Raw genomic sequence first — 57,671 nt, 5'->3', positions numbered from 1 at the left:
CGTGCACCCTGCTCTCCGAGGTGAACCTGGGGGGCACGGCTATCGGCACCGGCATCAACACCCATCCGCACTACTCGGCGCTGGCGATAGGTCATCTGTCCAAGATTTCCGGCAAACCCCTGACACCGGCCTCCAACCTGGTGGAGGCGACTTCCGATATGGGGGCGTTCGTGCTGTTCTCCGGCATCCTGAGACGCTTTGCGATCAAGCTGGGAAAGATCGCCAACGACCTGCGCCTGCTCTCCAGCGGTCCCCGTACCGGTTTTGGCGAGATCCGCCTGCCGCCCATGCAACCCGGTTCTTCCATCATGCCGGGCAAGGTCAACCCTGTGATTCCGGAGGCGGTCAATCAAAGCGCCTACCAGGTTATCGCCAATGACCTGGCGGTGACCCTGGCCGCGGAGGCCGGCCAGTTGCAGCTCAATGCGATGGAGCCCTTGATCATCTACAACCTGCTCAACTCCATGAAGATGCTGGGGGCCGCCTGTACCATGCTGGAACATCGCTGTATCCGCGGCATTGAGGCGGACGTCGAACGTTGCGCACAACACCTGAACAACAGCATCGGCTGCATTACCGCACTGGTGCCCCATATCGGCTACGCCAATTCGTCGCGCATCGCCGCCCAGGCGTTGCATACCGGCGCCACCGTGCGCGAGCTGGTGCTGGCGGAAGGTTTGCTCGATGAAGCGAAACTGGAGCTATTGCTGAGCCCGCAATCCATGCTGGCACCCCAACCCCAACATTCGCCCATCGGCCTGGCATGAAACCGCGCGTTCTGGTGCTTTACACCGGCGGCACGATCGGCATGCAACCCTCGGATCGGGGCTATGTACCGATCCGGGGATTCGGGCGCCTGATGAAGGAGCATTTGCAGACCCGCGCCAGCCACCAGTTACCCGAGTATGAGCTGATCGAACTTGATGCGCTCATCGACAGCGCCAACCTGGTTCCCTCGGACTGGGGCCGCATCGGTGGCGAGATCGTCGAGCAGTGGGACGCCTACGATGGTTTCGTCATCCTGCATGGCACCGACACCATGGCCTATACCGCCTCGGCCCTGTCGTTTATGTTGCGCGGCATCGATAAGCCGGTCATCGTGACCGGCTCGCAGATCCCACTGACTGAAACACGTAATGATGCCCTCGACAATCTGGTGACCGCGCTGATGCTGGCCGGTCGTGCGGAGATCTCAGAAGTGTGCATCTACTTCGACGGCCGCCTACTGCGCGGCAATCGCAGCACGAAGCTCAAAAGCGCCGGCTTTGACGCTTTCGATTCCCCCAATCACCCCTGGCTGGGGCAAGTCGGTATTCATATCGATCTGAAACGTCACTTGCTGCTGAAGCCTGGCAGACGTGAATTTCTCCTGCCGGCATTCGCTTCCGATGCGGTGAGCGTGGCGCAGATATACCCGGGCATATCCGCCCGGGTTATCGAAAGCCACCTGGAGCCGGACAACGTGCGTGGCTTGATACTACAGACCTATGGCGTGGGCAATGTACCCGATAATAACCCGGCGCTACTTCGGGTACTGGGCCGCGCGGTAGAGCAGGGTAAAGTCATTCTCAACATCTCCCAATGCATCCAGGGAAAAATCGATCAAGGCGTCTACGCCACCGGCGCCAGCCTCAATACGATCGGCGTCGTCCCCGGCGCCGACCTGACATTGGAGGCCGCGTTCACCAAGCTCCACACCCTGCTTGGAGAGGGATTGAACGCAAGCAGGGTTCGTCAAGCCATGAGCGTATCGATTTGTGGGGAGTGCACTTGCTAGCGACGGGTGTCCTGGAATTCCCGCCGGAGTTACCGGCGTTCCTCAATTCGAATGAGTCTTCAGAGCTTGTCATAATATAAGCAAAGTCTTATTATCGTCGGCTTAGCCCAATGGTTGCATTAATTAGTGCCTATCCAGAAACTACAGAAATCGTCATTCCGGCGAATGCCGGAGGAGTGGTGCAGGGACGCACCGTTTACGGACCTGAGGATGGAATCCAGTAACTTGTTGAATCCCCTGGACCCCGGCCTCCGCCGGGGTGACGACAATTTAAATTACGTGCGTTTCTGGATGGACACTAATTAAGGCCTTATGATTTGTTTCAATCCGTCTTTCGCCGGATGAAATAGACCTGTTGCATGGTTTCCTGGAATGCACCGCCGGTGAAGTCTGGCATTGCACCTGCAGGAGCGGCGCCCCGCCGCGATTTCGGCCCGGGGGGGCCTCCTACAGGTCGATTTTTGCAACGATAGGGTTAACACAACCCACAAAATCTCTTTATCAACTGGTACGCGTCGATACGGTGTTGTTTCGATCGCGTTGGAGTCCTTTGATGAGCCTCAAGTCCCCGCAAAACCCAACATGGTTCCCCCTGGAACGTGTTCGCGCCCTGCGCGTCGAATTGGAAAATCACCCGGTCTACGCCCGGGTCCGGGACATGGAGAGTCTGCGCGCCTTCATGGCCCAGCATGTCTTCTCGGTTTGGGATTTCATGTCCCTGCTGAAAGAGTTGCAACACTACCTCGCCCCGTCGCGCTCACCATGGACGCCGGTGAACTTGCTGCCGGACCATGCCCGTTACTGCCGTTTTATCAACGACATTGTCATCGAGGAGGAGTGTGACCAGGGGCTTCCGGGCGTGGATGGCGAGATCACCTACGCCAGCCACTACGAGTTGTACCTGCAGGGGATGAAAGAGGTGGGGGCGGATACCTCCCGCGCCGAAGTCTTCGTCGATCGGGTGCGCCGGGAAGGAATTCGCGATGTACTGCCGGTCGCCGACCTGCCGGAACCGGCACGGGCCTTCATGCACCAGACCTTCGCATTCATCGACAGCCGCCGGCCCCACGTCATCGCTGCCGCCTTTGCCCTGGGGCGGGAGCACATCATCCCGCCGATGTTCCGGGCCCTGATTGCCAGAATGGATATCGGGCCGGGGCAGGCTCCGGCCTTCCACTATTACCTGGAACGCCACATTCATCTCGACGGGGACCACCATGGCCCGTTGTCCCTGGCGCTTCTAGAACAGTTGTGCGGTGACGAACCCGACAGGATCGAGGAGGCGGAGGCCGCGGCGCTGACCGCCATCCAGGCCCGCATCGAGTTCTGGGACGGGGTGATGGCGGTCCTATAATTTGGCAGCCGGTTCCCGACACAGCGAACATCAACCACGGAAAGGCGCATTCTGGCGAAAGCCGAAATGCCGGGCGGGTAAGCGGGTTGAGGCAGACATAAGGGCGCGTGTCTTGAACCGCACTCTCGGCATCGCTGTCCGCTGACACGTCATGCTACCGAACATCTCCCTTTAATCTCCATCGTCAGAAATTGACGTCTTACCTCATTGGCACGGTGCCTGGAGCACCAGGGCCGCACCCCCAGCCGGAGGAGTCTGTCATCCCCATGTGGCCATCTATACTTTGCGTATCGTAAAGACCGAATCCAGAGCATCGTGGGACACGGTTGTCCCGGGAAAATGGGGACGCATTGAATGGCACTGACTTAAGCGTATTCGTATCCAATGTAGGGTGGGTTAGGCGCGTTGTTTGCGCCGTAACCCACCAGCCGTGCCGTCAGGCACACCTTAAACAAACGGGTTGTGTTGCTGCGCAACGCCTGGTGGGTTACGCAAAAAACGCTAACCCACCCTACATTTGAGCTTAAGTCAGTGCCATTCGGGACGCATTTATTTTTCTAAAGCATTACGGAGGTTGCTATGCCAAGGAAGGCAAGAGTATTGATGCCGAATTGCCCGCATCATATTGTACTGAGAGGGCATAATCGAAATGCGGTATAACTAGTGAACCGGGATTACCAATTCTATTTGGAATACTTAAGAGAGCGGAAGATAGAACTGGGTGTAAAGCTGTATGCGTGGTGCTTGATGACCAATCATATTCATAGACCCGAATGGCACTTACTTAAGCTAGGAACCACCGTCATTCCGGCGCATGCCGGAATGACGAAAATCCTGCGATTCGATTTAAGTAAGTGCCATTCTTCATAGACCCCTTTAATATTTGTGCCGATAAAATTACCACGGAGTATGATGCGGTGGCGGACTCTGAACAGCATAAGTTAAGTTATCAGGCCTTGCTGGAAAGCGAAGCCTATTTTCGCCAATTGTTCGAACTACATCATGATGTCATGTTATTGATTGATTACCAATCCGGCATCATCGTTGATGCCAATCCTGCAGCAGCGCAATTTTATGGTTACCCATTGGAGAGCTTGCGTGGTATGAGCGTAAGCCGGATCAATGCACAACAAGAGTCGGAAATCCATCCAATAAGAAAGAGAGCAATTACTGGGGAACAGAATATATTTACCTTTGAACACCGTCTGGCCAATGGATCCGTTCGTACGGTAGAAGCACATATTTCAACTGTGATCGACAAGGGCAAGAGCCTGTTTTTTTCGATCATTCATGACATCACTGAACGTAAGCTGGTCGAGAACGAACTTCGCATCACTACAGCTGCGTTTGAATCTCAGGAAAGCATGGTGATCACCGATGCGAATAGTGTGATCCTGAAGATCAACCGCGCTTTCACGAACACTACTGGTTACACATCAGAGGAAGTCGTTGGCCAAACACCGAATCTGCTTAAATCAGGTCGTCACGATGCGGATTTTTATCGTGAGATGTGGGAGACCCTCAATCGCACTGGAAAATGGCAGGGAGAGATATGGGACCGACGTAAGAATGGTGAGATATATCCCAAGTGGCTTACGATCACCGCCGTCAAAGACGATGATGATGTCATCACCCACTATGTCGGGTTACATCTCGACATCACGGAACGCAAGCAGGCAGAAGAAATAATCAATAACATGGCCTACCATGACCATCTTACAAGACTACCCAACCGGGCACTGTTTTATGACCGCCTGCAACAGGCGATGGCACAGGTACATCGCAATAATAGTCTTATGGCCGTGTTGATGCTGGATCTTGACCACTTCAAACTGATCAATGATGAACTGGGTCATGAGTGGGGTGATCAGGCCCTTGTTGAGGTGGGCAATCGTCTTCTGCAATGCATCCGCGCGACAGATACAGTAGCCCGCCTTGGCGGCGATGAGTTCAGCATCATCCTTGTAGATGTTGCCTCCGAAGAGGTCGTCTGCAAGATGGCGGAAAAAATAATTGCTGCCATTTGGCAGCCTTTCGTTCTGAAAGGCTCTCAGTATAAGATGGGCGTAAGTATAGGCATTTCCCTGGTGTCTCCAGATGATCAGGATATGGAAAGCTGTATAAAAAAGGCCGATACCGCCATGTATCAAGCCAAAGAATCTGGCAGAAACTGCTACCGAATATATGATTAGAGCCACGCCATCGACTGATGTCTTCGACTCAAGGTACTGACCACTGACCTGCATCACCTTGATTGGCGCCTCCTCGATTTTCTTTCACGCAAAAAAACCGCAAAAACCGCGACACCCACAATTTAATTTGGATGGACCCCAATGCCCTTTATCGCAAACAGGCGCCATTTGACCCGCAGTCCATGCGCGCACTCCCGAAAGCATTCAAAGCCATTCCCATCTCCTATGTACTCGATAGGGGAGAGACCTATCCCGACAATACCAAGATGATTTGGCCCTAGAGCTGTAAAAAATTGTAGTAGGCGCAGATAGCGAAAGATTTCGGCTGGTTTATACTATGTAAGACCCTCGCCATTTCGTTAGTAGCGAATTATGGGTGCCCGGGGTTGTGTAAAAGCGGCCATGCTAAAGGATTATCCGCATGCTAGGTGTGGGACTGAACAGCGGTTGGGGATGGTGGTTATGTCTGCTGCTCTACGGCATCGGACTGTTGTTGGCCATGTGGGCCGCACCCTGGCGTAAGCTCCTCTCGCAACGGCTGTTGCAACACCTGTTTCTGGGCGCAACGGTGCTACTGATCGGACTCTGGCAGATGCGGGCGGGCATCTCCCCGGGATTGAGCATTCATATTTTGGGGGCGACACTGGTGGCCTTGATGTTCGGCTGGGCGCTGGCGGTGGTTGCCATGAGTCTGGCGCTGCTGGCGATGGTATTGGTCGGACATCTGGGATGGGATGATTTCCCGGTCAGGGGGCTGCTGATGATCCTGATTCCCGTGTTGGTGAGCTATGGGCACCATTTGCTGATCCGGCGACTGCTGCCAAAAAACTTCTTCGTGTACCTGTTGGGCACTGTTTTTCTGGGGGCTGGCCTGTCGGTGGCGGCGATGGTGCTTGCGACGGTTTTGTTGTACTCGTTGGCCGATGTCTATTCCCTGCAGAAACTCACGCATGAATACCTGGTGTTCCTGCCGTTGATCATGTTATCGGAAGCGATGGTGAACGGAATGCTAATGACAGGGTTGATGGCCAACTATCCCAATTTGATCCGCACCTTTGGCGCCAAAAACTACATCGATGGCCATTAGCCAGGGAGCGTGGGCAGCTCTCCCGTGCCCTGGCCACTCGATATGCCCGATGAACTACGACCGGAGGATCTCGGTGACAGCCGCTTCAGCGGATTGCAGGGCGCCCTCCATCCAACCAGAATAATCGGAGTAGTCCGATCCCGCGAGAACCAGTGGGCCCTCACGCAGCACCGGCGGCGAACCCCGTGATCCTGCGGGAACATAGGTGTAAGCCCCGCCGATCAGCGGATTGGTCACCCAGTCTTCCCCGCGTGTCGTTACCTCTACGGTGCGCAGCAGGGGAAGTTGCTGCCTTAGCAGCCGGTCCATTGCCTGGACACCGCGAAACCGCGCCTCCTGGAGCAACGGAAGTTGCCGGTTGACCGCCGTGGCGTTGAGCACCGCTTTACCGTTCGTGGCTCGCTCCGGAAGTAGCCACGTCATTCTCGGAAATCCGAACCCCATGATGTGCTGGCGGATTCCAAGCGCCGCGAACTCCTGGGCATCCACTTGCGCGTGCACCTTCAATTCATGCGCGATGACCCGCGCGTCACCCCAGCGCGACAGCCACCGTGGTCGCCCCGGCCGGTAGTCCAGGCTCAGTAACGGCCCGAGCGGCAGCGCCAGCACGACCTGATCGGCAACGTGGGCCACGCCACCGGCATCCAGGAGCGTCGCTGTGTTCTCGCCGATCATCACGGTCCTGATTGGCGTGTTGCGTCGGATCGATTGCGCATGTCGTGCGGCCAATGCCTCGGTCAGGCGATCGCTGCCGCCCGCCAGCACCTGCGAGTTTCCTCCGGCGGCCTCACGGCGCACGATGCGCTGGAAGTGCGCGGCGCTGGTTTGCTCCGGGTCAACCGCGGCGAAGGCCCGAACGAACGTTTCCCCGCGTCGCGAAATCCCGAGATCCCGGAGCCACTGCAGGGCGCTTCGGGGATCGTCATCGGCCACCGGGTCGGCATTTTCGGTATACGCCAGGTGCAGGCGGAACGGCCACCGGGTTTTTTCCAGCGGTGACAGGCCCTCGGTCAAATCGGCGGGGAGGTCGGACGGAAGACGGAAACGGACCATGCGGCCGCGGTGGCGGAATACGAGATCCCCTTGGAGGAACGGGTAGTCGATCAGCGGGATTCGCAAGTCGCCGGCGAGCCGACGCACGCGTTGGTGGCTTCGCATGACCTGTTCGCCGCCGGCTTCGGCGCGAAGCCCCGGCTCCAATCCGTCACGTATGGTCAGGATGCGTCCCCCGACGCGCGGCGATGCCTCGAAAAGTACCGCTTGCCGGCCAGCGGCCTTCAGCGCATCGAGCACCGCGAGCCCGGCCAGACCGCCTCCCACAATCAATACCGGCCGCTGAAGCGGCCCGTGGGTTCGTGCGAGCGATTTGCCCGATACCGCGAGTCCCGCGACTGTCTTGAGAAAATCCCTGCGCGATGAGGGTAAAGACTTCATTCAACAATCACCCGGATGACCGTCGTACCCGGTTGTACCGTGCAAGCAACGGAGGCAAAATGCTCGGCAACCCGTATTGCGGCATCGCTTTCGAGGCGATGCCTTACGCAGCCCAAAAGGATACATTGTATGTGCCAGGTCCGGCGACTGTCTATTATCGCGGTTTTGATTGCCTGTTTCTTCCCGGTCGGTGCTCCGATTGCCGCGGAGGAGGCAGACCAACCCGTCGCGGAAGCGAAACATCCCCAACCGACCGTGGTCATTACCGGTGCCAATCGCGGGCTCGGCCTGGAATTCTCGCGCCAATTCGCGGCGGCCGGCGCCACCGTCATCGCAACCGTGCGGCAACCCGAAGCGGCCGAAGATCTGCGCAAGCTGGGGGTCAGGATCGAGCAGCTGGACGTAGCCGATAGCGCGTCCGTGAAACAATTCAGGGAGCGGATCGGCGATCTGCCGGTGGACATCCTGATCAACAACGCGGGCATTGGCAGTTGGCTGTACCGGCTCGAAGAAGTCGATGCCGACGCGCTCGACCGCTATTTTCAAGTCAATACGCTGGGGCCGATGCGCGTGACCCAGGCGCTGCTACCGTCGCTTCGCCGCGGCGATGGCAGGACCATTGTCAACATCACCAGCGATCTCGCCAGCCTCACGCGCAACACGCGGGGGGCGGCGTACGGTTATCGGGAGAGCAAGGCCGCCCTCAACATGTTCACCCGGACGCTGGCCGCGGAGCTCCGGCCCGAGGGATTCATCTGCGTCGTGATAAGTCCGGGCTGGGTCCGCACCGACATGGGTGGCCCGCAGGCGCCGCAAATCCCGAGCGAAACCATCGCCGAGATCATTGGCGTGGTGCGCGGGTTGACGCCCAAGGATTCGGGGAAATTCCTGGATTACCGCGGTGAAGAACTCCCCTGGTGAATTCCCGTCCTCCCGCCAGCCCGCTCGCACGAGAGACCAATGGGGTCCATTGATATGGACCCCATTGGTGCAGTAGATCCAACCTCAACCGCGGCGCGCCGCCTCGATTGCAGCGATGTCGATCCTTGTCATCTGCATCATCGCATCGAACGCGCGCTTGGCCGCAGCAGCATCGGGATCGGTGATCGCTTTCGACAGGGCGATCGGCGTAATCTGCCAGGATAAACCCCATTTGTCCTTGCACCAGCCGCACGCGCTCTCCTGGCCGCCGTTGCCGACGATCGCGTTCCAGTAGCGATCCGTTTCGGCTTGGTCAGCGGTTGCCACCTGAAACGAGAACGCTTCGTTGTGCTGGAACGCGGGTCCGCCATTGAGCCCGAGGCAGGGAATGCCCATTACGCTAAACTCGACCGTCAATACATCCCCTTGCTTGCCGGACGGAAAGTCTCCCGGGGCTCGGTACACCGCGCCGACGGATGAATCGGGGAAGGTTTTGGCGTAAAAGCGCGCCGCTTCCTCAGCGTCGTTATCGTACCATAGACAAATCGTGTTCTTTGCTGGCTTCACCATGTCACTTCTCCATCGTTATAAGCTACCCAAAGCCGGAGCAAACGATGCACTCGCATATTTGTGTGGCGATACCTCAGGTCCGTCGGCGCACCCAGGCGAGCACTGCGAAGGCGAGGCCAAACAGGCTCAGTACGGCCGGTTCGGCCACGCGCTCCACCTGGCCACGAATGGCCCCGGCGGGAAAGGCGGGGGTATGTACGTTGATGTACAAGCCGGTGGCGAACAGGTTCGGCAGTTGCGCGGCCAGCGTCGTATTGAAGCCTTCGGCAAGATCCCAGGCGGAAAAGATCGTCCCGGCTACTGCATCGATCACGAGATCGCTGTTCGTATCGTTGTTCGGGTTGATGAAGCCGAACACGACCGCGCCGGCAGTGCCGGCCGGGGCATTGTGGATGTGTGCCGCGGTCACGTTGTCGGAGATGTCAGCGGTCTGCAGACCGTCGAGATCGAGGCCGAACAGTTGGATCGCGATCTCCAGGCGATCCATGGCGTCGTTGAGCACCAGCGTGGCACTACCGCTGGCCGTCGCATCGCCCGGCGTGGGTACCTCCTGGTCGGCGGTGAGATCCGCCTGGAACAGGATGCTCGCAAAGGACGGAATGGGAAGGCTCAACAGCAAGCCCGTGACAAGGATTCGAAACGTATGCTGGATGTTCATTTCCTGCCTCACTCGGCGCTTTGCGCCACGCTATCTCTGCAGACGGGCAGGCAATTTTCGCGCCCAAATAACATCTTCAGTAAATCCAGATACTTGCGAAAGGGCTCGGCAGAGGCGTGTATAAAAATCCGACAGTGGAACGCGCATCGTGGCTACCGGAACGATCACGCGGCCCGACAGAAATGCGCTTTTTCTACGCGTTACAGCATCAGCAACCGGTACGCTCTTAAAGTTAAAAAGGCCAGAGCCCTTTAATCGAAAAGGTGCTGACCCCTTGGGTCCTTACGGATCTGTGCCGTGCTTACGATAACGGGTGAATAAATGATGTCCTGTATTCAAACACTCGCCAAGACGCCAAGAGCGCAAAGATTAATGGTAGGAATCGGTTTTCCTTTCCGTGCTTGGTGTCTTGGTGAGAGTAATGATCCCTTACCGGTCCGGAATCGGGAAGGCGCCGGCGTGAGTACGGAAAGATATTTGGCCGCCTTGGGCGGCTCAGGCTGTTGTGGCGCCTTTGAGGCGCTCACCCAATAAGCCCCCGACATTGCCGGTGGTAGTTAACTGATGGGTGCCCGGTATTCCGGTAATCCGCCTCTGCTAGTCCGGGTATTCCGGCATTCCGTTTGTATTCCATTACTGTATTCCGTTACCATGGGTCCTGTATTCCATGACCCAGCGCCTCAGAGTGGTCTCATCCACATCCAGTGACCGGCAGGCCTCTGTAACCGTATATCCCCGGTTCAGCACCAGGGAAGCGGGTTCATTTTTAAACTTCGGTCGATAAGGACCGAGGTTATCTATTCATCGAACACCTCGCTTTGGGTGGTATTTTTGCTACCTATATTGCTGTCCGGTTTCATTGGGCAACTACATAATGTCAGCTCGGGAGGGGCTGCTTCGCTCTAAACTTCAGTCAATAGAATTGGGCGACCCTATTTAGGGCGACTTGGTTCGCCAGGCAATTATGCCTCATGCAGGGCACGCGGTATAAATGCAAAAAGGTTAGTCGCCAGCCGAAAATCAAACAAATGGAGGATTTGATGCAGAGACAACATAGAATTCAGTTCCCTCAGACGAAGGCTCATAGTCTGAGTCAAGACGAAGTCTTTTTTTACCTTCAGGAAGCCGAAAATCAAAGAAAAATAAGATTTCACGACTACGATAAAATTTATCAAGTACAAGGCTTGTATGAACAAATATTCTATGATCGTCTGAAATGTACATCTCCGGGCAAGGTGACATCCATACTGCAATCAGCAGTGAAGCAGTCGGATGATAATTTCACTGAACTTCGTGTGCTGGATTTTGGTGCCGGCAACGGCATGATGGGAGAGGAACTTAAGAAGCTTGGCGTCTCCAGGTTGATAGGGGTCGATATTATTCCAGAGGCCTACGATGCTACTGTTCGAGACAGGCCGGGTTTGTATGATGACTATTATGTTACGGATTTTACCAGGCTTGATGACGATTCAAGGGAGAAAATAACCGCGTGGCAATGTAACTGCATGGTAACTGTTGCAGCCCTCGGATTTGGCGATATTCCGCCAAAAGCCTTTATATCGGCATTTAACATCATTGAGAGCGAAGGGTGGATAGCATTCAATATCAAGGAAACATTTTTTGATACCAGTGATAAAACAGAGTTTTCAAAGATGATTCGGGAAATAATATTTTCCAAGTATGTAGATGTATATAACATTGAACGCTACCGACATAGGTTATCAATCGAGGGTGAGCCTCTCTATTATTTCGCGATTGCTGGCAGAAAGAAGGCAGATATCCCTGCAGAATATCTTAAATCAAAAGGCATTATTATGGCCTGACTATTCGTTAAAGGATCGTGAGTCAATCCCAGATGATTCGAGGAAATATCATCAGCAATAACGGGTTGCACGCTGTGTTAATCGAAATGTCACCCCCGTTCTTCACGCTGCTTGTTGTATGTGGGGCCTCCTTGCTAGCCTATGCCGAGGATAGTTGACAGGGGAGTGATATGCCAAGCAGGTAAGAACGGGGTACCCATTAAAATAACAGACACCCGAGATGCAGTTGACAACGAATTAATGATGGGTGTTCTGTATTCAGCACAGTTACCGCCCGTATCGGTCGTCGGCCTTCGAGTGCCCGACGGAGTAAAATTCAGCATCCATCAATTAAAAATGGCGCGGATCTCGCCCTCGTAGCGGTCAACTTCTTCCGTCAGGTCGGCGAATTTCTCGTTGATGCCGGCAATCAGCTGCTCGTCACAGGTTTTGTCCATGTATTGCCACTCGAAAGTACCGCCAGCCAACAGATTGGCGACATAGATAATATCCGCCAGGCTACGCAGGGTTGGCGGTACAGGGCGCGGTTCGTCATGTTCGCGGATGGCCTCGGTGATATCCTCCGGCATGCCCAGGGCATTCAGCAGGGTATACCCGATCTGTTCATGCCACTGGGTGATCAGGTACTTCACCGTCTCCGGACGGCTGCGCAGCTCGTCGTACTGCGAGGCCCGATAGAGCATATAGAAGCCGCCGATATCGTGGATCATGCCGGCCAGCATGGCTTCATCCGGATTGATGGTGGTGTGGTGTTTGCTGATGACATGGGCGAAACTGGCGGTACGCAGGGAATGTTCCCAGAGTCGTTGTGAAAAATCCGCAAACACAGACATGGACTTGGCGCAGCGTATCTGACGGGTGGCGATCACCAGGGCAGAATTGCGCACCAGATTGATGCCCAGGCGCATGATGGCCATTTTGACATCAGTTACCGTCGCGCCGCCAGTGCTGTAGGCGGCTGAATTGGCCAGGGCCACTAGGCGTGAGGCGATCAGGGGTTCGGTGCTGAGCATGCCGGTGACCTGTTCGAGCGACCAGTCGGGATCACTGAGTGCCTCCCGCAGCCGTACCACTACATCGAAGCTGGTCGGAAAAACGATCTCCCCGGAGAGTTCCTCGGCAATGTCCTGCAGCATTTGAAAGCGCTGCGTCTTCAGCGCTTCTCCCGTCTTGTCATCCACGTCCATTTTTATTCCACTCAAATTGCCGGTAGCTGACAGCCTGCAACGAATTGGCTGTGGTATTACCCTGATTAGCTAACGATAACATACTCTCTGTGTGCGGTAATATGTCGAGCAGAACGAGGCGATACGAACGGGAAGTCCACGATTTAATTACCGCATATCCGAGCGGTAATTGCCCGGGCCGGGGCGACAATAACCGAATATTTGACAAGTTCCACATCATGCGCCACTTGACCGATGCCTCGACGCGGTGCGCCGAAGCGAATACCGGCGCCTGGTGGGCAAGGAGTGCAGTTACTTCAAGGGCAACCGTTATGTGTCGCTCTCCCACCGAGAAAACCTCTCCCTGGATGGCAGACGCGTTCAAGAAACTGCTCGCCGCCAACGAGCGGCTCAACACCGCCTACCTGCTCAAGGAGGCCTTTGGCCAGATGTAGTACTACCGCAGCGAACGCGGCAATAACAGGTTGCATGGCATGTTGCTAGATATGCCCCCCGTTACGCCTGCCGCTGTTGTATGTAGAGGCTAATCTATCGATAATATCTATACGATTTTGAGAAGAGTGAAGGCTGGGATCGCTATGGAATTTTCCAAACTGGGCAGCAGTGGCCTGTTGGTATCGAGAGTGTGCCTGGGCACTATGACCTGGGGGACGCGGAACAATCAGCAGGAGGCAAATGAGCAGATTGAATACGCCTTGTCACATGGGGTGAATTTTATCGATACCGCGGAGATGTATGGCATCCCCCCCACCGCGAAGACCTATGGCTCCACGGAAACCATCATAGGAAATTGGATCGCGGCCAATCCGTCCCGGCGCAATGAGTTTGTTCTGGCCAGCAAGATCGCCGGTAACGGTCTGAGCTACATCCGCAACGGGGGTGATATCACCGCCGAGGCGGTTATCTCTTCGGTCGATGGCTCGCTGCAGCGCCTGCAGACAGACTTTATCGATCTATACCAGTTGCATTGGCCGAATCGCACTTCCCCCCATTTTGCCAAACATCATCCAGGTAAGCTGTGCTTCACGGCGGTCGATGCAAAGGCCCATTCCGAACAGATGCTGGAGATTCTCCAGGCGCTTGATGAATGTGTTAAAGCAGGCAAAATCCGCCACTTTGGGCTCTCTGACGATACCCCCTGGGGAATAAACGAGTATATCCGCCTGAGTGAACAGCATGATCTTGTGCGTGTGACCTCAATCCAGAACGAATTCAATCTGCTGCATACCAAGGATTGGCCCTATCTGGTTGAGAATTGCGTACATGCCGATGTGGCATTTCTGCCCTGGTCACCACTGGCGGGCGGCGGGTTGACCGGCAAGTACATTGATGGGGCGCGCCCGGCGGGTTCCCGCTGGAGCCAATTGCAACGCAACGGCCTGTTTCGCGATACCGAGTCGAGTAACGCGGCGACCAAAGCCTATGTCGAGGTGGCAAGAAAGCACGGTCTGAAACCCGCGCAGATGGCACTGGCCTGGTGTAACCAGACAGACGGTGTTACCTCCACGATTATCGGTGCCACCTCGATGGATCAGCTGCGGGAAAATATGGGCGCTTTCGAACTCGCTTTGAATGATGCTGTTCTGAAAGATATCGCGTCAGTCCACAGGCAGTACCCGGTACCCTTCTGATCCCGCCAGATAAAATATGGTGGACACAGTATGGAACGGGGTTGGCCAAGTGATCCTGTGTGACGTATTGCAGGAACAACGCTAGGCACCTCGTTTCGGCGTCACCCATCCAGCGGGTGTACGAATTAATCCCTCATTGATGCTCCGCAGCACCAAAATATTGTCGGTGCTCTATATTTACTCTTATCGGTTAATCTATTTATCACTCAACAGATGGGTGGAAGATGATTGAAGTGGCGGGCATTGATCACCTGGTCTTGCGCACGACAAAACTGAACCAGATGCTGGATTTTTATACCCGGGTCTTGGGTTGCAAGGTGGAACGGCAATCCTCTCCGGAGACCGGCCTTACCCAGTTGCGGGCGGGCTTTTCGTTAATCGACATTGTGGCTGTGGACAGCCGTCTGGGCCGACTCGGGGGCGCGGCGCCGACTGCGGAAGGTAATAATCTTGATCATTTCTGCCTGCAGATAAAATCCATTCCCGAGGACGAGCTCGTCAAGCACCTGGAAGGTGTTGGTATAGCGGTCGGCGAGTTTGCGGAACGATACGGTGCACAGGGTTTGGGTCGTTCTATCTATATCAAGGATCCGGAAGGGAATACGGTGGAGCTGCGAACCCGGATGGCCTCACCAGCCGCGTGAGTAGCCTCCAGAACACCGGAGGGCAAGATGATACAAATTCTGCCTGATGTGTGGGAGACGGAGGTGGAGAGTCCGTTTCCGGGTCTCACCACGCATGCCTACCTGGTAATCCGACGTAGCGGAAACGTGTTGTTTTACAACACCGGCCATACCCGTGAACTGGACCGGATGGAGGCGCTGGGTGGGGTCACATACCAGTTTCTGAGTCATAGGGATGAATTGGGCGAATCGCTGAAGGCGATATGCCAACGTTTCGGCACCAAGCTGGGTGGCCATGTGCGTGAGCAAGGGGAGTTTGCCCGCATCTGCGCCCCGGATATCCTGTTTGATCAGCGTGAAGTGCTACTGGGCAACATCGAGGTCATTCCCACTCCGGGACACACGCCTGGAAGCACCTGTTTTCTGGTGCACTCAGCCCACGGTCAACGTTACCTGTTCACTGGCGACACACTCTATCTTGGCGATGACGGCACCTGGAAACCGGGCCTCCTCGCCGGCTCCGACAAGGATGCACTCAGCGAAAGCCTCAGGCTGCTGCGGGAGTTAAAACCCGATGTGGCATTTTCCAGTGCCTTTGGCGGGGAGTACGGCTATCAGGATGTTTCGGCGGATTGGCTGGAACGGGTACAACAGGCGCTGGACCAGTTACGCGGGTAGTGCCTGAATCCCCGCGCGGAAACACCGATCGGCAAGCGGCGATTTCCGAAGCTCAGTTCCAGACACCGGGCGGGCCACTCCCTCGCCGGGACACGCTGTGAATACGTCCCTGTACGCTCGGCGTCGGCATGGCATCCTCGGCTCCGTAAACGGTACATCCCTGTATCACTCCTCCTGCCTCCGACGGTCCCGGCAAGGGGGTGGCACGCCCTGCACGACGCCTCTAGAACTCCGAAATTTGACCCAGTAGTTGCATTAATTGTGACCCAATGATCTGTTTCACCCCGTTATCTGTCGGATGAAATAGACACGTTGCATGGCTTCCTGGAATGCACCGCTGGTGACGTCCGGTATTGCACCCTGTAGGAGGCCCGCCTCCGGGCCGATATCGCGGCGAGGCGCCGCGCCTACAGGTCGATTATCACAATGATAGGGTTGAGTTAACGGTATTCAGGCCGGGGACAACTGGTACTCACAGCTGGCCGCGCCGTGATGGGTGCAACCGACCTTGTCCACACGATAGCCGGGCAGCGCGTCCGCACTGTCGAGCAGGCCTTGCATGGTCCCAGCCAGGAATTCGCAGCATTCCGGTCTGTGCGCCGCGTGTTTCATGTTCCTGGTATACCCGCTGACCCGAACCCCTTCGCTGTACTTTGATATGTTCACCAGGGGCGACAGGGCGGGAACGAGCAGCAGATCAATGGCGAAGCGCAGCTCGCTCACCGCACCATTCACCTTGAGGTTCTTGTACAGATGGCAGCCGAATCCCTCTCCCAGTTCCCGCATTCGCTGCCCGCGTTCAGCTTCGGGAATGGCACTGTTGATTTCGACCAGCCTTCCGGAGATGTTGGGGTAACGGCTGAGGAGGGAGAAGATCAGCATGCGATCGCGGATGTCGGCATCCCCGGCTTCAGAATCTTTATCTTTATACCGGGTAGCGGGGCTATCGGCCGGTGTTGGAGCCGGGCTGCCGGTTGTATCGGCTGTTCCGCCACTCAGCAGTTTTGCCACGCCATTCAGTGATTCCAAAGGCGGGCGCAGTTGCTCTTCATTCAACAGCGGCCCATTGACCTCCAGGATCAGATTGCGACCACCCTCGGGGCGTATTTCAAAACTTTGCCTGTCGATGCCCAGTCCCAGTTTACGCAGACAACTCATCACCCGGGCGAGGGCTCCTGCCGTGTCTTCCAGTTGCAGTACTATTTCATAGCTCATTTATTGGCTCTGTGGCCATTTTTCACGGCCACTCCTCCTTCGTTCTGGTTTGTTATCAGAATGGGAACGGGAACAGTGCACGCCACCTATAACCAGCAACGGGGAGCGTGTCAAGAGTTCAGCGATGGCCGAAAGCAGGGGGCAGACTCATTTATTGCCGCGCTGATCAGCCGATACCCGCCGCCAGGCCGTCAGCGCGGCACAATCCGCCCACCGGAGAGGTGAGCGGTGAGGAAGGCATCGAGACCGTTGACATAGGTCGCTCCGCTCATGAGGAATCCCGTATTGTGATCTCCCCGCAATTGCGGAAAGGTCCGGGGAGGTCGGGCCGCCGCATAGAGCGACCGGCCGTGCCGATACGAAATGATTTCGTCGTCAGGGCTGTGTATCACCTGCACGGGACACCGCACCTCGGCCAGATAGTCCCGTGTGGCGTATTGCAGGCGGGCGAGCCAGCGGGCCGGCAGCCACCAGTACAAATCGGCGGCCATGTCCGGGACCGAGATAAAGGCGGACTCCAGGATTAGCGCCCCCGGTTGCTCGCGCGCGGCGAGCCAGGCCGCCAGCGCGCCCCCCAGCGAGCGGCCGAACAGCACAATGCGCTCCGGCGATTCGCCCCGGGTGTCGACCAGATGATCCCAGGCCGCCAGGGCATCCTGGTGTGTTCCCGCTTCGCTGGGTGTTCCCTCGCTCTGGCCGTAGCCACGGTAATCGAAAATCAGGATGTTGAGTCCCAGTTGATGAAAGATACGCAACGAGTCCAGCCGGTGGGAGATATTTCCCGCGTTGCCGTGGAAGAACAGCAGGGTGCCCCGTGCGTTCTCGGCCGGGATATACCAGCCATGCAGCGCCATACCGTCGGCGGTCACCAGGCGTACCTCTTCATAGGGCAGGCCGATATCCCGGGGGCTGGCGGCCAGCTCCCGTGAGGGGATGCCGGGCAGATAGAGTAGACTGGACTGGCCGAGATAGACGACCAACAGCAAAATAGCGTAGGCGCCGGCCGCCGTCAGTAGCAGACTCCACATGGGGCTGTATTTCCTGAAATGGTCCATACGGGCAGCATAGTGGAATCCTGCGCCTGCGTGTTGTGCGGGTGCACAAGTGCGCCTGTTTGCAACCGCTTGAGCGGCCAAGCCAAAAGCGAGTTGCCGCGCTCGTAACGGCCGAAATATCTTCCCTTAAATCGGGATCTGCTACTATTAAACCCAATAGTTGCATTAATCATGGCCCGATGATTTGCTTCACCCCGTTATTTGCCGGATGGAATAGACATGTTGCATGGTTTCCTGGAATGCACCGCTGGTGCAGTCCAGAATTGCACCGGTAGGAGCGGCGCCCCGCCGCGATTTCGGCCCGGGGGCGGGCTTCCTACAGGTCGATTTTTGCAATGATCGGGTAAATAGTGAAGGCACAATAGAAAGCTGTTGTTGGAATAGGGGAGACGTGGATAATTCCATGAATAGTAGCGGGCCCGGTAAACAGCACTATTTGGCTGCCATCAATAACATGGTAACGGACCTGCCCCTGCTACCCTCGGTGGTCTCGCAACTGCTGGTCCTGAGTCCGGATGATGACCGGTTTCTCGATGAGGTCTACCACCTGGCCCGGCAGGACCCCACGTTCTCCATCCGCCTGGTGCAGTATGCCGCCAGGACCTGCCGGTCCAGTCAGATGGCGGAGAAATTCAGTCTCAAACACGCCATAGCCCGACTCGGTTCCCGACAGATCGCGGGTATCGTCGCCAGCCTGTCGCTGATGGATTCCTTTGAACCGAATAATCAGAGTGACCGTAATCTCTGGGTCCATTCGGTACAGGTGGCGGTGATCGCCAGAAAACTGATTGAAGTGATGCCCGATCTGCACCTGGACAGTGAGATCATCTATCTGGGTGCGCTGCTGCATGATATCGGACGCTTCGTTATCTTTCAGGCGGTTCCGCAAGGGCCTGCCCGGATTGATGAAAGTCACTGGATGACCCCGACCGAGTTACTGGATGCAGAGGTCAATATCTGCGGTGTCGATCATGTCCGGGTCGGTGCCGAGGCCTGTGCGCGCTGGGATATCCCCAAGGCGATCAGTGATATCGTCGCCAATCATCACAACTACCACCTGCCCCTCGATACCCTGGACGAGCGGCTGCTCTGCACCCGTGTCGGGGTCACGCAGATCGCCGATTTTTATAGTGTCTCGCTGATGAACCAAGCGGTTGAAGAGGTGATTGAAGCCGGGGTGGATGAGATGGAGCCGGCGGGGAACGGCGAGGAGCGACTCACCGAAGCGTTGGCAGAGGCACTCGATGAGATCATCTCCGCCAACGGTTCCGTACTGCCGGAAAAGTACCGGGCCATCATACCCCATACGCTGATCATGCAGCGGCAGCAGATTGTTAGCGAAACCGGAACGATACTGGATGCGTTGGGGATTCCCGAGGAGACGGACGGCGCTATAATGCGGCATGACTGAACTGAAAACGGTTGGCCTTTTTCTGATCACCGCAGTAGCGGAAATCGTAGGCTGTTATCTGCCATACCTCTGGCTTAACCAGGGCCGGTCCGCCTGGTTGCTGGTGCCTGCCGCATTCAGTCTCGCGGCATTCGCCTGGTTGCTCACCCTGCATCCGACCGCCGCCGGGCGGGTCTATGCCGCCTATGGTGGGGTTTATGTATTTGTCGCCATCCTCTGGCTCTGGGCCGTTGATGGCGTTCAGCCGACGTCCTGGGACCTGATCGGCTCCGCTGTGGCATTGACGGGTATGGGGATCATCATGTTTGCCCCTCGCTATGGTTGATGGGGCGGTCCAGAGCGGCAGCGGATGATTCAATAGCAACCGGCCACTGGAGATTTTCAATGCGTCACTTTCGACTTGTTGCCGTTCCGCTCCTGCTCTCCCTACTGCTGAGCGGCTGCGCCGGACTCTGGCGCGATTACGAAAAGCCCCAGGTCAACATCACCTCTTTCGCCCTGGCGCCGGAATCCACCGGTCAGGCGCCGGTGTTCGATATCGGCATTCAGGTGATCAACCCCAACCGGGCCGCGTTGGCGTTAAAGGGCATAAGCTATTCCCTGGAGGTCGAGGGACACCGGATAATCAGCGGCGCCACCGCGGATCTGCCCGGCGTGCCCGGTTACGGCATGGCGGACTTCACGATTCAAGCCAGCCCCAATCTGTTCGGCAGCGTGCGTCTGTTCAGTGACCTGTTCTCACGCCAGCATGCCAGTCTCGGTTACCGCTTCAAGGCGCGACTCGATGTCGGCGGCCTGATGCCCTTCGTCAACCTGGAGGAGTCCGGCCGCTTCAGCCTGTCCGATGCCGGGCGCTGATCACGGCCGCCATGGATTGCGCTGTTTCGCAGGTTGTTGCAGGATAAGGCATGATCCTCTCCTACCTGTTGTTGTTCAGCTCCGCCTTTCTGGCCGCCACCATATTTCCGTTCTATTCCGAAGCGATCCTGTTTGCCCTGTTGCGGGATGGGGGGGATGCGGCCACGCTGGTGGTGGTCGCCACGCTCGGCAACACCCTCGGCGCGGTGGTCAACTGGCTGCTGGGTTGGTATCTGCTGCATTTTCAGAATCGCCGCTGGTTCTATTTCAGTCAGAACCAGATCGACAAGGCGCAGCGCTGGTTTCAGCGTTACGGTATCTGGAGCCTGCTGCTGGCGTGGACGCCGGTCGTGGGTGACGCCCTGACCCTGATCGCCGGTACCATGAAGGTGCGTCTGTGGCCGTTCCTGCTGCTGGTGGGTACCGGCAAGGCGCTGCGCTATATTTCGGTGGTCTATCTGACCGCCTGGGCGTCGCTCTGAAGGTGACCGTTGAAGGGATTGCGCAACCACAGGAGATGCCGTGATTGATAGGCAAGGGAACAGGGACGCGAACCCGGACCGCCCGGCCGCCGCGCGACCGGGCGGGGAGCACGGCTCCGCCCCGCAGCGGCCGCGCAACCGCTTCGACCGCATGGAGTGGGCCGGCGCCTTTGGCGACCTGGGTACCCTGATCCCCTTTGTCGTCGCCTATATCAGCGTGGCCAAGGTGGATCCGCTGGGCGTGCTGTTTGCGTTCGGCGTGGTGCTGATCATCTGCGGCGCCTATTACCGGACACCGTTTCCGGTGCAGCCGATGAAGGCGATCGGCGCGGTGGTGGCGACCCAGGGCGCCCAGTTTGCCGTGACCGTGCCGGCCATCTTTGCCGCCGGACTGGTCACCGGCCTGATCTGGTTGCTGCTGGGGCTCAGCGGCACCGCCGAGAAAATCGGCCGGCTGGTCAGCCGCCCCGTGCTCATGGGCATCATCCTCGGGCTGGGCATGAGCTTTATGCTGGAAGGGGTGAAGTTGATGGCAGCCAACTGGTACATCGCGGTGGCCGGCTTGGCCGGGACCATTCTGCTATTGAGCAGCCGAAGGATCCCCGCCATGCTGGCACTGCTGGTGTTCGGCCTGCTGTGCGGTGTGCTGCTCAATCCCGGCACGCTCGATGCCCTGGCGACGGTCTCCATCGAGTTTCGCCTGCCGGCTTTTGCCTTGTCCGAACTCACCTGGGCCGATCTGTTGACCGGTACCCTGTTCCTGGCACTGCCCCAGCTACCGCTCACCCTGGGCAATGCGCTGCTGGCGATCCGCGAGGAGAACAACCGGCTGTTTCCCGACCGGCCGGTAAGCGACCGCGGGGTGGCGGTCTCCACCGGCCTGATGAATCTGTTCGGCTCGGCGGTGGGTGGGGTGCCCATGTGCCACGGGGCCGGCGGCATGGCCGGGCACGTGGCGTTCGGCGCCCGCACCGGCGGGGCACCGATTATCCTCGGCGGCATCCTGCTGCTGGGCGCGCTGTTTTTCAGCAGTTCGGTGGAACTGCTGCTGGGCTTGCTGCCGACCGCCATCCTCGGGGTGATCCTGTTCATCACCGGTTCGCAACTGGCGCTCGGCAGCGGCCGGCTTGACCCGCGGAAAGCGGAGCGGTTCATCACCCTGATCACCGCCGCCAGCGCCATCTGGAATGTCGGACTGGCGTTTCTGCTGGGGATGCTGGTGACCTGGATCCATCGGCGGGGCTGGCTGCGGCTCTGAGAGGCCGACGGGCAAGGTGCCTGTGACAATACTGAGGTTTTCCACAATTCTGTTGTTTCGGTAAACCGTTACAATGGCCGGTGCAAGTTCACAGGAGGAGATAACGAAAATGAATAAAAATAGAAGTCTGAGCGCCCTCTGTCTGGGACTGGCGCTGTCGATTCCCGCCGCCGCCGACGAGGCATCCCGCACGGTCAATATTCAGCGCCTGACCCTGGAGACGGCCCGGGAGATCGCCCTGGGCGCCATCGACGCCTGCCGCAAGGAGGGGATCCAGATCGGGGTCACGGTGGTCGACCGCGACGGGGTGATCCAGGTGGTGTCGCGGGATACCATCGCCGCACCCATCACCGTCGAGATCAGCCGCCAGAAGGCCTTCACCGCGGCCAACTTCAATGCCGCCACTTCCCAGCTGGTTTCCCGGGCCAATACCCCGATCGGCCGGGTGCAGGGGCTGGTGATGTCCGCCGGCGGCCTGCCGATCCAGGCTGGCGGCATGCTGCTGGGGGCGGTGGGGGTGAGTGGCGCGCCATCCGGCGAGACCGACGAAGCCTGCGCCCAGGCCGGTATCGACCGGGTCCAGGATGATCTCGAAATGGCCATGTAACCGGCCAGGTCGCAGCCACTCCCGGTTTCCGTGCCGGTCATGGACCACTGCCGGGGTGTTGCACCCTGCCCATCCCGCGTGCGGAGCGTATGCCCGTTTTGTTCGCTCCCGGTTGTGGATCGGATGAAGCGTCCTGTGCGAGAATTTACCCAAAGCAGCGGATTGGGTAGGGGGAGACAAGTCCCCCTGCCTGTTGTGGAACCCAACATATACCATCCCAGGAGATCAAGCCGATGATCACTTCGATTATCCTACTGAACGTGGCACGCACCCGGATCAATGAGATCGCCGAGCAACTGGCCGAGATGCAGGAGGTGTCCGAGGTCTATTCGGTGACCGGCAACTATGATCTGGTGGTCATCGTGCGCGTCGCGCAAAACGACGATCTGGCCCGCCTGGTGACCGAGCAACTGGTCAAGATCGACGGCATCGAGAAGACCGACACCATGCTGGCATTCAAGGCCTACTCGCGGCACGACCTGGAAGCGATGTTTGCCATCTGATTTTCAACACAAATCCTGTTCATATTACGGCCTGCCGATGGGCTAAGCTTAGGGCGAGCCGTACTGCTTGAGTCGCGGCCGGATCGAGGAGCAACAGGAGATGAGTGAACCCGTACGCGCCGCCGATAGCCCCTTCGCCGTGGAAGTGGAGCAGGGCAAGACCTATTTCTGGTGTGCCTGTGGCCGCAGCGCAACCCAACCATTCTGCGACGGTTCCCACAAGGTCACCGAGTTCCGCCCGATCAAATACGAAGCCACGGAGTCCGGGACGGTCTACTTCTGCGGCTGCAAGGGGTCTGGTCACAAACCCCTGTGCGACGGCAGCCACAAGCAGCGCTGAATGCCGGGCCAATCCCCGGCTCAACCGGGGGACTGCTCAGGTTTGACCTCTGCACGGGTTGAGTGCCGAATGGCACTAAGTTAAGCCGGGATACACCTGTTTCCGTCATTCCGGCGCAGGCCGGAATCCAGGGAAACTGCCTCCATCGAACCGCCTGGATCCCGGCATTCGCCGGGATGACGGTGGTTCTGGGCTTAACTTAGTGCCGTTCGGTTGACTGCCTTTGGATGACAGATGACAAATGGACTCTCGCCAAGACGCCAAGCACGCCAAGAAAAAAACCATTCTTTGCTGTAACTACTTACCCGGCCTGTAAGTGATTGGTCTGCCTTGTGGGCCGATCTTGATGGCGCCTTGAATCCGGTCCCTTTTTCAGATTCAAGCCTGCCCTTGTTTGAGCGCAGCGAGTTTGGGCAGGCGCTGAAAAAGGGACCGGATTCGAGGAGGCAAGCCATCGTGTGAGGCCTACAAGGCAGGCCAATCATCCCCTGGAGCAGTTACTCTTTGCTTTAACCTTTGCGCTCTTGGCGACTTGGCGAGAGTAATGAACCTTTACCGTTCCGGTACCGGGAAGGTGCCGGGGTGTTCGTCTTGCCCGCATTGTGGCTCACCGCTTTTTCCGCCAGCAACCACACCCTGCGGGATCGGCTACATGCGGTGCGCCCGATAGACGATGCCATTGGCCTCCTGCAGTTCGCGCACATAGTCGATAATGTTGGCCACCTCTTTTTGTGACACCTCCGGCCGCGGGGGCATGTCGCCGAAGGGCCAGTGATGCTGTTTCACCCCATTCTTCGCCGCGCGGAAAAACGCCTCGTCGGCGTGGTGGCCGGGGTTGTAGGTGTCATGCACCAGCGGCGGTCCGGCTTTGCTGCCCGCTCCGTTTTCGCCATGGCAACTGCTGCAGCTGGTGTCGTAGGCAACCTTACCCTTGCCGGCCAACCGGGACAACTCAGGCACCTTGATGTCGGCCGTGGCCGCCGATGAAGATGAGCCGGTGAATTTTCCCACCGCAACCGCAATGCCACCCAGCAGCACGGAAGAGATGACGACGATCTGGATGATTTCTGTGGTTTTCATGTGACTCCTCGATCAGGTTTGGATAATCAATAGGGTCCGGCGGACGGTTATCCCAGGTTGTTGAACCAGGTCAGGTTCTGCAGCAGCCAGATCGACATGCGGTTCAGATAACCGGTCACCATGGCAATACCCATGATGATCAGGATGACGCCGGCGATCCGGTGCACCAGGGGGCCGTGCCGCCTGAAGCGCTTGGCGTGATGCAGAAACTGGTCGGTAAACAGGGCGGCGAGAATGAACGGCACTCCGAGCCCGATAGAGTAGATGGCCAGCAGGGTGGTGCCGCTGCCGATCAGCCCCGAGGTGGCGCTGACGGTCAGGATGGCGCCCAGGATCGGGCCGATACAGGGTGTCCAGCCGAAGGCGAAGGCGAGGCCCAGCAGGTAGGAGGAGAGGGCCTTGCCGCCGGGCAGCGCGGCGTGGATACGCAGTTCCCGCTGCAGCAGGTTCAGCTTCACGATGCCGGTCATGAACAGGCCGAAGACGATCACGATGATGCCGCCGACAATGTTCATCTCGTAGCGGTAGCTGATCAGCAGCCGGCCGAGGGCGGTCGCACTGGCGCCGAAGGCGATGAAGACGGTGGAGAAACCGAGCACGAAGCAGAGACTCAGGCCGATAATGATCAGGGTCTCTTTTGACGATGGACCGTAGGTGCGCATCTCATCCAGTGACTGGCCGCCGATATAGGAGAGATAACCCGGCACCAGAGGCAGCACGCAGGGGGAGAGAAAGGAGATCAGTCCGGCGCCGAAGGCGGAGAGGATGCTGATACCGGAGAGTTCGATCATGATGATGGCCTGTCTGCAATAGGACTGATGGTTATGACGTAATGGAAGATGTCCGCCGATTCTCTCCGGCTACTGGATGTTCGCATTTGACTGTTCCCGGCGAATGTAGGCGACGATGTGCCCGGTCTGCTCCGGCGTGATGTCGGCCACCGCCGGCATGTCGCCGAAACCCCAGTGGTGCTGACGCACGCCGTCGCGTACCGCCATGTGGAAAGCGAAATCGGCGTGGTGCTTCGGCCGGTACACGTCGTTGACCAGGGGCGGGCCCTGCTCGGTGCCTGTGCCGTCGGCGCCGTGGCAAGCCTGGCAATAGGTGGAAAACAGCGGCGCTCCCTGCGCCGCCTCGCCTTTGAAACCGGGCGGCGGCAAGTGCAGAGCGGCAAGTCGTTCCTCGGGATCCGGGGCCTCGCAACCGGCGAGCAGCAGCAGGGCGGCAAAGGTGACGAATTTTTTCATGTTTCGGCTCGATCTGGCTGAGTGTCGGGCTGATCGGGCAACAGTCAACCGGCGCCTAAGGCGGTTGCTGACCCGCAAGGGATCGGTCGACATTGATCAGGGGGTCGCCTGTGGCGCGCCAGGGGGCGGACAGGGACGGCCATCGGTCGTCGACCGACAGTCTGTCAGACGGAGGGTAGCGGGGGCCTTAGGGGGCGATCGGGCAGGGGAACCGGCGTTTCCGGAGTGCCCGCCTCGACGTAACTGTCGCCGCGCGGGGTCTCCAGGGTCAGGGTCTGGTCGCTGCAGATCTGGGAGCCGAAGGAGGAATCGCACTGCTGCTGGCAGCACTCTTCGTCCTCTCCCGCGTGCTGCATGTCGCAGTCATCGCCCTGGCAATCCATGACGTGGCTGCCGTCCACCCCGGATTCCAGCGCCGACGCCGCATAACTGATGGTTAATGGCAGCAGGGCCAAAAACACTATCAGCATCAGCAAGGAAAGGCGATGGGGGCGTGGTCTCATCGGGTGCGGCGATCTCTTTCGGCTATCGGGTAGATGATATCGGTACCAATGGTACTCGATATATTTACTCTGTTACAGAGACTTGGTTTGGAAAAAAGTTCCATTGGAAGTGGGGTTAATCCACGCCGGGGGTGCCCCGGGTACCGTAGGGTGCCGGTGAGCTTGCGAACCGCACCGCCGCTGAAATCCCTCATGCGATGCGGTTCGTTTCACTCACCGCATCCTACAACAGCACCCTTCCACGCGACCGAGCGCGCCCTACGCGACTAACCTCCGGCTCCGTTTGCCGGTCCCCGGGTTCTCGGCAGCACGACCTCGGCGATCAGGCCGCCGCCCTCCCGGTTTCTCAGGCTCAGGGTACCGCCGTGGGCCTGGGCGATGTTTTTGGCGATCGAGAGTCCCAGGCCGGTGCCGCCGCTCGCCTTGCTGCGGGAGTCGTCCACCCGGGTAAAGGGTTCAAATACCCGTCCGAGATCGGCTTCGGGGATCCCAATGCCGTTATCCGCAATGGTGATCTTCAGGGATTTGGCTGAATCCTCCACCGCGATATCCGCGCGGCCACCGTACTTGACGGCATTGTCCACCAGGTTGGTGAGCAGGCGGCGCATGGAGACCGGATGGCAGAGGAAAGAGTGGTCGGCCCGGCCGCTTAAGGTGATGCGGGCGCCGGACTCCTCGCCGTCGATCTGCAGGGTCTCCAGCAGGTCGTTGATATCCATCGCCTGGACCTCCCCGTGGCCGGTCTGGTCGCGCATGAAGTCGAGAATGCCCTGAACCAGGGTCTCCATCTCCTCCAGGTCGCGTTCGAATTTGGCCTGCAGGTTGGCGTCATCGAGCAGCCCCGAACGCAGGCGCAGACGAGTGATCGGCGTCTTCAGGTCGTGGGAAATGGCGGCCAGGAAGCGCGACCGCTCATCCACGAACTGGCGGATCTGCCGTTGCATGGCATTGAAGGCGCGCAGTGTGCCGCGCACCTCTTCGGGGCCCTCCTCCGCCAGCGGCGGGCGCTGCAGATCCTCTCCCAGGGCCCGCGCCGACTCCGCCAGATAGGCCAGTGGCCGGATGATCCAGCGCACCGCCAGCAGGGCCACCAGGCCCAGGATCAGCAGCACCAGGCCGAGCGCCAGGGTGACGCGCAGTGGCCAGGCGGTGATTCCCTCCGGCAACTGTTCGCCAAAACTGACCCATTGGCCATCCCGCAGCCGCACCTGGATCAGGTGCCTCCCCTGGCTGGGGAGGATCAGCCCCGCTTCGGCCAGATGCTGATGCATCATCTCCTGCATGCGGGGATTCATGCCCATGCCCATGGGCAACTCGCGCGACGGGTTGAATTGGCCATCCGCCTGTGTACCGGCCAGGGCGAAACGTGTCTCCCGCTCCTCCTCCAGGTAGTAGCGCAGGGCGGTCAGGAATATGGCGCTGTCGCCGCTCGCGTGGTTGTCTCCCCGTTCCACCGGGGGCAGGGTCAGGCTGATGCGGGTGCCGGGCGCGTCCAGGGCCGCTGCCGTCTCCCGGCGCTGTGCGGGTGACATCGGATCGAGGATCTTGACAATGCCGGCGAGGCGCTGGGCGCTGTGTATCCCCACGGCCCGCTGGATCACCGAGCCCCGGTCACTGGTCAGGACCAGGGCGGTGATCACCTCGGCCAGCACCAGCCCGAACAGCAGCAGGATGACCAGCCGGCTGAACAGGGTGCGTGGATAGGTCGGCCAGTTCATCCTAAAAACCTCATTTCAACCGCTGAGGACGCCAAGAAAATAACGGTTTGATTTTTTTGATCCCCCACTCCTCGAATTGTGCCTGAGGTGTCGGAGTCAAACCGGCCTCGGTCCGGTGAATCGACGCACGACAGGAGGCTGGTTTGACTCCGACAGCTGTGGATTCAGGTAATCCATTGAATCTCTTTGCGCGCTTCGCGGTTGATTCGAGGAGTTCGGGGCCGTGTGGCCGTGAAAATTGGCTCTCCTGCCAATTTTTCATGCGGGCTCCACCTTGGCGGAGAGGACATAGCCCTCGCCACGGACGGTCTTGATCAGTTGCGGCTCCCGGGCATCCTCGCGCAGGCGTTTGCGCAGGCGGCTGATCTGGATATCGACGGTGCGCTCATCCGGGGTCCAGTCGCGTCCCTCCAGGAGTCCCATCAGCTGGTCACGCGACAACACCCGGCGCGGACGGTCGAGGAAGATACGCAGCAGTTTGTACTCGGAGCCGCTGAGCGAGACGATCACCCCGTCCTCCGCCACCAGGTGGCGCGCCGAGGTATCCAGGGTCCAGCCGGAAAAACGGATCTTCTCGCCGCTCTCCGGGCGGCTCTCCAGGAGGCTGCGGGCGCGCCACAAGAGCGCCTTGATGCGCGCCTGGAGCTCGCGGGGATTGAACGGTTTGGGCAGGTAGTCGTCGGCACCCATCTCCAGCCCGAGAATCCGGTCCATCTCCTCGCCCCGGGCCGTCAGCATGATGATGGGCACATTCGACTTGCCGCGGAGATTGCGGCAGAGAATCAGGCCGTCCTCGCCCGGCAGCATCACATCCAGTACCACCAGATTGATCCGGTTACGTTCCAGTTGCTGCCACATCTGACGGCCGTCCCGGGCCGCCGATACCCGGTACCCGCTCTTGGTGAGATAGGTGGCCAACAGCTCGCGGATCTCCGGATCGTCATCAACTATCAGTATGTGGTCAATCGTTGTCATCTTGTCTGACTCGGTAGTGTTATGCCAGTTATAAACCGGCCCGTGGAGTTTTAATGTATCAAAGTGTAACAGTTTGGCGGGTTGAAACAGTTCGCTACCTGTTCGGGCCAATGTTGCAACACTGCGCTACACGACTATGGTTTACTCATGATCAAGAGAGAGCAGTCGCTCGATCAGCAACAACCGATAAGGAGATTGAAATGAGAACGAATACAAAAACACTGGTGCTGGCTGTCGGTCTTGGAGTGGGTCTCGCTGTAACCGGTGTATTGCTGGCGCAGAACCCCTACGGCTACCAGGGCGGCCCCGGCATGTATGGACAACCCGGGATGATGTATCAGGGTCAAAATCCACAGGGAGGGTACGGCATGATGCAGCCCGGTTATGCCAATCCTAATATGATGCAGCCTCGCTATGGCGCGCCGAACCAGCAAGGCAGTCCGGGTATGATGCAGGGTCCCGGCATGATGGGCGGTCCCGGTATGATGCAGGGCCCCGGCACGATGGGTGGTCCCGGTATGATGCAGGGCCCCGGCACGATGGGCGGTCCCGGCATGATGCAGGGCCCCGGCACGATGGGTGGTCCCGGTATGATGCAGGGGCCCGGCACGATGGGTGGTCCCGGTATGATGCAGGGGCCCGGCACGATGGGTGGTCCCGGTATGATGCAGGGCCCCGGCACGATGGGCGGTCCCGGCATGATGCAGGGCCCCGGCATGATGGGTGGTCCCGGTATGATGCAGGGTCCCGGCATGATGGGCGGTCCCGGTATGATGCAGGGCCCTGGCATGATGGGGCAGCAGGGCGTGAATCCGGCGGAGCGTCTGGCGGCGGTAAAGACCGAGCTGGGTATTACCGCGGATCAGGAAGCGGCCTGGAACAGCTATGCCGAAGCGCTGCAGGCCCATGTTGCCCAGGGGCAGGCGATGCACCAGGCCATGTGGTCCGGCCAGGGCTATGATCCGGCCGCGCACAACACTCAGCATCAGGCCATGTGGCAGTCGCGGCAGCAGGTCTCCAATGCGCTGCAGAACCTGTACTCCGTGCTTACCCCCCAGCAGCAGCAACAGGCCCGGACCCTGATGGGCCAGGGCGGTTGTCGTTGAGATGGAATCGGGGCGGGCGATGACGCCGGCCCCGTAGTTTGGCCTTGCATTCGCGGCGCTTATCCGGGCAGAGTATCCCGTGGTAGCGGATGACGGCGGCGGCCTCGAAGTAGACCGGCACGCCGCCGCGGATGCCACGGAGTCCCCGTCCTTGTGATTCCGGATTGGCCCCGCGTCGGGATGATGGTTCAATCAGGCCCTTATCGAGATACAACTCACAACAGCATACAGAGGAGCAGCACCATGTACGGATTCTCAACCCGCCTGACCGGCAATCTGGAGGAGATCGAACAGCAGTTGACCGAGGCGTTGAAGGCCGAGGGGTTCGGGATACTCACGGAGATCGACGTCCAGGCCACCCTGAAGAACAAGCTGGGTATCGAGCGGGCACCCTACCGCATCCTCGGCGCCTGCAACCCGCCCCTGGCCCATCGTGCCCTGGAGGCCGATCCCGATATCGGGCTGCTGCTGCCCTGCAATGTGGTGATACGCGAAGAGCCGGACGGCTCGATTTGCGTCGCCTTCATGGATCCGCAGGCGGTGCTGGGCCTGGTGCAGGGTGAGGCGGTGGTTGAACTGGCGGACGAGGTGCGCACCCGGCTGCTGCGGGTGCGCGAACAGCTGGGCGGGACCTTGACCGGCTGATCGGCTGCGTCGGGCAGACTGGGCCGGTCTGTTTGTCGGGACGTCCGGGATTCATCCGTGACGGGTGGGTGCCGACGATGGCTAATCCGTATCGCCGCCGTGGTTCGGCGGATGGCGACAGGAGCGAATAATGATAAAACAGGTGGAAAGCGGGCTACCGATGCAATCGATTGATCCGGTGTGCGGCATGCGGGTTGCGGAACCCGCCGAACACCGACATCGGTTCGAGGGTGTCGAATACCGCTTCTGCAGTGCCCATTGTCTGCAGAAGTTTTCCGCCGACCCGGCGACCTACCTGGCGCCGAAGGCGGAGGCGCCCGGCGTTCCGCCGGCGGTAACGACCGCCGACACCACCTACACCTGTCCGATGCATCCCGAAGTGCAACAGCCGGGCCCCGGCGCCTGTCCCAAGTGCGGCATGGCCCTGGAGCCCGTCGCCCCGGTGGCGGCCCCGCGTACCGAATACACCTGTCCCATGCACCCCGAGATCGTCCAGGACCACCCGGGCAACTGCCCCAAGTGCGGCATGGCGCTGGAACCGCGCACCGTGGTGCCCGAGGAGCGGAATGAAGAGCTGATCGACATGAGCCGACGCTTCCGGGTCGGCGCGCTGCTCTCCCTGCCGCTGTTCCTGCTGGCGATGATTGCCGACCTGGCGCCCAGCTGGCTGCCGGCCGGGGTGTCGATGCGCGGGGTCCAGTGGGTCGAGTTTATCCTCGCCACCCCGGTGGTGCTGTGGGGCGGCAAGCCGCTGCTGATCCGTGGCTGGCAGTCCGTGGTGAGCTGGAACCTCAATATGTTCACCCTGATCGGTCTGGGCGTGTCGGTGGCCTGGATCTATAGCGTGGTGGCCCTGCTGTTGCCCGGGCTGTTCCCGCTCAACATGCGGCATGCCGACGGCAGCGTGCCGGTCTACTTCGAGGCCGCCGCCGTGATCACCGCCCTGGTCCTGTTGGGCCAGGTACTGGAACTGCGCGCACGCAGCCAGACCAATGCGGCGATCCGGCTGTTGCTCGGCCTTGCCCCCAATACCGCCCGTATCGTGCGCGCGGACGGTGCCGAGGAGGATATCCCGCTGGAGCGGGTGGTACCGGGCGACATCCTGCGCATCCGCCCGGGCGACAAGGTACCGGTGGACGGCGTGGTGACCGAGGGACACAGCGCGGTGGACGAGGCAATGGTCACCGGCGAGCCGATACCGGTGGAGAAGCAGCCGGGCGAGCCGCTGATCGGGGCCACGGTGAACGGTACCGGCAGTCTGCTGATGCGGGCCGAGAAGGTGGGGGCCGACACCCTGCTGGCGCAGATCGTGCGCATGGTCAGCGAGGCCCAGCGTTCCCGGGCACCGATCCAGAAACTGGCCGATATCGTGGCCGGCTATTTCGTCCCGGTGGTGGTGTTGATCGCCGTGGTGACCATGATTGTCTGGGGCCTGTACGGACCGGAGCCGCGCCTGGCCCACGCCATGATCAATGCCGTGGCGGTGCTGATCATCGCCTGCCCCTGTGCCCTGGGCCTGGCGACCCCCATGTCGATCATGGTGGGCACCGGCAAGGGGGCGACCCTGGGTGTGCTGATCAAGAACGCCGAGGCGCTGGAGATCATGGAGCGGGTGGACACCCTGGTGGTGGACAAGACCGGTACCCTCACCGAGGGGCGGCCGCAGCTGGTCTCGGTGCAGGCGCGCGCGCCCTTTGACGAACAGCAGCTCCTGCGGCTGGCCGCCAGCCTGGAGCGGGGCAGTGAACATCCGCTGGCCGAGGCGATCGTGCGCGGCGCCGAGGAGCGGGGGGTGAAACTGGCCGCCACCGAGCGGTTCGACTCCATTACCGGGCGCGGGGTCACCGGCTATATCGATGGCCAGGCGGTGGCGCTGGGCAATCTCAAACTGTTTGAAGCGTTGTCGATCGATCCCGGGACGCTGCCGGCCGAGGCGGAGACGGGGCGGGCACAGGGACAGACGGTGATGCTGGTCGCCATCGACGGGCAGGCGGCCGGGCTGATCGGCGTTGCCGACCCGATCAAGGCCTCCACACCCCAGGCCATCCGCGACCTGCATGCCGAGGGGGTAACGGTGGTGATGCTGACCGGCGACAACCGCACCACGGCTGCATCGGTGGCCAATCAGCTCGGTATCGACCGGGTGGAGGCGGAGGTGTTGCCGGAGCAGAAGGCGGAGATCGTCAAGAAGCTGCAGGCCGAGGGCCACACCGTGGCGATGGCCGGCGACGGCATCAACGACGCCCCGGCCCTGGCCCAGGCCCATGTCGGCATCGCCATGGGCACGGGGACCGATGTGGCGATGGAGAGCGCCGGGGTGACCCTGGTGAAGGGCGATCTGCGCGGTATCGTGCGTGCCCGGCGGCTGAGTCGGGCCACCATGCGCAACATCCGCCAGAACCTGTTTTTCGCCTTCGTCTATAACTCGCTCGGCGTGCCGGTGGCCGCCGGGGTGCTGTATCCCCTGTTTGGCCTGCTGCTGTCGCCGATGATCGCGGCCGCCGCCATGAGCCTGAGTTCGGTCTCGGTGATCGGCAATGCGCTCAGGCTGAGAAATCTGGTTGATTAACGAGGAGTATTTTATGATGGGTAACGGTTATGGTATGGGCTTCGGCGGCATCTTCATGTGGCTGTTCTGGCTGCTGGTGATTGTCGGGGTGGTGTGGCTGGTCAAGTCCTTCGTCGGCGGTGACGGCTGCGCGGCGGGGAAGGGGAAATCGGCCCTGGAGATTCTCCAGGAGCGCTATGCCCGGGGCGAGATCGACCAGCAGGAGTTCGAGCAGAAGCGTCGCGATCTGGAACAGTAAGCCGTGACCGGAATAAGCTTGGTAGGGTGGCACGCTTTTTGTGCCCACGCGGAAGGCTCCATGGATTGCGTTTTAACCGCCAAGGTAGCTATTCATCCGACCGGTAAGTGATTGGTCTGCCTTGCCGGCCTCACACGATGGCTTGTATCCTCGAATCCAGCCCCATTTTCAGCGCTTGCCCAAACTCGCTTCGCTCAAACAAGGGCAGGCTTGATCTGAAAATGGGGCTGGATTCAAGGCGCCATCAAGATCGGCCAACAAGGCGGACAAATCACCCCGTGAGTAGTTACCCGCCAAGAACGCCAAGAGCGCAAAGGAAAGGAATCCGTCTTTCTCAGCGCTCTTGGCGTGCTTCGCGGTTACTTGCTTTTTGCCGGTACGGGTGTGGATGCCGTGCCCCTTGCCCGGGATCAATTTTCAGCCGGTCGCCGACGACTATAATTGGCCGCTTGTACAAAGTCGGAGATCCTATGAACAGCTTTCAAACCCTGAAAATATTTGCCACGGCACTGCTGGTTGCGGTACTGGCCGGACCGGTTATCCAGCGGCTGCTGCCGGGCTGGGCCGCACTGGCCGGCGAGGTGGGATCGGGTGGTGCCTGGTTCGCCTCGATCATGTATCACATCGTCTACGGCATCATCATCGGTGTCGGCGCGGCGCTGGCGGTGACGCTATTGGGTCGGTTCGACCGGGTGCTGACCTTGCCGGGTGCGGTGATCGCGGCGCTGGCCAGCGTGCTGCTGTTCGACGCCGGGTACGTACTGTTCAAGCCGCAAGTGGAGACCTTCACCTGGCTGGCGCTGATCCTCGTCCTGATCAGTTTTGCCGCCCATGGCGTGATGGGCCTCATCCCAACCAGCCATCGCAGGGTGGATTAGCGGCGCACAGGCGCGACGCTTTCAGCCAACGCCAATAGTCGGGCGCCGCGTAACCCACCGTTTTCTCAGCCTGCCAAACGGTGGGTTGGGGCGCGCAAGGCACAAAGCCAACGACCATCCCCGCACACGGCGTGCCTGCCGCTCTGTTTGACGGGTTAGGTCGTTCCTCCTCCCCATCCTACGTCGCTACAGGCTGGGAGGGCATGACCTTTCGAAAAGTCTACCCGGTAGGAGCGGCGCCTCGCCGCGAAATCGGCCCGGGGGCGGGCCTCCTACCGGGTGCAATGCAGGACTCCACCAGCGGTGTATTCCAGGATGCCATGCAACCTGTCTATTTCATCCGACAGATAACGGGGTGAAACAAATCATTGGGTCATGATTAATGCAACTATGGGGTCTACTTCTCGCCGAGCGCCCGGATGGTCTGCATGAAATCCTCGGCGAACGCCTTGCTATCCAGCTTGGCGAAGTCGAGCTGATACTTGCCATTGACGATCAGCGCGGGGACGCCGGTCAACTCCGCCTGGTCGAACAGGCGTTTGGAGCGCTCGATCAGGGTCGACACCGCCGCACTGCCCATCGCCTGTTCCAGCGCCTCTTTGGTCACGCCCTTGTCGCCGAACAGGGCGGCCACCTCGTCCAGCGTGGGATAGCGCTTTTCGTTGCGCATGTCGGCGTAGAGCTGGAACACCCGGTCGTAGTGGGAGTCCCGGACCCCCAGGGCCTCCATGGCGTAATAGATCCGCGCCTCGATCTCCCAGCGCTGATTCGGCGCCGCCGGGATGGTGATGAACTGGATGTCCTGGTTGTTCTGCCGGAACGCCTTGACCAGCGGCTCCAGGCTGTAGCAATGGGGGCAGCCGAACCAGAAGAATTCCACCACGTAGGGCTCCGTTCCACCCAGTTCGGCGCTCGGCAGCGGCGCCTTGAGCAGTTTGTACTTGTCCTGGGCAATGTCCACCACGCGTTCCGCCTGGGCGCTCTGTTTGCCGGGGTTGGGCTTGGGGATTTCGCTGCCGCTGTCGCAGCCCGTCAGGGCCATGGTCAGCGTCAGTGCCAGACTGGCGAGTAGAAACTTTTTCATTATTTTTCCAATGGATAGGTGAAGTAGGAATCGGCCTTGGCAGATAGCTCAAGTCGGGAAGAATAGCCGCACCCCCCGCAGACTTCAACCCACAACGCGGCCGGCCAGCAATACTCAGTATGGCTTTCAATAGCCGTTTTGTTATCCCAGCCCGGTTAGTAAGGAACCACGGATGGACACGGATTCACACAGATAGGGGATCAGCATTCTGAATCCGTGTTTATCTGTGTGAATCCGTGGTTCTCCTGGGTCCCGCCCAGCCGTTACCTCCGGTGTCTATTAATTTGTCTGTAATGCCTCACCGCTCTGACGTCCACCAATCCACTGGAGGGGTTATAGTGAATTTATTCGCGTTCATTCCATCCTTAGGTCCGTAAACGGTGCATGGCATCCTCGGCTCCGTAAACGGTACATCCCTGTACCACTCCTCTAGCACCACTCCTCGCGGCTAAATTAGAATTGCTGGTAGCCGGCTCGGGGATGCGCCGGCCGCCGTGGGACGGCCTTCACGCCATCCGCTCCCCTGTGTAATACTCACGGCTGCTTCATAATGCGATGAGGCGTTTCAACCGAGTAGCAGTAGATCCCCGGCTATAGAGCTGACGAGAGGAGCTGGACCCGTTGAGTTATCGAATCGATTCCACTGTACGGACACTCACCCCACCCAAGATCCTGCTGCTCGACTGGCATGCCACGCTGGTGGATTCGCTGGATGCCATGTATCGGGCCATCGATGACCTGCTGCCGCAGTTTGAAGAGCTGGGGCTGCTGGGCCGCCTGGCCCCGGAGGAGCTGAGCAAGACGCAGGACGATATCAAGCTGGTGCGCTTCGTGCGTATATTCCGCCGCCTGCACCCGAAGATCCGTGCCGAGCACCGGGTCTCCCGTACCGATATCTTCGATGCCCTGTTCGGTCCCAACCCGGAGGCGATCGCCATCGCCCACAAGGCGTTCAACGAGTGCTACCGGGATCACTTCGGCGAAGTGAAGCCGTTCGAGCCGAAGATGCGCGAACGGCTGCTGCTGCTGCGCGAGCTTGGCATCCGCCTGGGGGTGCCGACCAATCGCAGTCGTGAATTCCTCGGCCAGGAGATGCGCAGCCTGGAGGGGGGCAGCTGGGTGCAGCTGTTCGATACCACCGTGTGTGGTGACGAGGTGGCCCAGCACAAGCCGGCGCCGGACGTGCTACTCAAGGCGGTGGCCAATCTGAAGGCCGAACCGGGTCCCGATGTCTGGTACCTGGGGGACAGTCGCACCGACACCATCGCCGCCAAGGAGGCGGGCATCACCAGTATCTTCTACAACGGCGCCATGTGGGACTGGGACTGGCTGGAACGGATCTTCCCCTGTACCGAGCAACACCCGCACAAGCCGGATGCGGTAGTGGATGATCTGGATTCGCTGCTGGATCTGCTCTACAAACTGGAGCCGGAGAACATGACCGCGGAGCGGGCGGCCATCTGGGAGAGCCGCCCCGAGCGGGTGTCGCTACGCCGCCAGCCGCCGCCGCGTATCGAACCGGACTGGCACCCGGCGGTGGTCGATCTCACCGCCCCGGTGCTGTTGCTGTTCGATTGGCACGCCACCCTGGTGGACACCCTGGATGCCATGTATCACGCGGTCGACGACATGCTGCCGGAACTGGATGCGCTGGGATTGTCGGAACGCCTGGTGGACTCTGCCAACAGCAAGACCCCGGAGGATGCCAAACTGGTGGAACACGTGCGCAATTACCATCAGCTGCATCCCAAGATCAAGGCCGACCGCAAGATCTCCCGCACCGACATCTTCGAGGTGCTGTTCGGCACCGACGAGGAGGCCAAGCAGATCGCCCATGCCGCCTTCAACCGCCATTATCGCAATCACTTCGGTGCGGTCTATCCCTTCGAGCCCGGGGTCAAGGATATGCTGGTGGGGCTGCGTGCCCTGGATATGCAACTGGGGGTGCTGACCAACCGCGACCGCGAGTTCTTCGAACACGAACTGGCCGCCGTGGAGGGGACCGGCTGGACCGAACTGTTTGACACCACCGTGTGCGGGGATGATACGGCGCTGCGCAAGCCCCATGCCGAGCCGATCCTCAAGGCACTGGAGAATCTCCACCTGCTGCCGGGGCCGGAGATCTGGTATATCGGCGACAGCACCACCGACACTATCGCCGCCAAGCGGGCCGGGGTCACCAGCGTCTTTTTCAATGGCGCCCAGTGGGATCAGCAGTGGCTGGACAAGATTTTTCCCGGTACCCCGCAGCATCCGCACAAGCCGGATGTAGTGGTGAACGACTTCGGCGAGTTCTGGGCGCTCACCCTGGCCTGTCGCGCGGCCCGGCCGCGTAAAGGGTGGAGCATCTGAGGGGCAGGGGTGGCGCGTTGGCGGTGGATATAAACCGATTCCGCTGTCCGGATTGCGATCGGCCGATCGAATCCTGGGTGGCGCGGCAGCCGGTATTTCGTTGTGACGGCTGTGGCCAGCGGTTTCAATCCAACTACCGCCACTCGCTGAAACGCAGTGCGCTGTTTGGGCTGTTGTTGTGGTTGGGTGGCTCCGCCCTGGGTGCGTTGCTGATCGATCCCTGGCAGTTGGTACTGGTATTCGCCGTCGAATTTGGTGGCCTGCTGGCTTTCGGCGCCGCCTTCCTGTTACACCGCTGCTCCATTCGTATTCGCCGGATCGAACATCGCGGTGAGGGCACCGCTCCTACCGGTGAATAACCCGCCCGGTGAGCTGCCCGTCCTGTAGGAGGCCCGCCCTAGGTCCGATTGGCGGCGTAGCCGCGACGGCCTCATTATTTTAGGTTCCGACCCCACTGAAATCGCTGCCGGGCTTGAGTCCGAAGTGCTCTTCCAGCGCCAACTCCCGGATCAGTCCATCCACCGCCGGCCGGCCCTGGCTACGCTGTACCTCGCCCAGGATCATGCGAACCGCATGGCGGTTGTAGCCGCTGCCGAACTGCAGCTGCACTTGTATCAGCTCTCTTGCCCGCTCGATATTCATGCCGTTTCTCGCCTGTTGTGTTGGATGGAGCACGGATACCAATCCGGGCCAATATCGGGACTATATACCACCGGGTTGAAACGGGGTTGCTGTCGATCGTTAAGCCGGCCTGCCGCGCAGGTTCGCGAGTGGGATAGAAGACGGAACCGGCCAGGGTGCGGACCCGGCGTAGGGGCAACCCCCCGTGGTCGCCCGCCCTTCCCGGGCGTCCGTGAACCAGGCAGGCACGGGGGCCTGCCCCTACGATTTGGCGGGTCGGGTTACCCCGGCCCATCGAGAGGGACAGGCCTGCGGTTCTGCAATAAAGCACATAAAATTTGCGTAAATAGATCATAAAAGCAAAAAATAATTGCATTTACCCCGGCCGCTGCCTATTCTTTCTGGCACTTCACCCTATCCGATGCCGGACACCCCTGAGATTATGGACAGGCAGCGACAAGACGCCACTGACATGGAGAGTGTAAACGGGCCGCGATCCCTTGAGCAGCTCTCCAGACTGTTGGCCGACCTGAAGTCGGGCACCGCCGAGCTGAAGGTCGGCAAGCGGGCGCTGGATGTGCTGGACGGGATGGTCACCTACCCCAAACAGTCGGCCATCTCCTCCATATCGCACCTGGCGAAGACCTTCGATGTCAATCCCTCCACCCTGACCCGGCTGGCCAAATCCCTCGGCTACAAGGGCTTTGCCGAGCTGCAGAAGGTGTTTCGCGACTACACCGCCGGTACGGAAAATTTCTACAGCCGCCGGGCGGGGCAGCTGTTTCAGCAGGAGCAGAGCCGGCACGAGGGGCTACATCTGGCGACCCAGATCGCCAACGAGGAGACCAACAATATCGCCAGCATGCTGGATAACCTGAAGACCGAAACCCTGGACGGGGTGGTGGAGCTGCTGATCCGCTCCCCGCGCATCCGCACCCACGGGTTACGCCAGTCCTATCCAATCGCCAACTACCTCTCCTACGGCCTGGGCCTGATCCGCAACAATGTCTCGGTGCTGAGCATTGCCGAGCACGGCATTGTCCATGGGCTGGCGCAGCTGGAGCCGGGAGACCTGCTGTTCACCATCGGCTGTGCCCCCTATACCCGCAGTACGGTCAGCGCCTCGCGGATCGCCCGCGAGCAGGGGATCGAGGTGGTGACCATCACCGACAACCACGCCTCGCCGCTGGCGGCCACGGCCCGCTACACCCTGATCTCGCCCACCACCGGCTCGTTCTTCAGCAACAGTATGAGTGCCTCCCTGGTGCTGGTCGAGGTGCTGCTCTCGCTGCTGGCGCGACGCCTCGGCGACAAGGCGCTGGATTCACTCATGCGTTATGAAAAACTGATTGGCAAGATGCAATTCGAGATATGAACAGACAAACTGAAAATTCGCCTGAAAATTTGATAGTGACCTGTGACGACGGCATCGGCGAGCTGCGCCTCAACCGTCCCGAGCGGCTGAACGCGGTCAACGACGTGCTCTATGCCGAGCTGCTGCAGCAGTTGCAGCGGCTGGAACAGATGCCGGAGATCCGCGTGATCCTGCTCACCGGCGCGGGGCGCGCCTTCTGTGTCGGGGCCGACATGAAGGCCCACGGCGCGGCCACCCGCAGCCCCTATCAGCACCGTCAGTACCTGAACGCGGAGCAGCAGGTGTGCCGGGCCATCCGCGAGGCCGCCAAACCGGTGGTGGCGGCGGTCAACGGCTACGCCCTGGGGGCCGGTGCCGAGATGGCTATCGCCTCTGACTTCATCCTGATGAAGGCCTCCGCCCGCATCGGCCTGCCGGAGATCAGTATCGGCACCTTCCTCGGCGGCGGCGTGACCCACACCCTGCCGCGCCTGGTCGGGCTGGCCAAGGCGCGCGAGCTGGTGTTCCTGGGGGAGAAGATCGATGGTGCTGAGGCGCTGCGCATCGGCCTGGCCAATCGCTGCTTCGCGGATGACGCGTTCGAGACGCAGGTGCGGGCCTTCTGCCAGCAGCTGGCGCGTGGCGCGCCGCTCTCCATGCAGCTGGCCAAGCGCCAGCTCAATGGCGCGGCGGAGCAGGGCTTCGAGGCCGCGCTGCAGGCGGAGCTGGAGGGCATGACCTTCTGCGCTACCACCCGGGACTGGCAGGAGGGGGTGGACGCGTTCCGCGACAAACGCAACCCCCGTTTCGAGGGACATTGAAATGGACCGGTCCATGAACAACCCGTTGCAACGGATTCTCGCCCCCCGCTCGATTGCCGTGGTGGGCGCCTCCCGTGATCCGGGGAAGCGGGGCAATCTGGCGATCCGCTACCTGCAACAGAGCCAGTTTCAGGGGGCCATCTACCCGATCCATCCGCACGAGACCGAGGTACTGGGGCTGACCTGTTATGCCACGGTTGAGGTGCTGCCGGAAGCGCCGGACCTGGCGCTGATCTGCACCGGTGCCCACACCCTGCCCGAACTGATCCGCCGCTGCGGCAGCAAGGGCATCCGCGGCGCGGTGGTGCTGGCCACCGGCTTCTCCGAGACCGGGGAGACGGGCCAGGCGCTGGAGCAGGAGATGGTGCGGGCGGCGCGCGAGAGCGGGCTGCGGATCATCGGCCCCAACACCTCGGGCATGTTCAACACCCACTGTGGCGCCAATTTGGTGGGCTATCGCGATCTGCGGGCCGGCTCCGTCGGCCTGCTCTCCCAGTCCGGCAACATGGCGCTGTCGCTGGTGACCGAGGGTGGGCAGCACGCCGCGCTGGGTTTCTCCACCTATGTCGGGGTGGGCAACGAGGCCGATGTGCAGTTCCACGAATACCTGGACTACTTCGCCGCCGACCCCGACACCCGGGTGATCGTCGGCTATGTGGAGGGGCTGAAGCAGGGCCGGGCCTTTCTGCAGGCCGCCGCCCGGGTCTGTCTGGAGAAACCGCTGGTGATCTACAAATCCGGGCGCTGCGCGGTCGGCCAGCAGGCGGCGCGCTCCCATACCGGCGCCCTGGCCGGCAGCTATGCGCTGGCCAAAGGGGTGATGCGCCAGGCCGGGGTGGTGCTGGCGGAGCGTGCCGACGAGATCCTGCCGATGGCCACCACCCTGGCGGCGATCGCCGAACGGCTACCGCTCAAGGGCAAGCGGGTCGCCATCCTGGCCGATGGCGGGGGACACGCCACCATCGCCGCGGACGCCCTGCATCAGCTCGGTCTTTCGGTGCCGCGCCTGGCCGAGCCTACCCGGGAACGACTGAAGAGTCTGCTGCCGCCGGCCGCCGCCTACAACAACCCGGTGGACGTGGCCGGCGGCACCGACAACCATCCGCAGCTGTTTGCCGACTGTGCCGAGGTGTTGCTGGGCGACGACGGGATCGACGCCCTGTTGATTGTCGGCCTGTTCGGCGGCTATGCCCTGCGCTTCTCCGAGGCGTTGGCCGAGGATGAGCAGCAGTGCGCCGAGCGCCTGGTCCGGTTGCCGAACCGGTTCGACAAGCCGTTGCTGTTGCAGAGTCTCTACCGGCCCTTGAAGCCCGAACCGCTACGCTACCTGGAGCACGGTGCTATCCCGCTGTTCAGCTCCATCGACGAAGCCACCCGCTGCCTGGCTGCCGTGGTCGATTACAGCGAGGCGAAGAAGCGCCTCTCCAGCCCGGACCAGCGGGGGCAGGGCGATCCCTCGGTAGCGGTCTCGGAAATGATCTACAAGGTGCTGCACAGTGGCCGTGGCAGCCTCTACGAGCACGAGGCCCTGGAGGCGCTTGCCGCCTATGGGGCGGAGGTGGTGCGGCCCTGGCTGATCCGGGACGAGCACGGATTCGGTTCCCTCGACGCGGTCGCGCTGGAGCGGCGTTATGTCATGAAGCTGGTCTCCCGGGACATCCTGCACAAGAGCGACGCCGGGGGTGTCCGCCTCAACCTGACTCCGGAGGATTTTCCCCAGGCCTATCACCAGATCCTGGCCAACGCCCTGTGCTACCGGCCGGAGGCCCGCATCGAGGGGGTGCTGCTGACGCCGATGGCGGCGCCCGGCGTGGAGGTGATCATCGGCGTCACCCGGGATCCGCAGTACGGCCCGGTAATGATGTTCGGTCTCGGCGGGGTGTTTGTCGAGGTGCTGAAGGATGTGGTGTTCCGCACCCTGCCGTTACGCCTGGCCGATGCCCTGGAGATGCTGGAGGAGATCCACGGCAGCAAGGTTCTCGACGGCATAAGGGGCGGTGAGCCCATCGACCGGCAGGCGCTGGTCTCGCTGATGCTGGCGGTATCGGACCTGTGTGTGAATCATCCCGAGATCAGCGAGCTGGATCTCAATCCGGTGCTGGCACGGGCGACGGATTACTGTGTTCTGGATGCGCGCATCATCCTCAAACCACTACAGGAGGCGGCATGAGCGGCATCCCGAAACTGGTCGATGCGCAGCTGCAGCTGCAGGAGCGGGTTGCCACCCTGACCCTGAATCGCGACGACGTGCGCAACGCCCTGACCGGCACCGCCCTGATCGATGATATCGAAACCACCATTCACTGGATCAACCGTACCCCGCAGGTCTCGGTGCTGATCCTCACCGGCGCCGGGCGCGCCTTCTCGGCCGGCGGCAATATCAAGGATATGCAAAACCGCCGCGGCGATTTCGGCGGCGACGTGCACAGCGTGCAGCAGAAATACCGCGAGGGTATCCAGCGCATCCCGCTGGCGCTGCACAAGGCGGAGGTGCCGTTGATCGCCGCCATCAACGGCGCGGCTATCGGGGCCGGTTTCGACCTCGCCTGCATGTGCGATATCCGTATCGCCTCGGACAGTGCCAGGATGGGCGAGACCTTCGTCAACCTGGGCATCATCCCGGGTGACGGCGGAGCCTGGTTCCTGCAACGGTCGATCGGCTACCAGCGGGCGGCGGAACTCACCTTCAGCGGCCGGGTGATCGATGCCCAAGAGGCGTTGGAGATGGGCATCCTGCTGGCGGTGGAACCGCCAGAGGCATTGCTGCCCAGGGCGCGGCAGCTGGCGGCCGAGTTTGCCGCCAAACCACCCCAGGCGCTGCGCTACACCAAGCGCCTGATGAAGCTGGCACAGCGTCAGGAGCTGCCCGACTTTCTCGACAGCTGCGCCCTGTTTCAGGGGATCTGTCACAACACCGAGGACCAGTTGGAGGCGGTCAATGCGTTTATCGAAAAACGTGATCCGGAATTCAAGGGAAGGTAGGAGCCAGGATGATGTCATCTAACGCCGAGCAGGCAGTTCCTCTCTCACTAGCCGTTGCGTGTTTAGATGACGTGGCCCTGAGGTAGGACCCTTTTCCTGTCGCCGGGGAGAGGATTGTATGCACATTCTGCGGGTCAGCCCGCGGAGAACGAGAGTAGGAAAACGAGACTGTTCATTTAAGGAGGATTCATTATGTTGAAGAAAAAATTAACTACCCTTGGACTGCTGGCCGGTCTGGCAGCCAGTCTGACACTGGGCGCGGCCACCACCGCCCAGGCGCAGTCATTTATCACCATCGGCACCGGCGGTGTCACCGGTGTCTATTATCCTACCGGCGGCGCCATCTGCCGCCTGGTCAACAAGAACCGCAAGGAGCACGGCATCCGCTGTTCCGTGGAGTCGACCGGCGGTTCAATCTATAACCTGAACACCATCCGCGCCGGCGAGCTGGACATGGGCGTGGTCCAGTCGGACTGGCAGCATCACGCCTTTAACGGTACCAGCCAGTTCGAGGAGGCCGGTCCCAACAAGGAGCTGCGTGCCGTGTTCTCGGTGCACCCGGAGCCCTTCACCGTGGTGGCACGTGCCGACTCCGGCATCAAAACCTTTACCGACCTGAAGGGCAAGCGGGTCAATATCGGCAATCCCGGATCCGGTCAGCGCGGCACCATGGAGGTGTTGATGGCGGCGCTGGGCTGGACCAAGGACGATTTCTCCCTGGCCTCGGAGCTGAAGTCGGCCGAGCAGTCCAAGGCGCTGTGTGACAACAAGATCGACGCCATGGTCTTTACCGTCGGCCACCCCTCCGGCTCCATCAAGGAGGCGACCACCACCTGCGACACCGTGCTGGTATCGGTTACCGGTCCGGAAGTGGAGAAGCTGGTCTCGGAGAATGCGTACTACCGGATGGCTACCATCCCGGGCGGCATGTATCGCGGCAATGACGAGGATGTCCAGACCTTCGGTGTGGGTGCCACCTTTGTCTCATCCAGCAATACCCCGGCGGACACCATCTACCAGGTGGTGAAGGCGGTGTTTGAGAATTTCGAGGATTTCCGCAAGCTGCACCCCGCCTTCGAGGTGTTGAAAAAGGAGGAGATGGTGAAGGACGGTCTCTCGGCACCGCTCCACGATGGCGCGATGAAATATTATAAGGAAGCTGGCCTGATGTAAGGCGACACAGGGGGCGGTCCCCGGGCTGCCCGTTTTGTCCAGGGGTGGACTTATCCAGCGAAGCACAGGGAAGTGCGGGAGCGGATTTGTTTTTATCGCAGTTAAAGCAGCTCCAACCGGGTTCCCTGCCGTAGGAGCGGCTTTGCCGCGAAACCGGACCTGACGGAAATCGCGGCGTGGTGGACGGCATGCCGGCATCACCGGTTAATCCATGCACATCTCACCGGGAGAGCATGATGAGTAAAGAGACAACAAGAGAGGAGAGCGTCAGCGACCTGGAACTGCAGGCGATGGTCGCCCAGGTGGATAGCGGCGCGCGGCATCCCGCCGGTATCCCCGGCAAGATCCTGTTCGGCGTGCCGCTGGCGTGGTCGCTTTTCCAGCTCTGGTATGCGTCCCCGCTGCCATTCTTTTTCAACTTCGGTGTTTTCAACAACACCGAGGCGCGCTCCATCCACCTGGCGTTTGCCCTGTTCCTGGCGTTCACCGCCTATCCCGCATTCAAGCGCTCGCCGCGGGGGAGCATACCCCTGGCGGACTGGATATTTGCCGTGCTGGGGGCATTCAGCGCCGCCTATATTTACCTGTTCTACGAGTCGCTGTCGGGGCGTTCCGGTGCGCCGATCACCCAGGACCTGGTGATCGCCTCCATCGGCATGCTGCTGCTGCTGGAGGCGACCCGGCGCTCCCTGGGGCCGCCGCTGATGGTGGTGGCGATCGTCTTCCTCATCTATACCTTCGGCGGACCCTACATGCCGGATGTGATCGCCCATAAAGGGCAGAGCCTGTCCAAGGTGATGTCCCATCAGTGGCTCACCACGGAGGGCGTGTTCGGTGTGGCACTGGGGGTCTCCACCAGTTTCGTGTTTCTGTTCGTGCTGTTCGGCGCCATGCTGGAGAAGGCCGGGGCCGGCAACTATTTCATCAAGATGGCCTTCGCCCTGCTCGGCCATATGAAGGGCGGTCCGGCCAAGGCGGCGGTGGTCGCCTCGGCGGCCACCGGGCTGATCTCCGGTTCTTCCATCGCCAACGTGGCGACCACCGGCACCTTTACCATCCCGTTGATGAAGCGGGTGGGGTTTTCCGGCGTCAAGGCGGGCGCGGTGGAGGTGGCCAGTTCCACCAATGGCCAGCTGACCCCGCCGGTGATGGGCGCGGCGGCCTTCCTGATGATCGAGTACGTGGGGATCTCCTACATCGAGGTGATCAAACACGCCATACTGCCGGCGGTGATCTCCTATATCGCGCTGTTCTACATTGTTCACCTGGAGGCGCTGAAGGCGAATATGCAGGGCCTGCCGAGGCGCACCCGGAGCACCCTGGCGCAGAAGCTGATGACCTTTGCCGCTATCGTCGCCGGCACCTGTTTCATTGGCCTGGTGGTCTACTACGGCATCGGCTGGATCAAGACCTACGCCGGCGAGGCGGCCTTCTACATTGTCTCGTTGCTGATCATGATCGTCTATGTCGCCCTGATCAAGTTTGCCTCGCGCTATCCCGAACTGGAGGTGGATGATCCGGACAATCCGGTGCTGGAGCTCCCGGAGGTGGGGCCGACGGTCAAGGTCGGGCTCTATTTTCTGCTGCCGATCGTGGTGTTGATGTGGTGCCTGGTGGTGGAGCGTTTCTCACCCGGTCTGGCCGCCTTCTGGGCCACCCTGTTCATGATCTTCATCGTCATCACCCAGCGACCGCTGGTGGGTTTCTTTCGTGGCGAGAGCGGCGAGATGGAGTGGATCGAGTTCCGCCACGGTCTGGTCGACTGTATCGATGGCCTGGTGGTGGGAGCGCGCAACATGATCGGCATCGGCGTGGCCACCGCGGCGGCCGGCATCGTGGTCGGTACCATCACCCTGACCGGTATCGGCCAGGTGATGATCGAGTTTGTCGAGTTCATCTCCGGCGGTTACCTGATCCTGGCGCTGATCTTCACCGCCGCCATCTGTATCGTGCTTGGCATGGGGCTGCCCACCACGGCCAACTACATCGTGGTCTCCAGCCTGATGGCGCCGGTGGTGGTGACCCTGGCGGCCAACAGCGGCCTGGTAGTGCCGCTGATCGCGGTGCACATGTTCGTGTTCTATTTCGGCATCCTGGCGGATGACACGCCGCCGGTGGGGCTGGCCGCCTTTGCCGCGGCCGCCATTGCCAAGAGCGATCCGATCCGCACCGGTATCCAGGGCTTCATGTACGATATCCGCACCGCGATCCTGCCGTTCCTGTTCATCTTCAACACCCAGTTGCTGCTGATCGGCATTGGCAGCTGGCTGGAGCTGATCCTGGTGATCGTCAGCGCCGTGATCGCCATGCTGCTGTTCGCCGCCGCCACCCAGGGTTACTGGCTGACTCGCAGTCGCCTGTGGGAATCCCTGGCCCTGCTGCTGGTGGCGTTCACCCTGTTCCGCCCCGGCTTCTGGTGGGATGAGCTGTACGCGCCGATGACGGTTATCCCCGCCACCGAGATAGCCCGCGTAGCGGAGGCGGTGCCGGAGAACGGCAAGTTGCAGATGACGGTGGCCGGTGAGACCCTGGATGGCAAGTTCGTGGAGAAGACTCTCCTGCTGCCGCTGGGTCCGGCCGGTAGCGGTGCAGAGCGCCTCGCCAGCGCCGGGCTGGAGACGCGTGTGGAGGGCCTCAAGGTGTTTGCCGACAACGTGATGTTCGGCAGTGCGGCGCAGGGTGTGGGGATCGATTTTGACTGGGAGATCGTCCGCCTGGAAGTGGAGTCCGATCGCCCGGCCAAGCAGTGGATGTTCATACCGGCTCTGCTGCTGTTGGCCCTGGTCGGCCTGATTCAGTTTAGACGTCATGTGCGCCAGGAACGGCAGAGTGCGCCACAATCTGCCTGATCTCCGCCTGATCTCCCATGGTCGGCGACCCGGGCCGGTCCCGAGTCGTCACTGCTAAAAAGGAACCGGTTATGTTTAAAAAAATATTACTGCCGATCGATCTCCAGGAGACGGAGCTGGCGGTCAAGGCGTTGCAGATCGCCACCGATGAAGCGCGCAAACACCAGGCGGAGATCTATGTGATGACGGTGCTGCCCGGATACGGCCTGCCCCTGGTGGCCTCCTTCTTTCCCGACCAGGCGATGAAGGAGGCGATGAAGGAGGTGGCCAAGGTGATGAAACGCTACATCCGCGACAACCTGCCCGATGATATCGTCACCCATCCGGTGATCACCGAAGGCAATCCCGCGGAACAGATCCTCAGGCAGGCGAAGAAGATCGATGCGGACCTGATTGTTATCCCGTCCCACACCAAGGGGCTGACCCAGGTGTTTCTCGGCTCCTGTGCCGCCAAGGTGGTGGGACAGGCCAAGTGCTCTGTCATGGTGATCAAGGGCGGCTAAACTTGGCTAGTGTGCGGGAGCATCCGCCGGTGGTCTGACGCTTCAGGCCTGATCTCTGCATGGAACGGGCTGCTCCGGATGATAGATGGAAAATGAACTCTCGCAAAGACGCCAAGCACGCCAAGGAACAACACTTTCTTCCTTTAATCTTTGCGCTCTTGGCGTCTTGGCGAGAGAAATGATTCTTTACCGATCCGGGGAGAGGAGCGGATAACGCGCAATGTCCCAGATTCAATTCGCTCGGGGTGGTCATAACAACATCAAAGGAGGAGTTTATGTGCCGGATTATTGTGTTGAGTGTGCTGCTGTTTGCCGCCTGGTCGGCACAGGCGGAGGTTCAGGGGCGGGAGGTGACCTACCAGGCGGGCGATACCACGCTCAAGGGTTACCTGGCCTATGACGACGCTATCGAAGGCCAGCGGCCGGGGATTCTGGTGGTGCACGAGTGGTGGGGACATAACGAATACGCCCGCAAGCGGGCGCGGTTGCTGGCCGCGATGGGCTATGCCGCGCTGGCGGTGGACATGTACGGCGATGGAAAACTGGCCGATCACCCGAAGGATGCCGGGCAGTTCGCCGGTGAGGTGAGCAACAACATGGCGGCGGCCACCGCCCGCTTCGAAGCGGCCATGGCGCTGCTGAAACAGCACGCGGCGGCGAACCCCGCGCAGCTCTCGGCCATCGGCTACTGTTTCGGCGGCGGCATCGTGCTGGAGATGGCGCGTCGCGGCCTGGATCTGGACCTGGTGGCCAGTTTCCACGGTAGCCTGGGCGCCGGCTCACCGGCCGCCCCGGGTAGTGTGAAGGCGCGGCTGCTGGTGTTCAACGGGGCGGATGATCCGTTCGTCAAACCGGAGCAGATAGAGGCCTTCAAGGCGGAGATGGAGAGTGCCGGGGTCAACTACCGGTTTGTCAGCTACCCGGGGGCCAAACACTCGTTCACCAATCCCGATGCCACCGCGGTGGGTCAGCGGTTTGATATGCCCCTGGCCTATAACCTGGAGGCGGATCACCGCTCCTGGCTGGCATTCCAGCAGGCGCTGGAGGAGATGTATGGCAAGTAACGGACTGTAGGGTGGGTTAGCGGCGCACAGCCACGATACTTTCCGACTGCAGCAACGCCCGGGCGCCGCGTAACCCACCGGTTCTCCGGCCACCCAAAGGTGGGTTTCGTTGTGCATCGGGCAATATGTGCGAGGCGTGCCTGTCTGTTCGATGGGCTACGTCGTACCTCCTCCGCCCATCCTACATCCCTGCGGTAGTCAGCCAGGGTGGATTGGCTCAGCTCTCCAGATCCAGCAGCGGCAGCGAACCGCGCGCCTTGATCTGCGACAGCTGGATATTCGACTTGATGGAGGAGACCCCGGGCATCTTCATCAGGTGCTCGGAGATAAAGCGCGAGAAGCCCTGCAGGTTTCGGGCGATCACCCGCAGCTCGTAATCCCCGTCGCCGGTGATCAGCAGACACTCCAGGATCTCCGGCCGCGCCTGTACCGCCTGCTCGAATGCCGCCGCGATATTCTCCTGCTGTTTCTCCAGGGTGATATTGATCAGCGCCACCACGTCCAGCCCCAGGGCCTGGGGATCGATCACCGCCGAGTAACCGGTGATGACGCCGGACTTCTCCAACTGCTGCAGTCGGCGGGCGCACTGGGAGGGGGAGAGATTGATGCGCTCCGACAGGGCGACGTGGGAGAGGCGGGCATCCTGCTGCAGATGGTGCAGGATCAGCTTGTCGTACTTGTCCAGTCGGTTGGTCATCAGATACTCCTGAAATGGGTGATACGGGGTGTCGGTTGGCCCGACGGGCCAAGTCCGGCAATGCATGGCCTGACAAAAAGCTGTGCGTTGTTTGCCAAACATGCGTGAAAACATCAAAAAAATAACACATATGCATGAAAACAGCATTATGAGTCGATAATGCTCGTGCAAACACGCGAAAACGTCATGCTAATTCCGCTATGCTGGCGCCCGGTTTCCACCCCTGACTGGAGAGATGATGATGACACTGGCCGAGGCACTGCTGGACGGTCTGAAGCGACACGGCGCGCGGGAGTTGTTCGGGATACCCGGGGATTTCGCGCTGCCGTTCTTCAAGGTGATTGAGCAGTCCGGCATCCTGCCGTTCTATACCCTGAGCCATGAGCCGGGGGTCGGTTTCGCCGCCGACGCCACGGCCCGCTACCGCGGTTCGCTCGGGGTGGCGGTGGTCACCTACGGCGCCGGTGCCTTCAACATGGTCAACAGCGTGGCCTGTGCCTACGCCGAGAAGTCGCCCCTGGTGGTGATCTCCGGCGCACCCGGGATTGCCGAGCTGCAGGGCGACCTGTTGCTGCATCATAAGGTGAAGAGTCTCGCTTCCCAGCACCAGGTGTTCAAGGAGTTCACCTGCGACCAGGCCGTGCTGGACGACCCGCGCACGGCACCGGACAAGATCGCCCGGGTGTTGCTCAACTGCCTGGAGCAGTCGCGTCCGGTCTATATCGAGTTTCCGCGTGACCTGGTGAACAGTCCCTGTGATGCCGTCCCGCTGCTGGAGCCCTCCGTGGGCGATCCCCGGGCGCTCGCCGCCTGTGCCGAGGAGATCCTGGCGCGGCTTGCGGCGGCGCAACGGCCGGTGATCCTGGCCGGAGTGGAGGTGCGCCGTTACGGCCTGGAGGAGAAGGTGGCGGAACTGTCGCGCCGCCTGCGGCTGCCGGTGGCCACCTCCTTTATGGGGCGCGGCCTGTTCTCCCACGCCGATTGCCAGCTGATCGGCTCCTATATCGGCATGGCCGGCGATCCCACAGTCAGTGAGACGGTGGAGGAATCGGATCAGCTGCTGATGCTGGGGGTGATCGTCTGCGACACCAATTTCGGCGTCTCCGCCAAGCGCCTGGATATCCGCCATACCGTGAACGCCGCGGACCGCGAGGTGAAGGTCGGGTATCACCTCTACCAGGCCCTCTCCCTGGCCGAGCTGGTGGATGAACTGCTGCGCCAGACCGCGTCCAACACCCACCATGCGACCCCGCTGAAACCCGACTATCCTCGTGGCCTGGTGGTGGACGATGCGGCCATCGTGCCCACCGATATCGCCCGGGCGGTGAATGACCTGTTCGATCGTCACGGTCCCATGCCCATCGCCTCGGATATCGGCGACTGCCTGTTCACCGCCATGGACATGGACAACACCCAACTGGTGGCGCCGGGCTACTACGCCACCATGGGTTTCGGCGTGCCGGCGGGACTGGGTCTGCAGGCCGCCAGCGGCGAGCGACCGATCATCCTGGTGGGCGACGGGGCGTTCCAGATGACCGGTTGGGAACTGGGTAATTGCCGCCGCTACGGCTGGGACCCGATCGTGCTGCTGTTCAACAACAGCTGCTGGGGCATGCTCGCCACCTTCCAGCCGGAGAGCCGTTTCAATCACCTGGATGACTGGCGTTTTGCCGACCTGTGCGGGTCGCTGGGGGGCGACGGGGTACGGGTCAACAGCCGCGCCGAACTGCAAGCGGCATTGGAGCGGGCGGTAGCGACCCGGGGCCGCTTCCAGTTGATCGAGATCATGCTCTCCCCGGACGCCCGCAGCGCCACCCTGCAGCGGTTCATCGAGGCCCAGGGCCGGCGCAGCGGGATGGGGGTGTGATGTGGCGGTGGGGGTGCCGCTTCTCCTACAGGCGGCAGGTTGTTGAGGAGGGTTTTCGCGGCAGATCGGATCAATCCGGTTATGATCCCGATCCAGGTCAGGATGGCTCAGCACAGTGCATCCACATCAAATATCCCCTGAACCCATTTGAGCTGGCGTTCTAACAGACAATCCGCTAATTACTGGTTTTCCATGTCTGCTGAGGGTTAAACTGTGACCACAATAAGAGTCCTCCACCTGTACAAGTGCAGATTGGCTTCTCCACCTCATGCTGCTGAAGACTGATAAAGTAAGGGGGGAGCAGGGCGTGGTCGTCGGGATTGAGTGTGGAGTTACATGCACTGGCAGGGATATAAGACAACAGAATGACCAATCCTTTCTTCGAAAAACCCATCCTCAACTCGCCCTACGCCTATCCAGCTCGGCACTGGGAGTTGGACGACACCGGGCAGCCCACCCAGGCTATTATCGATAAACGTCGCCGGGCCGAGTTCATTACCCCAATCCCGAAACCCAAAAAACGCAAGGGTTCAGGGAATCAGGCCGACCTGCTGTTTGATGAAGGCAAGGGCCTGTCCACCGAAGCACAGCAGTACGATCATACCGCCGTGATCAATGCTGTGCGCCAGTCAGTGGACAAATGGCGGCGGCTGCCAAATCCCTCCGATTGGCGCGTTACACCGGAAACCGCCCGCCTGCTCCAGCACTGGCGCCACCATGATTTCGCCGGTATCCGACCCTTTTTCTGCCAGGTTGAGGCCGTTGAAACCGCTATCTGGCTGACCGAAGTAGCACCCAATACCGGCAAAGCAGGGCAGGGTTTCATCGAACACCTTGGCAATGCCAACAACGACGCCAACCCCGAGCTGATGCGCCTGGCGCTCAAACTCGCCACCGGCGCGGGCAAGACCACCGTGATGGCCATGCTGATTGCCTGGCAAACCATCAATGCAGTGCGCAAGCCCAACAGTAAGAGGTTCACCCGGGGGTTTCTGATAGTCGCCCCGGCATCACCATCCGCGATCGCCTGCGGGTGCTGATGCCCAATGATCCCAACAGCTACTACGCCAGCCGTGAGCTGGTACCCGGCGATATGCTGGATGATCTCAACAAGGCCAAGATCGTTATCACCAATAACCACGCCTTCAAGCAGCGCGAGCGCCTGGAGCTGTCCAAAGGCGGGCGGCTGTTACTGCAAGGCCGCGGCGGCTCGCCGCTGGAAACCCTGGAAACCGAAGGCCAGATGCTGCAACGGGTGATGCCCGAGCTGATGGGACTGAAAAATATCCTGGTTATCAACGATGAAGCCCATCACTGCTACCGCGAAAAACCGGATGCTAACCTCGAAGAAGACCTGAAGGGCGATGACCGGAAAGAAGCCGAGAAAAACAAGGAGGCCGCTCGGCTGTGGATTTCCGGCCTCGAAGCCGTCAACCGCAAGCTCGGCATCAGCCGCGTCCTTGACCTGTCCGCCACGCCGTTCTTTCTTAGTGGCTCCGGCTACGTCGAGGGCACCCTGTTCCCCTGGACCATGAGTGATTTCTCGCTGATGGACGCCATCGAATGCGGCATTGTCAAGCTGCCGAGGGTGCCAGTAGCTCAAAATATGCCAAGTGCTGATGAGATGCCGATGTACAGGGAACTGTGGAAACATATCGGCAAGAAGATGCCCAAGAAAGGTCGAGGTAAAGGCTCGACACTTGATCCACTCAGTATCCCGGTGGAGCTGCAAACCGCCCTGCAGGCGCTTTACGGCCACTATGAAAAAACCTATGCCCTGTGGCAAAAGGCCGGCATCAAGGTACCGCCCTGTTTTATTGTGGTGTGCAACAACACCGCCACTTCCAAGCTGGTCTACGACTATATCTCCGGCTTTGTGCGCGACAACGAAGACGGCACTTCCAATATCGTCAACGGCCGCCTGGAGTTGTTTCGCAATTACGATGCATACGACAATCCCCTGCCGCGCCCCAACACTCTGTTGATCGACAGCGAACAACTGGAATCCGGCGACGCCCTGGACAAGAACTTCCGCAATCTCGCCAATGACGAAATCGAGCTGTTCAAGCGCGAAGCCATGGAGCGTGGCGGCGCCCTCGCCAACGACCTGCGCGCCGGTAAGCAGATCGACGACGCCACTCTGCTGCGCGAGGTGATGAACACAGTCGGCAAGCCGGGTGCGCTGGGGGAATCCATCCGCTGCGTGGTGTTCGTATCCATGCTCACCGAGGGCTGGGACGCCAACACCGTCACCCATGTGCTCGGGGTGCGCGCCTTTGGTACCCAGTTACTCTGCGAGCAGGTCATTGGCCGCGCTCTGCGCCGCCAGTCCTATGACCTGAATGAAGAAGGGCTGTTTAACGTGGAATATGCCGATGTGCTCGGCATTCCCTTCGACTTTACCGCCAAACCGGTGATTGCCCCGCCGCAACCCCCAAGGGAAACCATTCAGGTCAAGGCGATGCGCCCCGAGCGTGATGCTCTGGAAATCCGCTTCCCCCGGGTGGCCGGTTACCGCGTCGAACTGCCCGAAGAGAGGCTCACCGCCCATTTCAACGACGACTCGGTCTTCGAGCTGACCCCGGCCATCGTCGGCCCCTCCATCACCAAAAACGCGGGCATTATTGGCGAAACCGTCGATCTCAGCCTGGAACATATCCGCGATATGCGACGTTCCACCCTGCTGTTTCACCTCACCCAGCGCCTGCTCTACACCAAATGGCGCGATCCCGGGGAGGAGCCCGAGCTGCACCTGTTCGGCCAGCTCAAGCGCATTACCAGGGAGTGGCTGGATAACTGCCTGGTGTGCAAGGGCGATACCTACCCCGGCCTGCTGATGTACCAAGCCCTCGCCGATGTGGCCTGCGACCGTATCACCGCCGCCATCACCCGCGCGGTGCAGGGCAAACGGCCGATCAAGGCGGTGCTTGACCCCTACAACCCCACTGGCAGCACTATCCACGTCAATTTCAATACCTCCAAAATGGATCGCTGGGAAACCGACGCCCGTCGTAGCCACCTCAATTGGGTCATCCTCGATAGCGACTGGGAAGCGGAATTCTGCCGCGTCGCCGAGGCCCACCCCAAGGTGCTCGCCTACGTCAAAAATCACAATCTGGGCCTGGAAGTACCCTATCGCTATGCCTCGGAAACCCGCAAATACCGCCCGGATTTCATCATTCAGGTGGCTGATGGGCAGGGCGATGACAATCCCTTAAACCTGATCGTTGAGATCAAGGGTTACCGTGGCGAAGACGCCAAAGAGAAAAAGTCCACCATGGATACCTACTGGGTGCCCGGCGTAAATCATCTGAACAGCTATGGCCGCTGGGCCTTCGCCGAATTCACCGACGTGTTCCAGATGCAGGATGATTTTGCCAAAAAGGTCGAAGCCGAGTTTGACCGCATGATTGAAACCTTTACCGTTAACACCGCCAGGGAGGCACAAGCATGAAAATAGAGCTGATTCAGTCGCTTACGGATACATTTGAGGGTCATGCCCAAACCACCGAGACAGGGATAGAGTTCTGGCTGGCCCGCGATCTTCAGCAGCTACTGGGCTATTCCGAGTGGCGTAACTTTAATACCGTGATTTCTAAAGCAAAAGTTGCCTGTGAAGTGTCCGGCCACTCGATCACGGACCATTTTGTTGACGTCAACAAAATGGTCGACCTGGGCTCCGGTAGTCAGCGTGAGGTGGATGACATGATGCTCACCCGCTACGCCTGCTACCTCATCGCCCAGAACGGTGATCCTAAAAAGCAGCAAATTGCCTTCGCCCAGACCTATTTTGCCATTCAGACCCGCAAGGCCGAATTGATAGAACAGCGTCTGCTGGAACCCGAACGGGTGTACGCCCGCGAAAAACTTACTGCCACGGAAAAAGAACTCTCGGAAGTGATCTATGAGCAGACCGGAGGCAACCAGAATTTTGGCCTGATACGCAGCAAGGGTGATCAGGCCCTGTTCGGTAAATCCACACAGGCCATGAAGGCCCATTGGCAAGTGCCGGATAAGCGTCCGCTGGCAGACTTTGCTCCCACCCTCATCTTGAAGGCCAAGGATTTCGCCACCGAAATTACCATCTACAATGCCCGCCAGAATCAGATGAGCAGCGAAGGCGCCATCTCTACCGAACACGTCACCAACAATAAAGCAGTGCGCAACACCCTGCTTGAACGGGGAATCCGTCCCGAGAGCCTGCCAGCAGACGAGGATGTGAAGAAAGTGGAGCGCCGGATTGCCTCTTCCGACAAAAAATCCTTAAAGAACCCCGATTCCCTGGAATAAGTACCCAACATGGCCAAAAAAACCAACGCCCTTAAATCTGTCGAAGCGCTCACCCACGACGATGCCACGCGTAAAAATATCCCCACTGCCGAATACCAGTCGGTGATGCAGAAGGAGCATAGCGACCCGCTGCGGGTCAGCTACCCGCGTGGCAACAGCCGATGGCTGAGCCAACTGGCCGCCTTGCACGACACGGGCAAGTTCTCACCCGAATTTCAGCAACAGATCAACCGTGACCTGGACCCGCAACTGGTGTGGCGAGGCAAGGACCAGCAGGACTGGTCCGACCTGGTGGTCAATGCGCCGCCGCTCTATATCCAGGAGAAAGTCCACCCCAAGGTACTGATCGACGACCTGAAACGGGAATCGGAGCGCCGCCGGAACGCCAGCGACCACCAGCAGGCGGGCGCGGTGGCCGACCTGTTCGCCGATTTCAACGGCCTGCCCAGCGACGACGCCAAAACCGAGTTCTACCAGCATGACGCCCACTGGGCCAACCGCATGATCCTCGGTGACAGCCTGCAGGTGATGGCCAGTCTGGCCGAGCGGGAAGGGCTGCGCGGCAAGGTGCAGTGCATCTACTTCGATCCGCCCTACGGCATCAAATTTAACTCCAACTTCCAGTGGTCCACCACCAGTACGCGGGTGAAGGATGGCAATACCGACCAAATCACCCGCGAGCCAGAGATGGTAAAAGCCTTTCGCGATACCTGGCGCGATGGTATTCACTCCTACCTCACCTATCTGCGCGATCGGCTGACGGTGGCGCGGGATTTATTAACCGATTCCGGTTCCATCTTTGTGCAGATAGGTGGAGAAAATGCGCATCGAGTACGCGCGCTGATGGACGAGGTATTTGGTGATCAAAATAATATACTAACGATTTATTTCAGGAAAACGGCCACACAAAATTCAGACTTTCTTGCGGATACAAACGACTATTTGCTTTGGTATGCAAAAGATAAATCTCTAGCGAAATTTCGATCATTGCAACAGCGAAGGGAAGGGTTCGATTGGGTTAATTATGACTTTGTCATGTCTGAAGACATTAGGCTTCGTAAGATCACGAAGGAAGAAAAGCAAGGAGTTCATTCGCTTGACGAAGGCTCTCGTGTCTATCGACGCTCTCCATTGACTTCTACTTCCGCTTCAGAAAGCACACTGGTCCCATTCGAACATGAAGGGGCTGTCTATCGTCCAGGTAAAGGAGGGTGGAAAACAAATGGATTAGGGCTCACGCGACTTGTGAAAAGTAATCGTATTGAGACTTATGGAAAGACCGCATCGTTTCGTAGGTTTACAAGCGATTTTCCGTTTTTTCCGATTTCAAATAGCTGGATTGATACAGCATCCGGGGGTTATGGAGCGGAAAAGACATATGTTGTTCAAAC

Annotated in this window: 54 protein-coding genes and 1 pseudogene (1 of these 55 running past the window's edge); 38 read left to right on the top strand and 17 right to left on the bottom strand. The window is 60.0% G+C overall.

All coding sequences use genetic code 11. From position 1 onward, the window contains the following. The 5 genes from NPX02_RS14940 to NPX02_RS14915 form a co-directional block, all read left to right on the top strand. A protein-coding gene (locus tag NPX02_RS14940; RefSeq protein WP_470423646.1) for an aspartate ammonia-lyase crosses the window boundary here: on the top strand, positions 1-767 show its 3' portion. Its footprint begins 640 nt before the window's first position; 767 of the gene's 1,407 nt are visible here — the last part of the coding sequence; its start codon lies off the left edge, out of view; its stop codon occupies positions 765-767. After that, positions 764-1,777, top strand: a complete 1,014-nt coding sequence (gene ansA / locus NPX02_RS14935) for an asparaginase (RefSeq protein WP_260294561.1) — start codon at positions 764-766, stop codon at positions 1,775-1,777. Before NPX02_RS14940 ends, ansA begins: the two co-directional genes overlap by 4 nt. Before the next feature lie 553 nt (positions 1,778-2,330). Continuing rightward, a complete protein-coding gene (locus NPX02_RS14930) occupies positions 2,331-3,131 on the top strand; it encodes a DUF3050 domain-containing protein (protein WP_260294560.1) in 801 nt (266 codons plus the stop codon). An 854-nt stretch (positions 3,132-3,985) separates the two neighbouring features. Further along, on the top strand, positions 3,986-5,323 hold the full coding sequence (locus NPX02_RS14920) for a diguanylate cyclase domain-containing protein (RefSeq protein WP_260294559.1): 1,338 nt from the start codon (positions 3,986-3,988) through the stop codon (positions 5,321-5,323). Between the two features lie 421 nt (positions 5,324-5,744). Next, positions 5,745-6,410, top strand: a complete 666-nt coding sequence (locus NPX02_RS14915; RefSeq protein ID WP_260294558.1) for an energy-coupling factor ABC transporter permease — start codon at positions 5,745-5,747, stop codon at positions 6,408-6,410. 54 nt (positions 6,411-6,464) lie between these two features. Here the strand turns inward: NPX02_RS14915 and NPX02_RS14910 are convergent, their stop codons facing one another. After that, positions 6,465-7,844: a flavin monoamine oxidase family protein gene (locus NPX02_RS14910; protein ID WP_260294557.1), complete on the bottom strand. Its 1,380-nt coding sequence runs from the start codon at positions 7,842-7,844 to the stop codon at positions 6,465-6,467. 129 nt (positions 7,845-7,973) lie between these two features. On the opposite strand from NPX02_RS14910, the gene NPX02_RS14905 reads away from it, so the two are divergent. Beyond that, positions 7,974-8,765, top strand: a complete 792-nt coding sequence (locus tag NPX02_RS14905) for an SDR family oxidoreductase (RefSeq protein WP_260294556.1) — start codon at positions 7,974-7,976, stop codon at positions 8,763-8,765. Positions 8,766-8,849: 84 nt separating this feature from the next. Here the strand turns inward: NPX02_RS14905 and NPX02_RS14900 are convergent, their stop codons facing one another. The 3 genes from NPX02_RS14900 to NPX02_RS14890 all read right to left on the bottom strand — a co-directional run bounded on the left by NPX02_RS14900 (position 8,850) and on the right by NPX02_RS14890 (position 10,794). Beyond that, positions 8,850-9,335, bottom strand: a complete 486-nt coding sequence (locus NPX02_RS14900) for a VOC family protein (RefSeq protein WP_260294555.1) — start codon at positions 9,333-9,335, stop codon at positions 8,850-8,852. Positions 9,336-9,408: 73 nt separating this feature from the next. After that, complete coding sequence (locus NPX02_RS14895; protein WP_260294554.1) at positions 9,409-9,993, bottom strand: CHRD domain-containing protein; 585 nt, start codon at positions 9,991-9,993, stop codon at positions 9,409-9,411. Positions 9,994-10,626: 633 nt separating this feature from the next. After that, positions 10,627-10,794, bottom strand: a complete 168-nt coding sequence (locus NPX02_RS14890) for a transposase (protein WP_418067342.1) — start codon at positions 10,792-10,794, stop codon at positions 10,627-10,629. Between the two features lie 239 nt (positions 10,795-11,033). Between NPX02_RS14890 and NPX02_RS14885 the strand changes: the two genes are divergently transcribed. After that, a complete protein-coding gene (locus NPX02_RS14885) occupies positions 11,034-11,816 on the top strand; it encodes a class I SAM-dependent DNA methyltransferase (RefSeq protein ID WP_260294553.1) in 783 nt (260 codons plus the stop codon). Between the two features lie 326 nt (positions 11,817-12,142). Here NPX02_RS14885 and NPX02_RS14880 read toward each other — a convergent pair whose 3' ends face one another. Beyond that, positions 12,143-13,003 carry an HDOD domain-containing protein gene (locus NPX02_RS14880; protein WP_260294552.1) on the bottom strand — a complete coding sequence of 287 codons (861 nt, stop codon included), beginning with the start codon at positions 13,001-13,003 and terminating at the stop codon, positions 12,143-12,145. Between the two features lie 101 nt (positions 13,004-13,104). Between NPX02_RS14880 and NPX02_RS14875 the strand changes: the two genes are divergently transcribed. From NPX02_RS14875 to NPX02_RS14860, 4 genes are all read left to right on the top strand, one after another. After that, complete coding sequence (locus NPX02_RS14875; RefSeq protein ID WP_260294551.1) at positions 13,105-13,437, top strand: transposase; 333 nt, start codon at positions 13,105-13,107, stop codon at positions 13,435-13,437. A gap of 144 nt (positions 13,438-13,581) precedes the next feature. Continuing rightward, positions 13,582-14,634: an aldo/keto reductase gene (locus NPX02_RS14870; protein WP_260294550.1), complete on the top strand. Its 1,053-nt coding sequence runs from the start codon at positions 13,582-13,584 to the stop codon at positions 14,632-14,634. Positions 14,635-14,858: 224 nt separating this feature from the next. Next, entirely contained in the window at positions 14,859-15,278 is a 420-nt protein-coding gene (locus NPX02_RS14865) for a VOC family protein (RefSeq protein WP_260294549.1), read from the top strand. A gap of 27 nt (positions 15,279-15,305) precedes the next feature. Then, the gene (locus tag NPX02_RS14860; RefSeq protein WP_260294548.1) at positions 15,306-15,935 is read left to right on the top strand and encodes an MBL fold metallo-hydrolase; all 630 of its coding nucleotides are present in this window, start codon (positions 15,306-15,308) and stop codon (positions 15,933-15,935) included. A 450-nt stretch (positions 15,936-16,385) separates the two neighbouring features. On the opposite strand, the gene NPX02_RS14855 is transcribed toward NPX02_RS14860, so the two are convergent. Both NPX02_RS14855 and NPX02_RS14850 read right to left on the bottom strand, forming a co-directional pair. Further along, entirely contained in the window at positions 16,386-17,150 is a 765-nt protein-coding gene (locus tag NPX02_RS14855; protein ID WP_260294547.1) for a hypothetical protein, read from the bottom strand. Positions 17,151-17,341: 191 nt separating this feature from the next. Continuing rightward, complete coding sequence (locus tag NPX02_RS14850; RefSeq protein ID WP_260294546.1) at positions 17,342-18,178, bottom strand: alpha/beta hydrolase; 837 nt, start codon at positions 18,176-18,178, stop codon at positions 17,342-17,344. Positions 18,179-18,608: 430 nt separating this feature from the next. On the opposite strand from NPX02_RS14850, the gene NPX02_RS14845 reads away from it, so the two are divergent. The 8 genes from NPX02_RS14845 to NPX02_RS14810 all read left to right on the top strand — a co-directional run bounded on the left by NPX02_RS14845 (position 18,609) and on the right by NPX02_RS14810 (position 23,664). Further along, positions 18,609-19,616 (top strand): HDOD domain-containing protein, encoded by a 1,008-nt coding sequence (locus tag NPX02_RS14845; RefSeq protein ID WP_260294545.1) that lies wholly within the window; start codon positions 18,609-18,611, stop codon positions 19,614-19,616. Next, positions 19,609-19,941: a YnfA family protein gene (locus tag NPX02_RS14840; RefSeq protein ID WP_260294544.1), complete on the top strand. Its 333-nt coding sequence runs from the start codon at positions 19,609-19,611 to the stop codon at positions 19,939-19,941. The genes NPX02_RS14845 and NPX02_RS14840 overlap by 8 nt, the downstream gene beginning before the upstream one ends. Before the next feature lie 59 nt (positions 19,942-20,000). Beyond that, positions 20,001-20,474: an LEA/WHy family protein gene (locus NPX02_RS14835; protein WP_260294543.1), complete on the top strand. Its 474-nt coding sequence runs from the start codon at positions 20,001-20,003 to the stop codon at positions 20,472-20,474. Between the two features lie 50 nt (positions 20,475-20,524). Next, entirely contained in the window at positions 20,525-20,956 is a 432-nt protein-coding gene (locus NPX02_RS14830; protein WP_305792893.1) for a YqaA family protein, read from the top strand. Between the two features lie 40 nt (positions 20,957-20,996). Next, the gene (locus tag NPX02_RS14825) at positions 20,997-22,214 is read left to right on the top strand and encodes a putative sulfate/molybdate transporter (RefSeq protein ID WP_260294542.1); all 1,218 of its coding nucleotides are present in this window, start codon (positions 20,997-20,999) and stop codon (positions 22,212-22,214) included. Positions 22,215-22,323: 109 nt separating this feature from the next. Continuing rightward, on the top strand, positions 22,324-22,821 hold the full coding sequence (locus tag NPX02_RS14820; protein WP_260294541.1) for a GlcG/HbpS family heme-binding protein: 498 nt from the start codon (positions 22,324-22,326) through the stop codon (positions 22,819-22,821). Positions 22,822-23,054: 233 nt separating this feature from the next. Next, positions 23,055-23,324, top strand: coding sequence for an Lrp/AsnC family transcriptional regulator (locus NPX02_RS14815; RefSeq protein WP_260294540.1), 270 nt, complete (start codon positions 23,055-23,057; stop codon positions 23,322-23,324). 100 nt (positions 23,325-23,424) lie between these two features. After that, the gene (locus NPX02_RS14810; protein ID WP_260294539.1) at positions 23,425-23,664 is read left to right on the top strand and encodes a CDGSH iron-sulfur domain-containing protein; all 240 of its coding nucleotides are present in this window, start codon (positions 23,425-23,427) and stop codon (positions 23,662-23,664) included. A gap of 648 nt (positions 23,665-24,312) precedes the next feature. Here NPX02_RS14810 and NPX02_RS14805 read toward each other — a convergent pair. The 7 genes from NPX02_RS14805 to NPX02_RS14775 form a co-directional block, all read right to left on the bottom strand. Further along, positions 24,313-24,744, bottom strand: a complete 432-nt coding sequence (locus NPX02_RS14805; protein ID WP_260294538.1) for a c-type cytochrome — start codon at positions 24,742-24,744, stop codon at positions 24,313-24,315. Between the two features lie 47 nt (positions 24,745-24,791). Continuing rightward, complete coding sequence (locus NPX02_RS14800) at positions 24,792-25,535, bottom strand: cytochrome c biogenesis CcdA family protein (protein WP_260294537.1); 744 nt, start codon at positions 25,533-25,535, stop codon at positions 24,792-24,794. Between the two features lie 69 nt (positions 25,536-25,604). Beyond that, the gene (locus tag NPX02_RS14795) at positions 25,605-25,991 is read right to left on the bottom strand and encodes a c-type cytochrome (protein ID WP_260294536.1); all 387 of its coding nucleotides are present in this window, start codon (positions 25,989-25,991) and stop codon (positions 25,605-25,607) included. Between the two features lie 164 nt (positions 25,992-26,155). Further along, on the bottom strand, positions 26,156-26,494 hold the full coding sequence (locus NPX02_RS14790) for a hypothetical protein (protein WP_260294534.1): 339 nt from the start codon (positions 26,492-26,494) through the stop codon (positions 26,156-26,158). A gap of 266 nt (positions 26,495-26,760) precedes the next feature. After that, complete coding sequence (locus tag NPX02_RS14785; RefSeq protein WP_260294532.1) at positions 26,761-28,212, bottom strand: sensor histidine kinase; 1,452 nt, start codon at positions 28,210-28,212, stop codon at positions 26,761-26,763. Positions 28,213-28,222: 10 nt separating this feature from the next. Further along, a complete protein-coding gene (locus tag NPX02_RS14780; protein WP_260294531.1) occupies positions 28,223-28,474 on the bottom strand; it encodes a hypothetical protein in 252 nt (83 codons plus the stop codon). After that, on the bottom strand, positions 28,471-29,187 hold the full coding sequence (locus tag NPX02_RS14775; RefSeq protein WP_260294530.1) for a response regulator: 717 nt from the start codon (positions 29,185-29,187) through the stop codon (positions 28,471-28,473). Before NPX02_RS14775 ends, NPX02_RS14780 begins: the two co-directional genes overlap by 4 nt. Positions 29,188-29,387: 200 nt before the next feature. On the opposite strand from NPX02_RS14775, the gene NPX02_RS14770 reads away from it, so the two are divergent. The 5 genes from NPX02_RS14770 (at position 29,388) to NPX02_RS14750 (ending at position 34,623) form a co-directional block, all read left to right on the top strand. Continuing rightward, positions 29,388-30,293: a Spy/CpxP family protein refolding chaperone gene (locus NPX02_RS14770; RefSeq protein WP_260294528.1), complete on the top strand. Its 906-nt coding sequence runs from the start codon at positions 29,388-29,390 to the stop codon at positions 30,291-30,293. A gap of 243 nt (positions 30,294-30,536) precedes the next feature. Further along, positions 30,537-30,938, top strand: a complete 402-nt coding sequence (locus NPX02_RS14765; RefSeq protein WP_260294527.1) for a DUF302 domain-containing protein — start codon at positions 30,537-30,539, stop codon at positions 30,936-30,938. 130 nt (positions 30,939-31,068) lie between these two features. Further along, positions 31,069-33,507, top strand: coding sequence for a heavy metal translocating P-type ATPase (locus NPX02_RS14760; RefSeq protein ID WP_260294526.1), 2,439 nt, complete (start codon positions 31,069-31,071; stop codon positions 33,505-33,507). A 16-nt stretch (positions 33,508-33,523) separates the two neighbouring features. Beyond that, positions 33,524-33,745: an SHOCT domain-containing protein gene (locus NPX02_RS14755; RefSeq protein ID WP_335342582.1), complete on the top strand. Its 222-nt coding sequence runs from the start codon at positions 33,524-33,526 to the stop codon at positions 33,743-33,745. A gap of 470 nt (positions 33,746-34,215) precedes the next feature. Next, on the top strand, positions 34,216-34,623 hold the full coding sequence (locus NPX02_RS14750) for a hypothetical protein (RefSeq protein WP_260294524.1): 408 nt from the start codon (positions 34,216-34,218) through the stop codon (positions 34,621-34,623). A gap of 397 nt (positions 34,624-35,020) precedes the next feature. Here NPX02_RS14750 and NPX02_RS14745 read toward each other — a convergent pair whose 3' ends face one another. Further along, on the bottom strand, positions 35,021-35,707 hold the full coding sequence (locus NPX02_RS14745) for a thiol:disulfide interchange protein DsbA/DsbL (protein WP_260294523.1): 687 nt from the start codon (positions 35,705-35,707) through the stop codon (positions 35,021-35,023). Between the two features lie 621 nt (positions 35,708-36,328). On the opposite strand from NPX02_RS14745, the gene NPX02_RS14740 reads away from it, so the two are divergent. Beyond that, positions 36,329-38,059, top strand: coding sequence for an HAD family hydrolase (locus NPX02_RS14740; protein WP_260294522.1), 1,731 nt, complete (start codon positions 36,329-36,331; stop codon positions 38,057-38,059). A gap of 23 nt (positions 38,060-38,082) precedes the next feature. Further along, on the top strand, positions 38,083-38,418 hold the full coding sequence (locus NPX02_RS14735) for a hypothetical protein (RefSeq protein WP_260294521.1): 336 nt from the start codon (positions 38,083-38,085) through the stop codon (positions 38,416-38,418). A gap of 79 nt (positions 38,419-38,497) precedes the next feature. On the opposite strand, the gene NPX02_RS14730 is transcribed toward NPX02_RS14735, so the two are convergent. Beyond that, a complete protein-coding gene (locus NPX02_RS14730) occupies positions 38,498-38,734 on the bottom strand; it encodes a hypothetical protein (protein ID WP_260294520.1) in 237 nt (78 codons plus the stop codon). Between the two features lie 418 nt (positions 38,735-39,152). On the opposite strand from NPX02_RS14730, the gene NPX02_RS14725 reads away from it, so the two are divergent. The 8 genes from NPX02_RS14725 (at position 39,153) to NPX02_RS14690 (ending at position 49,426) form a co-directional block, all read left to right on the top strand. Beyond that, a complete protein-coding gene (locus tag NPX02_RS14725; protein WP_260294519.1) occupies positions 39,153-40,055 on the top strand; it encodes a MurR/RpiR family transcriptional regulator in 903 nt (300 codons plus the stop codon). A gap of 35 nt (positions 40,056-40,090) precedes the next feature. Further along, on the top strand, positions 40,091-40,855 hold the full coding sequence (locus tag NPX02_RS14720; protein ID WP_335342581.1) for an enoyl-CoA hydratase/isomerase family protein: 765 nt from the start codon (positions 40,091-40,093) through the stop codon (positions 40,853-40,855). 13 nt (positions 40,856-40,868) lie between these two features. Next, positions 40,869-43,025: an acetate--CoA ligase family protein gene (locus tag NPX02_RS14715; RefSeq protein WP_260294517.1), complete on the top strand. Its 2,157-nt coding sequence runs from the start codon at positions 40,869-40,871 to the stop codon at positions 43,023-43,025. Then, positions 43,022-43,837: an enoyl-CoA hydratase-related protein gene (locus NPX02_RS14710; protein WP_260294516.1), complete on the top strand. Its 816-nt coding sequence runs from the start codon at positions 43,022-43,024 to the stop codon at positions 43,835-43,837. Before NPX02_RS14715 ends, NPX02_RS14710 begins: the two co-directional genes overlap by 4 nt. Positions 43,838-44,029: 192 nt before the next feature. Then, positions 44,030-45,010 (top strand): TAXI family TRAP transporter solute-binding subunit, encoded by a 981-nt coding sequence (locus NPX02_RS14705; RefSeq protein WP_260294515.1) that lies wholly within the window; start codon positions 44,030-44,032, stop codon positions 45,008-45,010. A gap of 233 nt (positions 45,011-45,243) precedes the next feature. After that, entirely contained in the window at positions 45,244-47,859 is a 2,616-nt protein-coding gene (locus NPX02_RS14700) for a TRAP transporter permease (RefSeq protein ID WP_418067341.1), read from the top strand. A gap of 71 nt (positions 47,860-47,930) precedes the next feature. Further along, positions 47,931-48,362 (top strand): universal stress protein, encoded by a 432-nt coding sequence (locus tag NPX02_RS14695; protein ID WP_260294513.1) that lies wholly within the window; start codon positions 47,931-47,933, stop codon positions 48,360-48,362. A 275-nt stretch (positions 48,363-48,637) separates the two neighbouring features. After that, positions 48,638-49,426 (top strand): dienelactone hydrolase family protein, encoded by a 789-nt coding sequence (locus NPX02_RS14690; protein WP_260294512.1) that lies wholly within the window; start codon positions 48,638-48,640, stop codon positions 49,424-49,426. A gap of 217 nt (positions 49,427-49,643) precedes the next feature. Here the strand turns inward: NPX02_RS14690 and NPX02_RS14685 are convergent, their stop codons facing one another. After that, positions 49,644-50,123, bottom strand: a complete 480-nt coding sequence (locus NPX02_RS14685) for an Lrp/AsnC family transcriptional regulator (protein ID WP_260294511.1) — start codon at positions 50,121-50,123, stop codon at positions 49,644-49,646. 238 nt (positions 50,124-50,361) lie between these two features. Between NPX02_RS14685 and ipdC the strand changes: the two genes are divergently transcribed. The 4 genes and pseudogenes from ipdC to NPX02_RS14665 all read left to right on the top strand — a co-directional run. After that, positions 50,362-51,990: an indolepyruvate/phenylpyruvate decarboxylase gene (gene ipdC, locus NPX02_RS14680; protein WP_335342580.1), complete on the top strand. Its 1,629-nt coding sequence runs from the start codon at positions 50,362-50,364 to the stop codon at positions 51,988-51,990. Between the two features lie 365 nt (positions 51,991-52,355). Further along, positions 52,356-55,444 (top strand): annotated as a pseudogene (locus tag NPX02_RS14675) (BPTD_3080 family restriction endonuclease). Further along, on the top strand, positions 55,441-56,280 hold the full coding sequence (dinD, locus tag NPX02_RS14670; protein WP_260294510.1) for a DNA damage-inducible protein D: 840 nt from the start codon (positions 55,441-55,443) through the stop codon (positions 56,278-56,280). Before NPX02_RS14675 ends, dinD begins: the two are co-directional and overlap by 4 nt. Positions 56,281-56,289: 9 nt before the next feature. Continuing rightward, a partial coding sequence (locus tag NPX02_RS14665; protein WP_260294509.1) for a DNA methyltransferase occupies positions 56,290-57,671 on the top strand: 1,382 nt, incomplete at its 3' end.

This window comes from Sedimenticola hydrogenitrophicus (assembly GCF_025175675.1).
Classification (GTDB): domain Bacteria; phylum Pseudomonadota; class Gammaproteobacteria; order Chromatiales; family Chromatiaceae; genus Sedimenticola; species Sedimenticola hydrogenitrophicus.
The sequence above is the reverse complement of the archived record's forward strand: the minus strand, read 5'-3'. Positions and strand labels throughout refer to the sequence as shown.

Bases quoted from the DNA above. Each gene is read 5' to 3' on its own strand.
- ansA (WP_260294561.1), top strand. From the start codon at position 764: ATGAAACCGCGCGTTCTGGTGCTTTACACCGGCGGCACGATCGGCATG.
- NPX02_RS14930 (WP_260294560.1), top strand. From the start codon at position 2,331: ATGAGCCTCAAGTCCCCGCAAAACCCAACATGGTTCCCCCTGGAACGT.
- NPX02_RS14915 (WP_260294558.1), top strand. From the start codon at position 5,745: ATGCTAGGTGTGGGACTGAACAGCGGTTGGGGATGGTGGTTATGTCTG.
- NPX02_RS14910 (WP_260294557.1), bottom strand. From the start codon at position 7,844: ATGAAGTCTTTACCCTCATCGCGCAGGGATTTTCTCAAGACAGTCGCG.
- NPX02_RS14905 (WP_260294556.1), top strand. From the start codon at position 7,974: ATGTGCCAGGTCCGGCGACTGTCTATTATCGCGGTTTTGATTGCCTGT.
- NPX02_RS14900 (WP_260294555.1), bottom strand. From the start codon at position 9,335: ATGGTGAAGCCAGCAAAGAACACGATTTGTCTATGGTACGATAACGAC.
- NPX02_RS14895 (WP_260294554.1), bottom strand. From the start codon at position 9,993: ATGAACATCCAGCATACGTTTCGAATCCTTGTCACGGGCTTGCTGTTG.
- NPX02_RS14885 (WP_260294553.1), top strand. From the start codon at position 11,034: ATGCAGAGACAACATAGAATTCAGTTCCCTCAGACGAAGGCTCATAGT.
- NPX02_RS14880 (WP_260294552.1), bottom strand. From the start codon at position 13,003: ATGGACGTGGATGACAAGACGGGAGAAGCGCTGAAGACGCAGCGCTTT.
- NPX02_RS14875 (WP_260294551.1), top strand. From the start codon at position 13,105: ATGTCGAGCAGAACGAGGCGATACGAACGGGAAGTCCACGATTTAATT.
- NPX02_RS14870 (WP_260294550.1), top strand. From the start codon at position 13,582: ATGGAATTTTCCAAACTGGGCAGCAGTGGCCTGTTGGTATCGAGAGTG.
- NPX02_RS14865 (WP_260294549.1), top strand. From the start codon at position 14,859: ATGATTGAAGTGGCGGGCATTGATCACCTGGTCTTGCGCACGACAAAA.
- NPX02_RS14860 (WP_260294548.1), top strand. From the start codon at position 15,306: ATGATACAAATTCTGCCTGATGTGTGGGAGACGGAGGTGGAGAGTCCG.
- NPX02_RS14855 (WP_260294547.1), bottom strand. From the start codon at position 17,150: ATGAGCTATGAAATAGTACTGCAACTGGAAGACACGGCAGGAGCCCTC.
- NPX02_RS14850 (WP_260294546.1), bottom strand. From the start codon at position 18,178: ATGTGGAGTCTGCTACTGACGGCGGCCGGCGCCTACGCTATTTTGCTG.
- NPX02_RS14845 (WP_260294545.1), top strand. From the start codon at position 18,609: ATGAATAGTAGCGGGCCCGGTAAACAGCACTATTTGGCTGCCATCAAT.
- NPX02_RS14840 (WP_260294544.1), top strand. From the start codon at position 19,609: ATGACTGAACTGAAAACGGTTGGCCTTTTTCTGATCACCGCAGTAGCG.
- NPX02_RS14835 (WP_260294543.1), top strand. From the start codon at position 20,001: ATGCGTCACTTTCGACTTGTTGCCGTTCCGCTCCTGCTCTCCCTACTG.
- NPX02_RS14830 (WP_305792893.1), top strand. From the start codon at position 20,525: ATGATCCTCTCCTACCTGTTGTTGTTCAGCTCCGCCTTTCTGGCCGCC.
- NPX02_RS14820 (WP_260294541.1), top strand. From the start codon at position 22,324: ATGAATAAAAATAGAAGTCTGAGCGCCCTCTGTCTGGGACTGGCGCTG.
- NPX02_RS14815 (WP_260294540.1), top strand. From the start codon at position 23,055: ATGATCACTTCGATTATCCTACTGAACGTGGCACGCACCCGGATCAAT.
- NPX02_RS14810 (WP_260294539.1), top strand. From the start codon at position 23,425: ATGAGTGAACCCGTACGCGCCGCCGATAGCCCCTTCGCCGTGGAAGTG.
- NPX02_RS14805 (WP_260294538.1), bottom strand. From the start codon at position 24,744: ATGAAAACCACAGAAATCATCCAGATCGTCGTCATCTCTTCCGTGCTG.
- NPX02_RS14800 (WP_260294537.1), bottom strand. From the start codon at position 25,535: ATGATCGAACTCTCCGGTATCAGCATCCTCTCCGCCTTCGGCGCCGGA.
- NPX02_RS14795 (WP_260294536.1), bottom strand. From the start codon at position 25,991: ATGAAAAAATTCGTCACCTTTGCCGCCCTGCTGCTGCTCGCCGGTTGC.
- NPX02_RS14790 (WP_260294534.1), bottom strand. From the start codon at position 26,494: ATGAGACCACGCCCCCATCGCCTTTCCTTGCTGATGCTGATAGTGTTT.
- NPX02_RS14785 (WP_260294532.1), bottom strand. From the start codon at position 28,212: ATGAACTGGCCGACCTATCCACGCACCCTGTTCAGCCGGCTGGTCATC.
- NPX02_RS14780 (WP_260294531.1), bottom strand. From the start codon at position 28,474: ATGAAAAATTGGCAGGAGAGCCAATTTTCACGGCCACACGGCCCCGAA.
- NPX02_RS14775 (WP_260294530.1), bottom strand. From the start codon at position 29,187: ATGACAACGATTGACCACATACTGATAGTTGATGACGATCCGGAGATC.
- NPX02_RS14770 (WP_260294528.1), top strand. From the start codon at position 29,388: ATGAGAACGAATACAAAAACACTGGTGCTGGCTGTCGGTCTTGGAGTG.
- NPX02_RS14765 (WP_260294527.1), top strand. From the start codon at position 30,537: ATGTACGGATTCTCAACCCGCCTGACCGGCAATCTGGAGGAGATCGAA.
- NPX02_RS14760 (WP_260294526.1), top strand. From the start codon at position 31,069: ATGATAAAACAGGTGGAAAGCGGGCTACCGATGCAATCGATTGATCCG.
- NPX02_RS14755 (WP_335342582.1), top strand. From the start codon at position 33,524: ATGGGTAACGGTTATGGTATGGGCTTCGGCGGCATCTTCATGTGGCTG.
- NPX02_RS14750 (WP_260294524.1), top strand. From the start codon at position 34,216: ATGAACAGCTTTCAAACCCTGAAAATATTTGCCACGGCACTGCTGGTT.
- NPX02_RS14745 (WP_260294523.1), bottom strand. From the start codon at position 35,707: ATGAAAAAGTTTCTACTCGCCAGTCTGGCACTGACGCTGACCATGGCC.
- NPX02_RS14725 (WP_260294519.1), top strand. From the start codon at position 39,153: ATGGAGAGTGTAAACGGGCCGCGATCCCTTGAGCAGCTCTCCAGACTG.
- NPX02_RS14715 (WP_260294517.1), top strand. From the start codon at position 40,869: ATGAACAACCCGTTGCAACGGATTCTCGCCCCCCGCTCGATTGCCGTG.
- NPX02_RS14710 (WP_260294516.1), top strand. From the start codon at position 43,022: ATGAGCGGCATCCCGAAACTGGTCGATGCGCAGCTGCAGCTGCAGGAG.
- NPX02_RS14705 (WP_260294515.1), top strand. From the start codon at position 44,030: ATGTTGAAGAAAAAATTAACTACCCTTGGACTGCTGGCCGGTCTGGCA.
- NPX02_RS14700 (WP_418067341.1), top strand. From the start codon at position 45,244: ATGATGAGTAAAGAGACAACAAGAGAGGAGAGCGTCAGCGACCTGGAA.
- NPX02_RS14695 (WP_260294513.1), top strand. From the start codon at position 47,931: ATGTTTAAAAAAATATTACTGCCGATCGATCTCCAGGAGACGGAGCTG.
- NPX02_RS14690 (WP_260294512.1), top strand. From the start codon at position 48,638: ATGTGCCGGATTATTGTGTTGAGTGTGCTGCTGTTTGCCGCCTGGTCG.
- NPX02_RS14685 (WP_260294511.1), bottom strand. From the start codon at position 50,123: ATGACCAACCGACTGGACAAGTACGACAAGCTGATCCTGCACCATCTG.
- ipdC (WP_335342580.1), top strand. From the start codon at position 50,362: ATGATGACACTGGCCGAGGCACTGCTGGACGGTCTGAAGCGACACGGC.
- dinD (WP_260294510.1), top strand. From the start codon at position 55,441: ATGAAAATAGAGCTGATTCAGTCGCTTACGGATACATTTGAGGGTCAT.